Source organism: Methylobacterium sp. OAE515, from assembly GCF_041806315.1.
GTDB lineage: Bacteria > Pseudomonadota > Alphaproteobacteria > Rhizobiales > Beijerinckiaceae > Methylobacterium > Methylobacterium tardum.
Genome location: NZ_JBGMUV010000001.1, coordinates 667,501 through 723,148, shown reverse-complemented (window position 1 = coordinate 723,148; position 55,648 = coordinate 667,501). Strand labels below are relative to the sequence as shown.

Here is a 55,648-nt window from a genome sequence, read left to right as displayed (position 1 = left end):
TGCTCGCCGTGAACCTCGTCGGCGACGGCCTGCGCGACGCCCTCGATCCCCGCATGGCCAAAGATGTCTGAGACCGCACGTGTGATGAGGACCGGCAGCATGAGCGGCACCCCCCTCCTGTCGATCGAGAACCTGCAGGTCCATTTCAGCACCCCCGACGGGGTGAACCGGGCGGTGGACGGGGTCTCGTTCGCGATCCAGTCGGGCGAGACCCTGGCGATCGTGGGCGAGTCCGGCTGCGGCAAGTCGGTGACCTCGATGTCGATCCTGCGGCTCCTTCCCGAGCCGCCGGCCCGCATCGCCGGCGCGATCAAGTTCGAAGGAAAAAACCTCCTCGACCTGCCGAACAGCGCCATGCGCAAGATCCGCGGCAACGACATCAGCGTGATCTTCCAGGAGCCGATGACCTCGCTGAACCCGGTGCTGACGGTCGGCCGCCAGATCGGCGAGACCCTGCGCCTGCACCAGGGGCTCGGCCGCCGCGAGGCCGAGGAGCGGGCCGTGGAGATGCTGACGCTGGTGGGCATCCCCGAGCCGCGGCGGCGGGTGCGGGAATACCCGCACCAGCTCTCCGGCGGCATGCGCCAGCGGGTGATGATCGCCATCGCGCTCGCCTGCTCGCCGAAGCTCCTCATCGCCGACGAGCCGACCACGGCGCTCGACGTGACCATCCAGGCCCAGATCCTCGACCTGATGCGCGACCTGAAGGCCCGGGTGGGGGCCGCGATCATGCTGATCACCCACGACCTCGGCGTGGTCGCCGAGGTCGCCGACCGGGTGGTGGTGATGTATGCCGGCCGCAAGGTCGAGGAGGCGCCGGTCCGCGACCTGTTCCGGTCACCGCGCCACCCCTACACCCGCGGCCTGATGGGGGCGGTGCCGAAGCTCGGCGCCGTCGAGCACGGCGCCGACGCGCGGCTCGCCGAGATCCCCGGCATGGTGCCGAGCCTGAAGGGTCGGATCGAGGGCTGCGTCTTCGCCGGGCGCTGCCCGGACGTGACCGACCTGTGCCGCGCCTACGCGCCGGCCCTGGAGCCGAAGGCGCCGGGCCATCTCGCCGCCTGCCACTACGCGCCGAAGGACGCCCTCGCGGCATGAGCGCCACGCCCGCACCCGCCGGTCGCACCCTGCTGGAGGTCAACGACCTCAAGAAGCACTTCGCCCTCGGCGGCGGCCTGTTCGGCCAGTCCAAGCGCGTGCTGAAGGCGGTCGACGGCCTGTCCTTCACGGTGGCCCGCGGCGAGACGCTGTCGCTCGTCGGCGAATCCGGCTGCGGCAAGTCCACCGTCGCCAAGGCGCTGATGCGCCTCTACGCGCCCACCGCCGGACAGGTGGTGCTCGACGGGCGGCGCATCGACGACCTCTCGGCCGGAACGCTCCGGCCCCTGCGGCGCCACATCCAGATGGTGTTCCAGGATCCGTTCTCGTCGCTGAACCCGCGAATGCGGGTCCGGGCGATCCTGGCCGAGCCGATCCGCAATTTCGGGCTGGCCCACAACGCCGCCGACCTGGAGAGCCGGCTCGCCAGCCTGATGGAGCGGGTCGGCCTGCCGCGGGAGGCGCTCGGCCGGTACCCGCACGAGTTCTCGGGCGGCCAGCGCCAGCGGATCGGCATCGCCCGGGCGCTCGCCGCCGAGCCGGACCTGATCATCTGCGACGAGGCCGTCTCGGCCCTCGACGTCTCGGTGAAGGCGCAGATCGTCAACCTGCTGCGCGACCTGCAGCGCGAGCTCGACCTCGCGATGCTGTTCATCTCGCACGACCTCGCCATCGTCGAGCACATGACCCACCGCGTGGCCGTGATGTATCTCGGCAAGATCGTCGAGATCGGCCCGCGCCGCGACCTGTTCCTGGCGCCCAAGCACCCCTACACCCAGGCCCTGCTCTCGGCGGTGCCGATCCCCGAGCCCGGGGCCGGACGCACCCGGATCGTGCTCAAGGGCGACGTGCCGAGCCCGATCAACCCGCCGTCGGGCTGCCGCTTCCACACCCGCTGCCCGCACGCCTTCGATCGCTGCCGGACCGAGGTGCCGGGCCTCGACCCGGTCGGCGCCGGCCACTTCGCCGCCTGCCACCTCAACGACGTGGCCGCCCCCGCCCGGGCGGCCTGACGGAGCCTGTGCCGTCATCGCGAGCGCAGCGAAGCGACCCAGGGCAGCGCAACGTCCGCGGGTGTGGCGCCGCTGGATTGCTTCGCTGCGCTCGCAAAGACGGAGGCGAGGCGGGCCCATCCATCCCCACCGCGCGACCAACATCCGGAGTCTCTCGTGCAGCACGACCTCATCCTGAAGGGCGCGCGGGTCATCGACCCGTCGCAGAACCACGACGGGATCTGCGATGTCGCCTTCGCGGACGGCCGGGTCTCGGGCTTCGGCCGCGACCTTCCGGCCGGCCCGGGCACGCAGGTGCGCGACATGGAAGGCGCCATCGTCACGCCGGGCCTGATCGACCTGCACACCCATGTCTACTGGGGCGGCACCTCCCTCGGCATCGACGCCGACGCATTCTGCCGGACCTCGGGGGTGACCACCTCGGTCGATACCGGCAGCGCCGGGCCCGGCAACTTCGCGGGCTTCCGCAGCCACGTGATCGAGCAGTCGCAGGCGCGGATTCTCGCCTACCTGCACGTCTCCTTTGCGGGCATCTTCGGTTTCTCGAAGACCATCATGGTCGGCGAGAGTGAGGATCCGCGGCTGATGGCGCCCCGGGAGGCGGTCGAGGTCGCCGAGGCCAACCGGGACGTGATCGTCGGCATCAAGGTCCGGGTCGGGCGCCACGCCTCGGGCGACCAGGGCACCGCGCCCCTCGACATCGCCCTGCAGGTCGCAGAAGAAACCGGCCTGCCGCTGATGGCCCATATCGACGAGCCGCCGCCGAGCTACGAGCAGGTCCTGGCGATGCTGCGCCCCGGCGACGTGCTGACCCACGCGTTCCGGCCGTTCCCGAACTCTCCCATCACGGCCCAGGGTGCCGTGAAGCCGGCGCTCCGCGAGGCGCGGGCGCGGGGCGTGCTGTTCGACATCGGCCACGGCAAGGGCTCGTTCGCCTTCAAGACGGCGCGGGCCATGCTGGCCGGCGGCTTCCTGCCGGACACGATCTCGTCCGACGTGCACCAGCTCTGCATCGAGGGACCGGCCTTCGATCAGGTCACCACCATGTCCAAGATGCTCTGCCTTGGCATGAGCCTCACCGACGTGATCGCCGCCTCGACGGTGAACGCCGCCGTGGCGCTGAAGCGGATGGAGTACGGGACCCTGAAGGTCGGGGCGCTCGGTGACGCCACCGTGCTGGCGGTGCGGGACGGCGCCTTCGACTACGTCGACACCCGCGGCGAGCACATGGAGGGCGCCCAGCGGATCACCGCCGAGGGCGTGGTGCTGAAGGGCCGGTGGTGGCACCCGGCCTGAGCCGGGTGCCGGACGGCCGGAGCCTCACGCGGCCCGGACCGTCGCCAGGAAGCGGCCGACCTCGGCGGACAGGTGCTCGGACTGGCGCGACAGCTCGGAGGCCGCGCCCAGAACCTGGCTCGCCGCAGCCCCGGTCTCCTCGGCCGCGCCCGCCACCCCGGTGATGGTGCTGGTCACCGCGCCGGTGCCCTGCGCCGCCTGGGTGACGTTGCGGACGATCTCCTGGGTCGCCGCGCCCTGCTCCTCCACGGCTGCGGCGATCGTGGTCGCCACACCGCTGATCTCCTGGATCCGCCCGGTGATCGCACCGATCGCCGTGACTGCCTGACCGGTCGAATCCTGAACCCGCGCGATCTGCCCGGAGATCTCCTCGGTCGCCTTGGCGGTCTGCTCGGCCAGGGCCTTCACCTCGGACGCCACCACCGCAAAGCCCCGCCCCGCAGCACCCGCGCGGGCCGCCTCGATCGTGGCGTTGAGCGCCAGAAGGTTCGTCTGCCCGGCGATGGACGAGATCAGGCCGACCACGTCGCCGATGCGGGTGACGGCCGTGCTCAGCTCCTGCACCAGCGCGCCGGTCCGGTCGACCTCGCCCACGGCCCGCCGGGCGAGCTCCGCCGAGCCGTCCACCTGCCGGCCGATCTCCTGCACGGAACTCCCCAGCTCCTCGGCGGCGGCCGCGACCGTGTTGACGTTCGAGGCCGCCTCCTCGGCCGCGGCCGCCACGGTCGTGGACTGGGCCGAGGTCTGGGCCGCCATGGCCGACATCGACCCGGCGGTGGCCTGCAGCTCGGTGGCCGAGGACGAGACCAGGCCGATGATGCTGCCGACCGCCCGCTCGAAGCTGTCGGCCATCTGGTGCATGCCGCTCCTGCGCTGCTCCTCCGCGGCGAGGCGTGCCTCGGCGGTCTCGGCCTCGAGCTGCCGGGTGCGGATCAGGTTGTCCTTGAACACCTGAACGGCGGCGGCCATCGCGCCGATCTCGTCCCGGCGGTCCCGGTACGGCACTGCGGCGGCCGCGTCGCCGCGAGCCAGGACCGCCATGGCCTGGGTGATGACCGTGATCGGGCGGGACACCCGCGACATCCCGAACAGGGAGGCCGCGAGCGCCGCCGCCACCGCGAACGCCACCGCCACGTAGGCGGCGATCATGGCGGCATCGGCCTGCGCCAGGGCGGAGCTGGATTCCTGGTGCGCGCTGCGGTTGTTCAGTTCCGCGTCCGCCGCCAGGGCCTCGCGCATGCGGTTGTACATGTCGAGCTGATCGCGGCCGCCGATGAGCGCCAGCGCCTCCGCCGGCTGGCCCTGCTCAAGGAGCTGGGTCATCGTGCGGTTGGAGGCCTCGTACTGCGTCCACAGCGCGCCGAACGTCGCCCACAGGGCCCGCTCCTCGGGCGAGGCGATCATCGGCTCGTACAGGGCCCGGTCCGCCGCGAGCTTGGCCATGGCCGTCGCCTGAAGCTTCTGGTTGTCGGCCCGCTGCTCCGGCGTGGCGTTGTATGTGAGCATGCGAAATTGTTTGACGCGAATATCGGCAACGTCGTTCTGTATCGTCCCCAATATCAATACTGATGGAAGCCAATTCTTTGTGACCTCGTTCACAGAGAAACGGATACCCGAAAGCTTGATCAGGGAGAGTGTGCCCTGTCCTGCCGCGATGAGGGCAAGGCACCCGAAAGCTCCGATCAGGGCCGCCTTGATGGACAACTGAAATCGCATTGAGAGACCCCGAAAATTGCTCTCGGTCTAGACCGGTCAGGCCGCGTTTAGACCTGGCGGAGCCAGAAGTGCGAGATATTAATTAAGGAACCCCTGCGTGTCGACGTTGCTGGACAGGCCACGCTGCGGCCGAACATTGCGCGGATCCGTTCCATTGGGCCTCCGGATCTTGCGCGCGGGCTGGCTCAGCCAAGTCGTCTCAGACAAGTCGTCTCGCCCAAGTCGTCTCAGCCAAGACTTCATGGTACGCGCCTCGGCCGACCGGCCCGACGTTCCCGGCCGTACAGGGCCATCGGATTCCCGCCGTGCGGCCCTGACACACGGGCCGTCCGCTCCGGATTCCGGAGCGGGTCCGCCTTTACAGGCTCGGATGACGACCGATACACGTTTTTGTGAGGGCCGGACCATCTCCGGCCGTCAGCGAAACGCGGCCCAAGCCGCGGCGCCAGGGAGGATGGATGGACACGGGTCAGCCCCTGCTAGAAGTCGACGGCGTCACGCTCCGCTACAAGACGCCCGATCACCTCGTCACGGCCACCTACCGGGTGAGCTTCCGGGTCTGGCCCGGAGACCGGTTCGTGCTGCTCGGGCCTTCGGGCTGCGGGAAGTCGACCCTGCTCAAGGCGGTGGGCGGCTACATGGCCCCTACCGAGGGCGAGATCCGGCTCAAGGGCCGGCCCGTGACCGAGCCCGGCCCCGACCGGATGATGGTGTTCCAGGAATTCGACCAGCTCCTGCCCTGGAAGACGGTTCGGCAGAACGTGGTCTTCGCCCTCGAAGCCTCCGGCCGGCTGAAAGGCCGCGCGGCCCTGGAGCGGGCCAACCTCTACATCGACAAGGTCAATCTCACGAAGTTCGCCGACAGCTACCCGCACACCCTCTCGGGCGGCATGAAGCAGCGCGTCGCCATCGCCCGCGGCATGGCGATGGAGCCCGACATCCTGCTGATGGACGAGCCCTTCGCGGCGCTCGACGCCCTGACCCGGCGGCGCATGCAGGACGAGCTGCTGATGCTGTGGGAGGGCACGCGCTTCACCGTGCTGTTCGTCACCCACTCGATCCCGGAGGCGATCAAGGTCGGCTCGCGCATCCTGCTGCTCTCGCCCCATCCCGGCGAGGTGAAGGCGGAGCTCAACAGCGCGGACTCGCCGGAGGCCGCGATGGGGCTGGAGAACCGGATCCAGCAGATGCTGTTCTCGGAAGAGATCGAGGAGGCGGAGAATGTCTAGCGCGCCCGTCCTGACCGACCTGCCGCGCGCCGCACCCGCGCGCCCGTCCGCCGCGGAGTCGAGCCGTCCCGAGATCGTGCGCGAGACCGGCCACGCCCACGGCGCCACGGTGGTGGAGAAGCCCCTGTCGGTTGCCGAGCGGCTCTACAACCAGGCGTGGCTGCGCAAGATCGTGATCCTGCTCGTCCTGGCCGGGATCTGGGAGGCCTACGGGCGCTACCTCGACAACGATCTCCTGTTCCCGACCTTCTCGGCCACCGTGGAGGCGTTTGTCCGCGGCGTCGCGGACGGCACGCTGCCGGCCCGCGCCTGGACCTCGCTCAAGGTCCTGCTGATGGGCTACGCCGCCGGCGTCGCGCTCGCGACCGCGCTCACCGGCATCGCCATCGCGTCGCGGATCGGGACCGACTTCCTCGAGACGCTGACCTCGATGTTCAATCCGCTGCCGGCGATCGCGCTGCTGCCGCTGGCGCTGATCTGGTTCGGCCTGGGCAACGGCAGCCTGATCTTCGTCCTCGTCCACTCGGTGACCTGGGCGATCGCGCTGAACACCCATTCGGGCTTCCTGTCGGTGAGCCGGACGCTGAAGATGGTCGGCCGCAATTACGGGCTGTCCGGTCCGCGGCTGATCGGCAAGATCCTGATCCCGGCGGCCTTCCCGTCGATCCTCACCGGCCTGAAGGTCGGCTGGGCGTTCGCGTGGCGCACCTTGATCGCGGCCGAGCTGGTCTTCGGTGTCTCTTCGGGAGCGGGCGGGCTCGGCTGGTTCATCTTCGAGAACAAGAACATGCTCGACATCCCGAACGTGTTCGCCGGGCTGCTCACCGTCATCCTGATCGGCCTCGTCGTCGAGAACCTGATCTTCCAGACGATCGAGCGGCGCACGGTTCAGCGCTGGGGCATGCAGGCCTGAGGGAAGGCGGTCCGGGGTGCGACACGCGCGCAACGCAGAGCCGTAAGGCCGAACAGTTTGGAGCTTTCCTCTGCGTGTTGACGATCGACGCCGTCATTCCGGGGCGCCGCAGGCGAGCCCGGAATCCAGAACCGCTGAGAGTGCCAGATCCTGACACGTCGGCGGGTCTGGATTCCGGGCTCCGCTGCGCGGCCCCGGAATGACAGGTGAGGCGGCTACGTTGTGTCTTCACAGAGGAGGATTGAGCGATCCGCCCTGACGGTGAAAAGCGCAAGGTGTGTCACCTTCGCCCACAGAGGACGGCGAGATCGGCGCTCCTGTCGCCCACGGAGACCCATGGGCATCAGGTCTCCTGGACATTCAGGAGGGTTTAGGGTGACATAGTCTACAAAAGCGGCACATTAGAGATAAAACATCTCCTATTGTCTCGTGCGGCAGCCGTTTTCTTCCTATACCCTCTGGGACGCCCCGGAGCCCTGTCCTGTGAGTCCTGACGCCCCCTCCCGCAACGCCCCGCCTGTCGCCCTCTCCGGCGGGGGCAGCCAGTCGAGTCCTGCCGCCTCGGTCCTGCCCGGAATAGGCCTGTGCGCGGCGATCACCGCCGTGGCGATGGCCGCGCAGGCGCTGGAGGAGCGCGTCGCGGGCCATCCCTATGTCGAGGCCCTGGTCCTGGCGATCCTGATCGGCATCGCGGTGCGGACCGCCTGGACGCCCCATGCCCGGTTCCGGACCGGCATCGCCTTCTCGGCCAAGCAGCTCCTCGAGGTCGCCGTCGTGCTGCTCGGCGCCTCCCTCAGCCTCGGGGCGATCCTCGCCTCCGGCCCGGCCCTGCTCGCCGGCATCGTCGCCACCGTGGTGCTCGGCATCGCCGCCAGCGTGGCGATCTGCCGGGCGCTCGGCCTGCCGGCCCGGATGGCGATCCTGGTGGCCTGCGGCAACGCCATCTGCGGCAACTCGGCCATCGCCGCGGTGGCGCCCGTCATCGGCGCGGAGCCGAGAGACATCGCCGCCGCCATCGCGTTCACGGCGGTGCTCGGCGTCCTGATGGTGCTCGGGCTGCCGCTGTTCGTCCCGCTCGCCGGCATGAACGACAGCCAGTACGGGGTGCTGGCAGGGCTGACCGTCTACGCCGTGCCGCAGGTGCTGGCCGCCACCGTACCGGTGAGCCTGCTGTCGACCCAGATCGGCACCCTGGTGAAGCTCGTGCGCGTCCTGATGCTCGGCCCGGTGGTGGTAGCATTCTCGCTGATCGCGCCCCGCCTGCCGCGGGTGGCAGGCGCCCCGCCGGCCCCGAGCCGGCCCGGGCTCACCAAGCTGGTCCCGTGGTTCATCCTCGGCTTCCTGGCCCTGGCGACCCTGCGCTCGTCGGGCCTCATCCCGGATGCGGCGGTGAAGCCCCTGACGCAGCTCGCCGGGGTGCTCACGGTCCTGTCGATGGCCGCGCTCGGCCTCGGGGTCGACGTGCGCATCCTCGCCCGGGTCGGCGGCCGGGTCACCCTGGCGGTGACCGCCTCGCTGGCGGTCCTGATCGTCCTCAGCCTTGCGCTGATCCGCGGCCTCGGCATCGGGTGACCCCGCCGGGTCTCCGGACCGACCGGGGCCCGGCGCTCATGCCGCGATGCCGTATTTCCGTCCGGCCGCGCAGATCCCGGCTGTAAACACCCGGGGATCGGCGCTCCCATGCAGGTGACCGGCTCCGTCCGGGGGCCGGGTTCGGTCGTCCCGCACCAAAATGCGCTTTCCGCAACCGACAAACTGCCAGGACCATCTTGACACTTCAGGGGTTTCTGCTTTTGGAGCCCGCAGCGTCATCGTCGAAATCTTCAAGTGGACTCGCGCAGTGCCCGAAAAAAATCCCGAGCGCTCCATCAAGCTCGTCACGCTGGTCGGTGAGATCGTTGCGGCTTACGTCTCGAACAATTCCGTTCCGCCGGCCGCGCTGCCCGAGCTGATGGCGAGCGTGCACGGGACCCTGGCGGCCCTCACCGGAACGCCGCACGCTGAAGCGATTCCCGCAATCGAGCAGCCGACGCCCGCGCAGATCCGCAAGTCGGTCCAGGAGGACGGGATCGTCAGCTTCATCGACGGCCGATCCTACAAGACGCTGAAGCGTCACCTCAACGCCCACGGCCTGACCCCGGAGCGCTACCGCGAGCGCTACGGTCTGCCGGAGGATTACCCGATGACCGCGCCGGGCTACGCCGCCCAGCGTTCAGCGCTCGCGAAGGCCATCGGTCTCGGCGTGCCCGGCGGGCGGGCCCGTCAGCGCGGGACCGGCACGAACGGCTGATCGGCGGCACCGCGCCGCGTCCGGTCGCTCCCGTCCGCGGGGCTCTGGAACAGCAGCACCTGTGCGGAGACCGGATCGGGCTGGCCCCACCTGGCGGGATCGGGACGCGCCGGCCGGCCGAACGTGTCGGCCCAGCGCAATTTGATGACGCGGCCGCTCAGGGCTTCAGCGGCGCTGTCGTCGGCCCTGTTCGCGGCGGGCGACTTGCGCTGGCCGGAACCGATCCAGCGCTCGGCCCGCTTCCCGCGCCGGAGCAGCGGCTCCAGGCGCTGGCGGGCCGGCTGGACGTCATCGGGCTTGTCTGAGGTCGACACGCTGAAAAACCCCCGTCCGCGTTCGAGGCGCGAGCGGGGGACGGGCAGCGGGTTTGGCCGTGGATCCGCCGGGGTGCTCAACCCTCGACACTACCCCCTCATCCTACCCGGTTGTGCGCAACCGGGTAGGGCGACTCCGTCCAAAAAACTTGTCTCTGCGTCCCAGATCGGCCCTGATCCGGGCCGCGGCGGCTCAGGATGCGCGCGCGCCCGGCACGGCGGCCAGCAGGCTGCGCGTGTAGGCGTGCTCCGGCGCCGCGAACAGGTCGGCGGTCCCGCGCATCTCCACGACGGCGCCCCGGTGCATCACGGCGATCCGGTCGCAGATCGTGGCGGCCACCCGCAGGTCATGGGTGATGAACAGCATCGCCAGCGACAGGCGCTGCTTCAGGTCCTCCAGCAGGTCCAACACCTGCCGCTGAACCGAGACGTCCAGCGCCGAGACCGCTTCGTCCGCCACCAGCACGTCCGGCTCCATGGCGAGCGCCCGCGCGATACCGATGCGCTGGCGCTGCCCGCCGGAGAAGGCGTTCGGGTAACGGGCGGCGGCCTTCGGATCGAGGCCGACGAGGTCGAGGAGGCTCCGGGCCCGCGCCCGCGCCTCGGCGGCCGGGACCCCGTGGGCGATCGGCCCCGCCGTGATGATCTGCTCCACGGTACGCCGCGGGTTGAGAGACGCGAACGGGTCCTGGAAGATCATCTGGATGCGGCTGCGCTTGTCGCGCAAGGCCGCCTTCCCGAGAGCCGTGTAGTCGAGATCCCCCAGTCGGACCGTTCCGCCGTCGGGCTCGATCAGGCGGATCGCCAGCCGCGCGGTGGTCGATTTACCGGAGCCGGATTCGCCCACGATCCCCAATGTCTCGCCGCGGCGGACGTCGAAGGAGACTTGCCTGACCGCCGCCACGACCCGCGGCTTGCCGAACAGGCCGGAGCGCCCGGAATAGGTCTTGGACAGCCCGGTCACCGAGAGGGCGACCGGGGCCGCTTCCACGGGCGCGCGCGGCGGCGGCGTCAGGCTCGGGACGGCGGCGAGCAAGGCTTTGGTGTAGGGCGCCTGCGGATTGCGCAGGACGGCTTCGGCGGTGCCGGATTCCACGAGCCGGCCGCGCTGGAGCACCGCCACGTGGTCGGCGATCTCCGCCACCACGCCGAAATCGTGGGTGATGAACAGGACGCTCATCCCGCGCTTCTGCTGCAGGTCGCGGATCAGCCGGAGGATCTGGGCCTGGGTGGTGACGTCGAGCGCCGTGGTCGGCTCGTCGGCGACCAGCACCGAGGGCTCCAGCGCCAGCGCCATGGCGATCATCGCCCGCTGCCGCTGGCCGCCGGAGAGCTGGTGCGGGTAGGCCCGCACCGCCTCCTCGGGGTTGGGCAGGCCGACCTCGGTGGCCAGCGCCACCGCCCGGGCCCAGCGCTCGCTGCGGGTGAGCAGGTTGTGCGCCTCGAACATCTCGGCGATCTGGTCGCCGATCCGCATCACCGGGTTCAGGGCCGTCATCGGCTCCTGGAACACCATGGCGATGCGCCGGCCGCGCAAGCGGCGCCATGCGGGCTCGTCGAGGGTCAGGAGGTCCCGGCCCTCGAATAGGATCGTGCCGGCCGTCGGCTTCAGCGCCCGGGGCAGGAGGCCGGTGAGCGCGTAGGCGCTCATCGACTTGCCCGAGCCCGATTCCCCGACCACGCACAGGATCTTCCCGGCCTCGAGGTCGAGGTTCAGGCCCTCGACCGCGTGCGGGCGGTCGGCGCCCTTGGGGAGCGCGATCGTCAGATCGCGGATGCGGACGACCGGCTCGCTCATCGTGTCAGGCCCTCGCTTTGCGGCGGCGGAGGATGTCGGGCCCGTCTCGGCCCAGATCCCAGAACAGGCCGGCCATGATCGCCAGGCCCTCGCGGGTGCCGGAGGCGAGCATGTGCTCGTCGGGCCCGTGCTGGCGGCAGGCCGGGTAGGAATGCGGCACCCAGAGGGTCGGCAATCCCAGGATTTCCGAGAAGGCGTCGTTCGGCAGCGAGCCGCCGAGATTGGGCAGCAGCGCCGGCTTCTTGCCGGAGCTCGCCTCGATCGACTCTAGGGCCCACTCGACCCAGGGATCCTCGACCGGCAGCCGCGTCGCCTGGAACACCTCCGCGGCGCGGGCCGGCCTCACCTCGATCATCGGGAAGCCGTGCGCGTCGAGATGGGCGCGCACGTTCTGGATGAGGTTCTGCCAGTCAGTGCCGACCACGAAGCGCAGCTGCAGGGTCGCCTTGGCGTGGGGCGGCACGGCGTTGAGCGGCCCGTCCGGGTCGCCGGTCTTGAAGGCCAGGACCTCGAGGGTGTTCCAGGCGAAGACCCGCTCGGCCGGGGTGAGGCCCGGCTCGCCCCAGTCGGAATCGATCTTGGGCGCGGTCGGGTCCTCGCCGACGCGGATGTCGGCGAGCGCCGCGCGCACCCCTTCCGGGATCGGCGGCGGCCGCAGGGCGTCTACCAGGATGGCGCCGCGGGCATCGACCATCGAGGCGATCGCCGAGGCGAGCACCGTGCCGGGGTTGCGCAGCAGCCCGCCCCAGTTGCCGGAATGGTGCGGGCCCTCGCGCAGGTTGAGGCTGAGTTCGAAATTGTAGGCGCCGCGGGAGCCCAGGAAGAGGGTCGGGCGCTCGCCGTTGAGGCGGGGGCCGTCCGAGGCGATCAGCACGTCGGAGCGCAGGGCCTCGGCCTGCTCCCGGCAGAACGGCCGCAGGCCCGGGGAGCCCGATTCCTCGCCCATCTCGATCAGCAGCTTGACGTTGAAGCCGAGACGGCCCTCGCGGGCCGCGATCACCTGCTCCAGGGCGGCGAGATTGAGGACGTGCTGGCCCTTGTTGTCGGCGGTGCCCCGGCCGTACCAGCGGTCGCCTTCGACCACGATCTCCCAGGGGCCGAGGCCCTCGCGCCACTGCTCGGGATAACCCCGCACCGTATCGCCGTGGCCGTAGATCAGCACGGTCGGCAGGTCCGCGCCCTCGTGACGCTCGGCGATCAGGAAGGGGCCGTGCACCTCATCGGGGTTCGGGAAGATTTTCGGGGTCTCGAAGCCGAGGCGGGCGACGAGCGGCGCGATGAAGGCGTCGAGATAGGCGCGGAGCGCCGCCCCCTGGCCGGGGGCCTGGCTCTCGGTGGGCATCGCCACGGCCTCCCGCAGGAGCGCGAGGAACGCGCCCGAATCGAAGCTGTCAGTGGCGCGCGCGATGGCGGCGTCTCGCGTCATAGTGTGATCTCGGTGGACGGGTGTTTTGTGAGGACGGGCATCAGGGGCGTCAGCTCCAATCCTGTTATCCCGGGGCCGCGCAGCGGAGCCCGGGATCCAGAGCCGCGGAGGCAACAGGATGACGCGGAGCCGGATCGCCTGTGCGATCGGCCGGGGCGGCTCTGGATTCCGGGCTCTCGCCCCCGGCGAGCCCCGGAATGACGGAGTGGAGCGACATCAGTGGCGCGCCTCGGGCGCCGTGATGTCGCGCAAGCCATCCCCCAGAAGATTGATCGCCAGCACGAGCAGGAGGAGCGCCACGCCCGGGATGGTGATCACCCAGGGCTGGAAGAACATGTACTGCTTGCCCTCGGCGATCATCAGGCCCCAGGAGGGCAGGGGCGGCTGCACGCCGAGCCCGAGGAAAGACAGGGCGGCCTCCAGCAGGATCGCGTGGGCCATCTCCAGGGTCGCCACGACGATCAGCGCGTTCATGATGTTGGGCAGGATCTCCTGGCGGATGATCCGCAGGTCGGTCAGCCCGGCGGCGCGGGCGGCCGAGACGAAATCCTGGTTGCGGATCTGCTGGGTCGCGGCCCGGGTCACCACGGCGAAGCGGTCCCAGAGCAGGAAGCCCAGCACCAGCACCACCACCTTGAGCGAGCCGCCGACCAGCGCCGCCATGGCGAGCGCCACCAGCACCACCGGCATGGCAAGCCGCGTGGTCACGATGTAGCTCACCACCGAGTCGACCCAGCCGCCGAAATAGCCGGCGCAGAGGCCGAGCGTCGTGCCGATCAGCCCGGAGATCAGCGCGGCCGAGATCCCGATCAGGAGCGAGATCTGGCCGCCGTAGAGCAGGCGGCTCAGGTAATCGCGGCCGAGCTTGTCGGTGCCGAGCACGTGCTCCCAGGAGCCCTTGGCCTGCCAGACCGGCGGGATCAGGCGGCGGGACACGTCCTGCGCGTAGGGGTCGTGCGGCGCGATGAGCGGAGCGGCCAGAGCCGCCAGCACGATCAGCCCGAGGATCCCGGCGCCGATCAGGAAACCGGTGTGGCGCAGGCCACGCCGCAGGATCAGGCGGGTGGGGGAGGGGACCGACGCCAGGGCGATCGGCGCGTCCGGGGGCAGGACGGGGGCGGCGAGCGCCGCCGTGTCGGGGGGGAGGCTCATGGCAGGCTCCATCCTCACGATTGGCGCAGGCGCGGATCGAGGAAGGCGTTCAGCAGGTCGGCCGCCAGCGTCAGGCCGATGTAGATCATGGCGAGCACCAGCACGATCGCCTGGACGACCGGGAAGTCGTTGCGGGCGATGGATTCCCAGGCGAGCTGCCCGAGCCCCTGGAGCGAGAACACCGCCTCGATCACGATCGAGCCGCCGAGCATGAAGCCGAACTGCACCGCCGCGAGGGCGATCACCGGGATCACGGCGTTGCGCAGCGCGTGCCGCACCAGGATCTTCCGGGGCGGCAGCCCCTTGGCGCGGGCGGTGCGGACGTAGTCGGAGGCCAGCACCTCCAGCATGCCGTTGCGGGTGAGGCGCATCACCGCGGGCATCGCGTAGTAGCCGAGCGCCACCGCGGGCAGGACGAAGTTCTTCCACGTGGCATTGCCCGAGACCGGCAGCCAGCGGAGATTCACGGAGAAGATCAGGATCAGCGTCAGGCCGAACCAGAAGCTCGGCATCGCCTGGCCGAGCACCGAGACGGCGAGCGCCGTCCGGTCGATCCACGTGTCCCGCTTCACGGCGGCGACGACGCCGAGCGGGATCGCCACGAACAGGGCGACGGCGAGCGCGATGATGCCGAGATAGAGGGTGATCGGCAGGCGGGCGGCCAGCAGGTCGATCACGCTCTCGCGGAAATAGAAGGAGTTGCCGAAATCGAGGTGCAGAGCCCGCCAGCCCCAGGTGAGGAACTGGGTCAGCAGCGGCTGGTCCAGGCCGTACTCCTGGCGGATCTGCGCGATCTGCGGCCCGGTGGCCTCCGGGCCGGCGATGGCCGTGGCGAGGTCGCCCGAGAGGTGGAGGAGCAGGAAGCTCGCCACCGAGACCGTGAAGGCTACCGCCAGGGCGACCAGCACGCGCCGGACCGTGAAGGCCAGCATGGCTCAGGCTCCTTTCTGGCGATCACGATCGCGCCCGATCAGGACGAAGCGTCCTCTCCTCCCCCCTGTGGGGAAGAGCCGGAGGTGGGGGTGGCGCAGAATCGAGCGGTGCGGTGCCGTCTGCGCCACCCCCACCCCTGACCCCTCCCCGCAAGGTGGAGGGGAAAGGCGTCGCGCCTTCGCGGCCGTCCTCACTTCCACGACGCCGCGTAGAAGCGCGCCACCTCGTCGGGCTGGGCGGTGAAGTTGAGGTCCGACGTGAAGGCGTAGTTGGTCGAGTAGGAGAACATCGGCAGGGCGTAGGCCTCCGCGGCGATCCGCTGGAGCGCTTTGGCGTAGGCGGCCTTGCGCGTCTCCGGATCGGTCGAGCCGTCGCCCTTCTGGAGGTCGGCGATCACCTGCGGATCCTTGGTCAGATCCTCCTCGCCGCCGCGGAAATACACCCCGTCGAAGGCCGAGACGTCGAGAACCGAGAACGACCCCCAGGTCTGGTAGCCGATCGAGGTCTTTCCGGCCCGCAGCGCGTCGCGGAACGCCGCGTAGCGCAGGTAGTTCAGCCGCGCCTTGATGCCGACGGCACCGAGATAGCCGATCACCGCCTCGGCGTAGTCCCGCTCGCGATAGGCGCCGAGATCGATCTCGAAGCCGTTCGGGTAACCGGCTTCCTTGAGCAGGGCCTTGGCCTTGGCGGGGTCGTAGGCATAACGCGGCACGCCCTGGTCGGTGCAGCCGAACTGGTCGACGAAGCACAGCGCGTTCATCACTCGCGAGGCGCCGCGCACGAGGTTGTCGACCATCGCCTTGCGGTCGATGGCGTAGGAGATCGCCTGCCGGACGCGCACGTCCTTGAGCGGCGAGTTCTCCTTGGCGCGGCCCAGCGTGTCGAATTGCAGGAAGCCGACCCGCATCGTCTCGGAGTTCAGCACCGTAATGTTCGGGGCGGCGCGCAGCTGCTCGGCCTGGTCGCTCGGCACCCGCCAGATCCAGTCGACGCCGCCGGTCATCAGCTCGGCCATCCGGCTCTCGCCGTCCGGGATGACGCGGAACTGCAGCTTGCCGATCTTCGGTTTCCCAAGCGGGCTCTCCGCCCAGTACTTGTCGAAGCGTTCCATGCTGACGCCGCGGCCGCTGTCGACCTTGGTGATCCGGTACGGGCCGCTGCCGACCGGCGCCTTGGCGAAGCCGTCGAGGCCGACCTTCTTGAAGTAGTTCGCCGGGAAGATCGGGGTCGGGCCGGCGAGGTATTCGAGCGCGGCCGGGAACGGCGCCTTGAGGTGGATGCGGACCGTGTGCGGGCCGGTGACCTCCACCGACTTCATCCAGTCGACGTTCTGGCGGGTGACCGTGCGGGCCTCCGGCGTCAGCACGTAGTTGAACGTGAAGGCCACGTCCTCGGGACCCAGCGGGTCGCCGTTGTGGAAGACCACGCCCTCGCGGATCGTGAGATCGAGCGTCGTGTCGTCCTTCCAGGTCCAGGCGGTCGCCAGCATCGGCTTGTAGGTGCCGTCCTTGGGGTCCCGGTACAGCAGCGTATCCCAGCAGTTCCGGGCCAGGATCACGCCCTCGCGGGCGCTGTTGTGATACGGGCTGACGTTCTCGGGTTCGCTGTCGGAGGCGTAGACCAGCGTGTCGTCCGCCTTGCCGGCGAGCGCCGGGTGCGCGGCGATCAGAGCGGCGAATGAGGCGGCGAAGGTCGCGGCCCGGGTGAGAGTCCGTAGCGGCATGCAGGCTCCGACGGCGCGGCGGACAGGTCCGGCGGATGGTTCCGCGGCTGCCGCGTTTTTCACCCTGCCATGGTGTTGTGCATCTGGGATCGCAACAAGTAGAATTTGGCGAGTGCTGCGTTGCCGTTTCGGCAACGAGCCTAGCGAAATAGCCGCTTTGGGGCAGGATAATGCAGACGACCGGGCTGCGCTACTTCCTGGCGGTGGCCAGGACGGGCTCGATCGCCGCCGCCTCGGACCAGCTCAACGTGGCGGCCTCGGCGATCAGCCGGCAGATCGCCAACCTAGAGGCCGAGCTCGACTGCGTGCTGTTCGAGCGGCGCCCGCGCGGCATGGTGCCGAGCCCGGCCGGCGAGCTGCTGGCGCAGCACGCCCATCAGGTGCTGATCCGCTCCGAGCAGGTGGTCACCGAGATCCGCGAGCTTGAAGGGCTCGCCCGCGGCCTGATCCGGGTGGCGAGTTCCGAGGGCTTCGCCCTCGACATCGTGCCGAACGCCATTGCGGCCTTCCACACGGCCCATCCCGGCATCCGTTTCGAGGTGACGGTACTGCCGCCCGCGCAGGTGACCCAGACAGTGGCGGTGGGAGATGCCGATCTCGGCATCACCTTCGCGCTCACGCCCAGCCCGCAGGTGGAGGTGCTCTATGACGGGCAGGTGGACATGCTGGCGCTCGCCGCCCCCGATCATCCCCTGGCGCGGGCGCCGGCCCTGCGCCTCGCCGACCTGTCGAACTATCCGCTGGCCCTGCCGACCCGGGATACGACCCTGCGGCAGGTCTTCGATGCCGCCTGCGCCCTCGAAGGCCTCGCGGTCGAGCCGGTTCTGACCGCCAACAAGCTCTCGGCGTTGCTGCCCTTCGTCCGGCGCTCCCGCGGGCTTGCGCTGATGTCGGCGCTCTCGGTGACGACGCCGCTGCGCCTGAACGAGCTGATCAGCCTGCCGATCCACGCCCGGGCAAGCCTCGCCCGCGGGATCCAGGTGCAGGCCATGCGCGACCGGCGCCTGCCCCGGGCAGTGCGGGCCTTCCTGCGCCAGTTGCTGGAGGCGCTGCCGCCACCCGTCGCGTCCTGATCGAGGCCTGTCGAGATGCAGTGGCGCCGCGCAAAGCTCTGCTGAAGAACAGATTGGCCCGGCGTCCCGGATGTGCTCGACCGGATCGATCGGAATCGTACCATCGACTCACGACATCGAGCCATCGACATGAGACTCGACGCGCTCGGCCCGCGCATCTGCATCATCGGGCCGTCGAACAGCGGAAAATCCACCCTGGCGACGGCGATCGCCCGGTCGCGCGACCTGCCGCCGGTCCATCTCGATCAGCTCTACCATCGGCCGAACACCGACTGGGAGCCCCGCCCGGCCGGGGAGTTCCAGGCGCTGCACGACGCCGCCATCCTGGGCCCGCACTGGGTCATGGACGGCAACTACTCCCGGTGCCTGCCGCAGCGTCTGGAGCGGGCGACGGGCGTCATCGTGCTCGATGTCCCGACCGCCCTCAGCCTCGTCCGCTACCTGCGCCGGACGTGGTTCGAGCGCGACCGCCACGGCACCCTCGAAGGCGGCCAAGACAGCGTGAAATGGTCCATGATCCGCCACATCGTCGTCACCACGCCGGCGAACCGGAAACGCCACGCGCAGATGTTCGAGGAGACCGGCCTCCCGACGCTGCAGCTCGACACGCCGCAGGCTCTGGCCCGGTTCTACCGGCGGGAAGGTCTGAGGCGGAGCCCGGGCGGTCGATGATGGGTCAGGCGCCCCGATTTGCAACCGTGCAGCTGTGATCCATCACGTCCTCGGCGCTGGCGCTGGGCACCCGGTAGGCCAGCAGGAGGAAGCCCGGCTCGGGGTCGCCCGGCAGGGTCGCCACGGCCGCGAAGCTCGTCCGGTGCAGGTTCGGCCGCCCGCCCGGCAGGGTGTACAGGACCGCGAACGGGTTGAAGCGCGCCACCTCCGCCTCCGGCACGCGCAGCGCGAAATAGCGGTCGCCGGCCAGCGGCGCCGGGAAGCGGGACCAGGTCGTGCGGATCTGGCGGCCATGCGCCTTGAGGGCGGTCAGCACGCTGGGCTTCAGGCAGTCGAGATGGATGTGAAGCTGGTCCTGGCTGCGGCCCCGGGCCGAGTTGACCGCGAGTCCCACCGCCTCGGGCGTCAGCCGCCCCTTCAGCACGTCGGACACGAACGGCCGCGCGGCGAGCGCCGCCCGCCAGTAGGCGATTCCGGACGGGCCGCGCAGGACCGGGGCCTCGAGGCCCGCGACGGTGTCGGTGGGCATGACGACGATATGGGTCGGCTCGCCCGGCGCGCGCAGCACCGCCGAGCCGGGCCGATCCGTGTCGCCCAGGTCGACCGAGAGGCACGGAAAGGTCCGGTTGGCGATCCGCTTGGCGAGCACGCAGGTCTTCAGGGCGGCCCACAGGACGTCGCGGCTCGGATCCGGCGCGGCCGAGGCCGGCATCGAGACCGCGACGACGAGGGCGACGAGCAGCGCGCGGCGCATGGGAACTCCCGGAGACGCCGGTCGGGACTGCCCCGCTCGGCCAGGATCCGCGATAGCCGATCCCGGCCCGTGCCGGCAAAGCGTCCGGATGCCCTGACGCCGGGCCGGAAACCCGCTATCCCGGCCCTCCCGAACCCGGAGCCCCCGATGGCGCGCGCGCTCACCCCGGAGATCGGCGCCCGCTTCGCCGCGGTCGCGCTCGGTCATGTCAGCCGCGAATACCCGTACAAGCCAGGCCATGTCCTGGCGGGGCCGGCGGATGCGCGCACGCCCGCCGACCTGCACCCGGTCTTCCACGGCAGCTACGATTGGCATTCCTGCGTCCACGGGTACTGGCTGCTCGCGCGGGTGCTGCGGCGGTTCCCGGACGGCGTGCAGGCCGGCGCGATCCGCGCGCAGTTCGACGCGCGGCTGACGCCCGACCGGGTGGCGGGCGAATGCGCCACCTTCGCCGCCCCGCATGCGCGCGGCTTCGAGCGGCCTTACGGCTGGGCGTGGCTCCTGAAGCTCGCCGACGAACTCGCGCGCCTGCCCGAAACCCGCTGGTCCGAGGCCCTCGCACCGCTCGCCGCGATCATCGTCCGGCGGTTCGAGGGTTTCCTGCCGATCGCGCCCTATCCGGTCCGGGTGGGCACCCATTACAACACCGCCTTCGCGTTGCGCCTCGCGGCCGATTACGCCGAGGGGGCGGGGGCGGCAGCGCTCGGTGCCCTGCTGCTGCGGACCGCCGAGCGCTGGTACGGCGCAGACGCGGGCTGCCCCGCCTGGGGCGAGCCGGGCGGGGACGATTTCCTGTCCTCCGCGCTGATCGAGGCCGAGTGCATGCGCCGGCTCCTGCCGCCGGCGCGGTTCCAGCCCTGGTTCGACCGCTTCCTCCCCGATCTGGCGGCGGGCCGGCCGGCCACGCTGTTCCAGCCGGCCGACGTGACCGACCGCAGCGACGGGAAGATCGCCCATCTCGACGGCCTCAATCTCAGCCGCGCCTGGTGCTTCCGGGCGCTCGCCGCCGCGCTGGATCCCGCCGATCCCCAGTGTCCGCCGCTCGCCGCGGCGGCCGAGGCCCACCTCGCGGCGGCGCTCCCGCACGTGACCGGCGACTACATGGGTGAGCACTGGCTCGCGAGCTTCGCGCTGCTGGCGCTCGAGGCCTGACGCGATCCTGCTTCGGTGCGCTGTCCCTGTCCGTCATGACGCGCGCAGCGAAGTGAGTCAGGGCAGCGCGACCGCCCGGATCCTGGCGCCGCTTGGCTTGCTTCGCACCGCGCGCAACCACGGTGAGCCCAACATCACCATCCGAACCGATATGAGAGATTTCTGAGAACTTTTTGTCGCAGGCCGCGTTGACCCTCGCCGACCCGAAAAAAAGGACCGTCCCTGAAAGAGGCGGTCCGAAGTCTAGGGAGGAAACGCCCACGAGGGGCCGCAGCACAGCGACGCTATCGCTGTGCTGCACTGCGTCAACCCGAGATCCATGGCCTTGTTCCGAAGGTCGACCCGCGGCCGTTCCATACGGTTTCCGTTCGAACGCTTCGGTTGCGGTGCCCCGCTCCGTGATCACGCGCGCAGCGACGTCACCCAGGGCAGCGCCACATCGGCCGGTCTCGCGCCCCTGAATGGCTTCGCTCCGCTCGAAGACGGCGGGGCCGACCGCATCATCCGGAACCGGTATCACATGGAGCCGGCGCCGGGCGGCGTGACGGCGGAGGGGAGACCGTGTGGACGGCGCGCCTCTCCGGGGCCGAACGCGGGCCGGTAGGTCCGCTCCAGGGTCATCAGGCCGCGCAGGGGTGCCTCCGCGAGATCGAGCAGCTTGGCGTCGCGCCAGCGCAGCCTGCTGCCGCGGCGTCGGCGAAACCAGCGCCCGCGCTCCTCCTCGACCAGCAGGATCAGCTTGCCGGTCCAGGTCCGGCGGAACCAGAAACGTCCGGTCAGGGCCATGGCTGTATCGAGCCTCGATCTTCGAGGCCCCTAGACTACATCTGTCTCGGGAAACCGAAAACAGTCCAGGTTAAGACGCTCCCAAGATTAGTAAAAACCGTTAATCTTGCGTGATGTCTTCCGCCTCGGCGTAGCGGGCGACGGCGGACGGCGGCCCGCGCCGCTTCGCCGACTCGTAGAGAACCTGGGCGAGCTGCTCGGCCGAATAGGGTTTGCGCACGAGGGCGAAGCCGTGCGCGTCGTCCTTGGCCAGGACGTGGCTGTAGCCCGAGGTCAGCACCACCGGCAGGTCGGGACGGCTGGCCTGCAACTGCCGGGCGAGGGCGAAGCCGCCCATGCCGGGCATGACCACGTCCGAGAAGACCACGTCGAAGCGGTCCGGTGTCCGGTCGAGCTCGGTGAGCGCCTCCTCGGCGGATTTCGCCCAGATCGGTGCGTGGCCGAGATCCTCCAGGATCTGGGTGCAGAACCGCCCGACCCCGACATTGTCCTCCACGACGAGGATGCACAGGCCCCGTTGCGGCTCCGCCTCCCGCCGGTCGTCGCCGCCGGCCTCGGCGGCGCCCGAGGGCGCCTCGACCTGCGGCAGGTAGAGGCTGAAGGTGGTGCCGCGACCGACCGCGCTCTCCACGTCGATGTCGCCGCCGGACTGCTTGGCGAAGCCGATCACCTGGCTGAGGCCGAGCCCGGTCCCCTTGCCGATCTCCTTGGTGGTGAAGAACGGCTCGAAGATCCGCCCGAGATCCGGGGCGGGGATGCCCGCCCCGGTATCGGTGACCCGCACGGCCACGAACGGCCCCGGGGCACCGGCATGCCCGCGGATCGGCGGCATCGGGTGATCGCCATCGAGGTGCAGGGTCAGGATCCCTTCCCCGTCCATCGCGTCCCGGGCGTTGACCGCCATGTTGATCAGCGCCGTCTCGAACTGGCTCTCGTCCGCACGCACGAAGCGGGGCGCCTCCGGCAGGTCGATGGCGACGCGGATCCGCGCCCCGGTCACCGAGTCGAGCATGTCGGCGATGCTGCGCAGGCGCGCGCAGATGTCGAAGACCTGCGGCTTGAGGGCCTGCCGTCGGGCGAAGGCGAGGAGCTGGCCCGTGAGCTTGGCGGCGCGATCGACGGTGTCGGAGACCGCGTCGAGGTAGCGGCGCCGCCGCTCCTCCGCGAGGTCGGGCCGGCGCAGGAACTCCACGGAGGAGCGGATGATGGTCAGCAGGTTGTTGAAGTCGTGCGCCACGCCGCCGGTCAGCTGGCCGATCGCCTCGAGCTTCTGCGACTGCCGCAGCGCCTCCTCGGCCTGGCGCTGCTCGGTGATGTCGCGGCCGAAGCCGTAGAACAGCCCGTCCTCCGGGACCACGGTCCAGAGCACCCGCCGCGGCTCGCCGGCGCGGGTCAGGCAGGCCAGTTCGACATCCTCGACCCGGCGATCCTCGCAGAGCGGCCGCAGGGCCGCCTGGGCGGCCTCGCGCTCCGGAGGCGCGATGAAATCCAGGGCGGTGCGGCCCAGGGTCTCCTCCTCGGACCAGCCGAGCGCCCGGCTCCAGGACGGGTTCACCGACTGGACCTGCCCCGCCCGGTCCGAGACGAGCTTCAGCACCGGCGAGAGGGTCCAGACCCGGTCGCGGTCGCGGGTCTGCGCGGCCACCTGGGCCTCCAGGCGCTCCGCCCGGGACTGGAGCAGGATCTCGCTCCGCTTCCGCTCGGAGACGTCGTGGGCGAAGACGTAGAAGCCGTCGACCGCACCGTCCGGCCCCCGCCGCGGGAGGTAGCGGGTATCGGCGATCCGGGCCTCGCCGTTGGGGAAGGTCCAGGCCCACTCGTGCCGGATCTCGCGGCCGGCCAGCACCTGCTCGATGGCGGGGCGCCGCGCCTCGAAGGCGTCCGCGCCGAGGAGGCTGCGCACCGTCTTCCCGACGACTGTCAAGGCGGCGTGGCCCGTCCAGGTCTCGTAGGCGGCGTTGGCGAACTGGTAGACGAGGTTGCGGTCGATGAAAGCGATCAGCACCGGCATCGCGTCCGCGACCAACCGGAGCTCGGCCTCCCGCGCCTGGAGCGCCAGCTCGCTCCGGCGGCGCTCCGTGATGTCGTTGAACAGGACGGCGACGTGGTTCCGCACCGGCCCGTCGACCCGGTAGGCATGCACCTCGTACCAGCGGCCGAGGGCCGCGGCCGCCTGCTCGAAGCGGACCGGCTCTCCGGTGCGCGCGACCCGGCCGTAGAGGTCGAACCAGTGCTGCTCGTGATCCGGGGCGAGATCACGCATCCAGCGGCCGACCACGTCCGTCAGGCCGGTCTGCTGCGCGAAGGCGGGGTTGACCTCCAGGAAGCGGTAATCGACCGGGCGGCCGCCGTCCGCGAACTTCATCTCGATCAGGCAGAAGCCGGCATCGATGGACTCGAACAGCGAGCGGTAGCGCTCCTCGCTCCGGCGCAGGGCGGCCTCGGCGCAGCGGGTCTCCAACTGCGTCATCACCGTCCGGGCGAGCGCCTTGAGGATGAAGATCTGCTGGTCGGACAGCGTGCGCGGCTCGTGGTCGAGGACGCAGAGCGTCCCGAGCGCCCACCCGTCCGGTGTCACGAGGGGCACGCCGGCGTAGAAGCGCAGGTGCGGCTCGCCGGTCACGAGGGGATTGGCGGCGCTCTCCGGCTCCGCTGCCAGATCCGGCAGCACCAGGATGCCATCCTCGCGCATCGCCTCGGTGCAGAAGCCGAAATCGAGGGGCATCGACCGCGCCGCGTGGCCGAACGCGGCCTTGATCCACTGCCGGTCGGCGTCGATGAAATTGATGTGCGCCATCGGCGTGCCGCAGGCCTGCGCGGCCATCTCGGCGATCTCGTCGAAGGCCCGCTCGGGGGGCGTGTCCAGGATGGCGTAGGCGCGCAGAGCGGCGAGCCGCTGGGGATGCTGGGGCTCGAAACCCGACGAGCGGGGCATTGGCTTGTTCCGCGACACGGGAGCGTCATAGCTCACGTCCCTGACCCTCCCAAGTGAGTCCCTGCAACGCAGCGCCGGGGCGTGGCGCCCTGGCCGGTTCCACGACGGTAAGCTTCTGATGAGCCGCGCTGGATCCCGTCGCGGCCCTGGCTTTTCGGATCGTCCGATAGTCGAGCGCGGCGGCGATGGATACCAGTATCTGCAATTCCTGATTGCATATCGGCGCCATGGGTCGAACCGGCCGAGGCAGTCCGCAGCGGCCCGCGCCGCCCCGGTCACGTTTGCGTGTTCCCAGTGTCGCAGCCGCGGTTTCGGCAGCGCGGGGCGGACGGCGCCGCCTGTGGATCGGATCGCCGCGGCCGGGAGCCTCGGCGGCGGGTGCGGCGTTGGCGGCTCAAAGGGGAAGGTTCGGATCGGGCATGGCCAAGCGCAGGACGAAGGCGGGCGCGCAGCAGGCGCTGGAGGAGGCACCGCTGATGCCCACCGGGGCGCTCGCGGTGGCGCTCCTCGGCTTTGCCGAGACGGCCCGCCCGGTCGTGCACGTCGCCCGGGACGCGCGGCGCCTGGAGGATCTCGCCGCGACCCTTCGGGCGCTCGATCCCGACGCACAGGTCGCGGTCTATCCCGAATGGGACTGCCTGCCCTTCGACCATGCCTCGCCGTCGCGGGCCACGATGGGCGCCCGGGCGGCCGTGATGCGCTGGCTGACCGACCGGGACGCGCTGCCGGATTTCGTGCTGACCACGGCCCCGGCCCTCGTCCAGCGCGTGCCGCCCCCGGAGACCTGGGCCAAGGCCCGCGTGACCCTGCGGGTCGGCGATCCCCTCGACGTCGCCGCGGCGACGGCCGACCTGAAGCGCCTCGGCTACATCCTTGACGAGCGGGTCGACGAGCCCGGCGAGATCGCCGTGCGCGGGCGGACCGTGGAGGTTTTCCCGGCGGCCGCGCCGCGCCCCTGCCGGATCGAGCACGCGGAGGGCCGCGTCACCGCGATCCGCTCCTATGATCCGATCTCGCAGCGCTCGGTGGCGGAGGCGGACACCCTGGTGATCGACCCGGCCACCGAGATCATCCTGGAGCCCGGCTCCAACCAGAGCTTCAAGCCCTTCACCGGCCAGGAGCATCGCCTGGACCGCTACTACCCGCGCCTCGTCACCCTGCTGGATTACGTGCCCGAGGCCAGCCTCGTGGTCGAGGACGGCATGCAGGCCCGGATCGACGCCTTCTTCGAGCAGATGGACGAGGCCCGAGCGCGGCTGAAGGCCCGCGACGACCGCGGGCAGGCCGGCGCGGGCCTCTACCTCGCGCCCGACGCGTGGCGGGACCTCGTGGCGGCGCATGCCCGGCTCGCCGCCACCGAGTCGGCCGGCGAGTCCCGCGCGATGCCGGTCTTCACCGGGGAGCGTCGGCCGGGAACCGCCTTCGCCAAGATCCTGCGCGAGCGGCTGAAGGCCGGCGACGTCGTCGTGCTCGCCGGCACGGTCCGCCCACTCCGCCGCCTCGTGCGCCAGGTCGGCCGGATCGCCGAGCGCCCGATCCGCCTGATCGACGGCTGGGCCGATGTCGCCGGGGCGGCGCCGGGCGACGTCCTCGCCCTGGAGGCGCCGCTGGGCGCGGGCTTCCGGGTTCCCGAGCAGGGCGCCACCGTGATCGCCGCCGCCGACCTGTTCGGTCCGGATGCCGCCGTCACGGGCGGCGCGCGGGTGATGCTGCCGATGGGCGAGGTCGATCTGCGCCCCGGCGACGTCGCCGTCGACCGCGACCGCGGTCTGTGCGTGTTCGACGGGCTGGAGCCGGTGGCGACGCAGGGTGAGGCGCCGTCCGAGGCCCTGCGCCTGCGCTTTGCCGGCGACGCGATCCTGATGGTGCCGGTGTCCCAGGCGGACCGGATCTGGCGCTACGGCCCGGAGCCCGACGCCGTCACCCTCGACAAGCTCGACGGCGGCACCTGGCCCCGCCGCCGCCTGGAGGCGGAGGCCACCATGGCGCGGACCGCCCGGCTGATGCTGGAGGCCGCCCGCGCCCGCCGGGAGACCGCGGCGCCGGTCCTGGCGCCGCCGGCCCGCGACCTGGAGCGCTTCGCCGCCGGCTTCGGCTTCGCCCCGACCCCCGACCAGGCCGCCGCGGTCGACGCGCTGATGGCCGATCTCGCCTCCGGCCGGCCGATGGACCGGCTGGTCTGCGGCGATGTCGGCTTCGGCAAGACCGAGGTGGCCCTGCGGGCGCTCGCGGCCGCGGTCTTCTCGGGCAAGCAGGCGGCCTTGATCGCCCCGACCACCGTGCTGGCGCGCCAGCATGCCGAGACCCTGCGCCGCCGCTTCGGCCGGTTCGGCGTCGAGGTCGCGCAGCTCTCGCGCCTCGTGGCGCCGGCCGAGGCCAAGCGCGTCAAGGCGGGGCTCGCCGACGGCACGATCCGGCTGGTGGTCGGCACCCACGCGCTCGCCGGCAGCGGCGTCCGCTTCGCCGATCTCGGCCTGACGGTGATCGACGAGGAGCAGCGCTTCGGCGCCAAGATGAAGGCCGACCTGCGCCGCCTCGCGGAAGGCAGCCACGTGCTGACGCTCACCGCGACTCCGATCCCGCGCACGCTCCAGGCGGCGCTGGTCGGCCTCCAGAGCCTCAGCGTGCTCGCCACGCCCCCCGCTTTGCGCCAGCCGGTCCGCACCGTGGTGGCCCCCTTCGACGCGGACGCGGTCCGCGAGGCGCTGATCCGCGAGCACCGCCGGAGCGGCCAGAGCTTCGTGGTCTGCCCGCGGATCGAGGACATCGCTCCGATGGCCGAGCGCCTGCGCGCCCTCGTACCGGGCCTCGACATCCTGGTGGCGCACGGCGACCTGAAGCCGTCGGCCATGGACGAGGTCATGGTCCGCTTCGCCGAGGGCGACGGCGACGTGCTGCTCGCCACCGCCATCGTCGAGAGCGGGCTCGACGTGCCCCGGGCCAACACCATGCTGGTCTGGGACGCCGCCCGGTTCGGGCTGGCGCAGCTCCACCAGCTGCGGGGCCGCGTCGGCCGCGGCCAGCGCCGCGGCACGGTCCATCTGCTGAGCGACCCGGCCGCGCCCCCGCCGGCGGCGGCCCTGCAGCGCCTGCGCGCCCTGGAGGCCCTCGACCGTCTCGGCGCCGGCTTCGCGGTCAGCGCCCGCGACCTCGACCTGCGCGGCGCCGGCGATCTCGTCGGCGAGGACCAGGCGGGCCACGCCAAGCTCGTCGGCCTCGGCCTCTACCAGCACCTGCTGCAGCTGGCGATCACCGCCGCCAAGGGCGAGCGCGCCGAGGATTGGAGCCCGGAGATCGACCTCGGCCTGCCGAGCCGGATCCCCGAGGATTACGTCCCCGAGCCCGAGATCCGCCTGAGCCTGTACACGCGGCTGCTGCGCCTGCGCGAGGCCGAGGCGATCGAGGCGCTGGCCGGCGAGGTCGAGGACCGGTTCGGCGCGGCCCCGGCCCCGGTGCTCGCCCTGTTCGACCTCGCGCGGCTGCGCGCCGCCTGCTGCGAGCTGGGCGTGGCCCGGCTCCGGGGCGGTCCGCAGGGCGTCGCGGCCGATCTCAGGCCCGACCGGCCGCTCCCCGCCCTGGCGGTGGAGGACGGGATCGTCCTGCGCGAGGGCCGCGTGGTCTGGAAGCGGCCCTGTCCCGACGCCGCCGCCTGCGCGACGCTGGCGGCCGATCTCCTCGACCGCATCCGCGCCGCCCGGGACAGCGCCGGCTGAGCTTGCGCGAGGCTGGACAAACCGTCACAGGCTGTCCCAGGAGAAACGCGAACGGGAGTGTCCCATGCACGTCACCATTGAGCAGGCCGAGAAGGCCATCGCCGCCGCCCGGGCGAAGGCGACCGAGCTCGGCACCCAGATGTGCATCGCGGTGGTTGATTCCGGCGGCAACCTGAAGGCGTTCCACCGCATGGACGACGCCTGGGTCGGGTCGATCGACATTGCCCACAAGAAGGCCAAGACGTCGGTGTTCTTCGGTATGATGACCGGCCAGATCGGCCAGCTGTCCCAGCCCGGCGGCCCGCTCTACGGGATCGAGCACTCGAATGACGGCCTGATCACCTTCCCGGGCGGGATCCCGATCGTCGACGCCGACGGCGTGATGTCGGGGGCGATCGGCGTCAGCGGCTCGACGGTGGAGAACGACCATGCCGTCGCGGAGGCCGGCGCCAAGGCGATCGGACGCACGGAGCTGCCGGCCCATCCCTGGCGGACCTGAGCCGAACGGCGCTCAGGGGGCGCGCCGCGCGATCGCGCGGCCGATCCCCAGGAGCAGCATGCCGGAGATCATCCGCAGATACGTGTCGCCATGGCGCTCCAGGGCGGTGTGAACCTGGAGGCAATGATCGGCCGCCGCGTCCAGATGTTCCGCATCCACGGGCTCGGGCTTGGGTGCGCCGCTGCCATCCGGCAGCGGCGCCGACCGGCTGTGGAGGTCCGTGATGTCGATATAGGCGCCGCGCCCGCGCAGGGTGCCGGCCGCGTCGGGGGTCAGGCAGCCCCGGTTGAGGATCCACCGGGTCTCGCCGGTCCCGGTCACGATGCGGAACTCGAGGGAGACCGGCCCGCCTTCCTGCCGGACGCGCCGGATCTTCCCGAAGACCCAGTCGCGGTCCTCCGGATGGACGCGCCTGAGGGCGACGTCGAGGGGCAGGGGCCGGCCGGCGAGGCTCAGGTCGCCCGCCAGCATCGTGGCGGCGCCGGCGTCGAGCACGGACCGGCCGGCGGGAACATCCGTATCCCAGGTGCCGACGAACCCAGCGGCCTGCAGGGCAGGGGCTGCCGTGGAAGCCAGAAGCATCAAACCTCCCTGACCGGCATGACCGGCGATCGTATGGTTGGAGACGGACCCGCGGCGAGACGCGCACCCAGCCGCCGGGATGTCCAGCGGGCATAGGCGCGTTGGTCAGGGCGCGGCCCCGGACATGTCGTCGCGGCCGCCCGGACAGTCCCATACGAGGCTTCAAGGACGTCGGCAACTTGAAGAAGCCATATCGAGCAGTCGTCGGCGGCACGACGGCAGGCGAATGCCGCGGTTTGCGTTGACGGATACTTGTCGGGCGGGCGGGAGAGGACGGTACGGTAGCGCTGCAACGCCTCCGCGCCGCGCCGTGATCTCCCGGATCGGCCGCGCCGCGGGATCGTGACGGCGCCCGAAATCCCGGAAGATCCGCCCTGGCGGTCCCTGGTGCCGGCCCGGATGGCGTCCTAACCTTGCAACTTCCGGTACGTGTCGGGCAGAGGCACCATGAATCACGGTTCGCAGCGCACCAACCTCCCGCTCTCGCAGGACCGGCTCTGGGACAGCCTGATGGAACTCGCGCGGATCGGCGCGCTGCCCAATGGCGGCAACGACCGCCAGACCCTGACCGATCGCGACGCCGAGGGGCGGGCCCTGTTCCAGCGCTGGGGCGAGGCGGTGGGGCTGACGCTCACCGTGGACCGGATCGGCAACATGATCTTCCGCCGCCCCGGGCGGGATCCGAGCCGGAAGCCCGTGGCCATCGGCAGCCACCTCGACACCCAGCCCACCGGGGGCAAGTTCGACGGGCCGCTCGGCGTGCTCGCGGGGCTGGAGATCATGCGCGCCCTGCACGAGGCCGGGATCGAGACCGAGGCGCCGCTCCTGCTGATCAACTGGTGCAACGAGGAGGGCGCACGCTTCGCCCCGCCGATGAGCGGCAGCGGCGTCGCCATGGGGATCGTTCCCGAGGCCGACATCCTGGCGACCCGGGACCTGGCCGGCCACGTCTTCGGCGACGAGCTGCGGCGCATCGGCTGGCAGGGCGCGGCCGATCCGGCCGGCCTGCGGGAGATCGGCGCCTATTTCGAGCTGCATATCGAGCAGGGCAAGCGCCTGGAGGATGCCGGCCTGACCATCGGGGTGGTCGACCGGGCGCTGGCCCAGATCTGGTACGAGATCACCGTGCTGGGCGAGGAGGCGCATGCCGGCAGTCCCATGGCCGGCCGGCGGGATGCGATGATGGCCGCGGCGGCGCTGATCGCGTCCCTGGAGGAGATCGCCCGCGAGGCGGTCGGCGCCGGCGACGAGCGCGGCCGCGCCACCGTGGGCGTCCTGACCGCCGAGCCGTCGAGCCGCAACATCACGCCGGGCCGGGTGTGGTTCAGCCTCGACACCCGTCACGGGGACACCGCCCAGCTGGAGGCGATGCGGGCGCGGATCCTGGCCCGGGCCGACGCGCTGGCGGCGGAGCGCGACGTCACCATCCGCGTCGCGGAGTTCTGGCGCGCGCCGCCGACGCCGTTCGACCCGGTGCTGGTGGACCGGATCCAGGACGCAGCCGAAGTGCGGGGCCATGCCTGGACGCGGATGCCGACCGCGATCTACCACGACGCGGTGTACTGCGCCCGCGCGGTGCCGGCGGCCCTGGTGTTCTGCCCCTGCCACGGGGGCATCAGCCACAACGAGGCCGAGAGCATCACGCCCGAATGGGCGCGGGCCGGCATGGAGGTCCTGGCCGACGCGGTTCTCGCGACGGCCGGGATCGCGCGGCGCTGACAGGCGGGAGGGGGCCGGCATGCCCGACGACAACGTGATCCGTCCGGCCTTCGGGGTCCCGCGCACGGCCGCGCCGGCCTCGCGACCCGAACCCGAACCCGCGCAGCCGCCGCTCCGCGTCCTCGGCACGGGAGCGGGCCACCGGGTCGGCCTGATCCGCGACCCGTCGGCGGCGGAGGGCGACGTGGTCCGCGTCGTCGTGGGGCCGGAGGATGCGCCCGCCGTCGAGACCGTGGCTCTGCTGCCCGCGACCGCCGACGCGGAGGCCGAGGCGGAGCGGATCGGCTTCGCGATCCTGCGGGCGCTGGAGGTGGTCGAGGGCGCGCCCTGAACCGCACCGGCCCTCGCGGAGCGTGTTCTCCGGAAGGCGCCGCGCGCGGGAGGCCGCGAGCCCGAACGGGCGGCGGTTCGTTGGGAGGGAGGCGGGAGGGATGACGGTCGGACGGGTCAGCAGCACCGAGCTTCCGATCCCGGCCCGGGCCGGGATGGTCTGGTCCGTGCTGACGGACCTTGAATCCTACCCGGCGTGGAACCCGTTCATCCGCAAGGCGGAGGGGCCCCGGCGCGCGGGGGCGCGCTGGCGCCTGGAGCTGACCCTGAACGGCCGCGCCTACCTGACCCTGCGCGTGCAGGTGACCTGCTGGGAGCCCGGCCGGCGGCTGACCTGGCGCGGCGGCATTCCGGCGATGCCCCACCTGCTCGCGGGCACGCACGACGTCCGGATCACCGAGACCCGCCAGGGAGTCACCCTCGTCCAGGCAGTGGCCGTCACGGGCCTGCTCGCGCCTGGCCTGTTCCCTTGGCTGCGGACCCGCACGCAGGCCCGGTTCGCCGCGATGAACGAGGCGGTGCGCGACGAGGTCGCCCGCCGGATGGCCGAGACCGCCTAGGCGGTCTCGGCCATGCTCGGTTCAGACAACCGGCTTCGGCTTGACGATGGGGGAGCGCGACAGGCTCTCGATCTCGCGACCGGGCCGCCCCGACTTGCGGGCGATCTCCTCCTCCTGCTCGGCGATGAGCTGCCGGGCGGGCTCGTCGCCGTCCAGGCCGCCGAGGATCTCGACCGGGACGCGCCGGTTCGAGGCTCGGGAGCCGTCCGTGTAGACGATATCGAACAGGACGAAGCCCCGCTCCTGCGGTCTCGACTTGATGCGCTTGGCCATAGGTGCTGATACGCCGCCGGAATCGCTCGCGGCAAGGCGCGGCGACGGTCGCAGGGTTGCACGGCGCGCACGTGCCGCACACAAGCCGCACTCGGCGCCGCTCCGCGGGCCGCGACCGACCCTGCTGCCCGTCCCGGACGAGCGGCCCTGTCACCAACCGAGGACGGCTCCCGTGATACCCTGGGTTCATCTCGATACCGGGTCGGTGCCCGGCGGCGGCACGGATCTGCGCCTGATGCGGCGCGGCGACGAGTTCGCGATCCTCGCCGACACGATCGAGTTGATGAACAACCGCCGCAGCGGCTCCGAGGTCGCGCTCGCGGCGCTGACCTGCGCGCGGCTCAAGGACCGGCCCCGGGCCCGGATCCTGATCGGCGGCCTCGGCATGGGCTTCACCCTGCGGGCGGCGCTCGAGCATCTCGGTCCCGACGCGCGGGTCGTGGTGGCCGAGCTGGTGCCGGCCGTGATCGCTTGGGCCCGCGGCCCGCTGGCGCACGTCTTCGCCGGCTGCCTGGACGATCCGCGCGTCGACCTGCAGGAGGCCGACGTGAACCGCCTGATCCAGGCGGGGCCGGAGCGTTACGACGCGATCCTTCTCGATGTCGACAACGGCCCGGAGGGGCTGATGCGCCGGTCGAACGACCGGCTCTACGACAATTGGGGACTCAAGCGCGCCCGGTGGGCGCTCCGGCCGGGCGGCATCCTGGGCGTCTGGTCGGGCGCGCCGGACCGGAAGTTCAAGAGCCGGATGCAGCGTTCCGGCTTCGCGGTCGACGAGCAGCGGGTCCATGCCAGCGGCCGCGGCAGCGGGCCCAAGCACGTGGTCTGGATCGGGACCCGGACCGACGGGCCCGCCGAGAATGTTCGTCCGCGCTCCGGCCAGCCGCGGGTGGCCCGGTCCGTCTAGGATCGCTGCCGCTCACGGTCGCACCCCCTAGGCCGGCACCGCGACGTTCCGCACATTCTACGGATGGGTGCGAATGGCGGGCATCTCTACACGGTCGAGGTCAGGCCGAGCCGGCATGATCCGGGCCGTTTCACCTGGGCGATCCGCGACCGGGGCAAGCTGGTGCGGGGTTCGTACCGTCCGCACGCGTCCGAGCATGCCGCCCGCGCCGTGGCGCTGGCCGAGGTCGAGCGCATGATCGGCCATGACGGACAGTCGGGCGGGACCTAGACGCGTCGATCCATGCTTTTCGCGCATACAGATGCGGTGCGATCGCGTCGCTTATGCATACCTTCCGAACCGCCGGGCCATTGCCTACCGCAATGCACTATCCTATCTGTGCAGTGCGGGATGGCGATGGCGTCGCCCTCCCGCTGCCCTTCTTGGGCGTTTCCTCCCTAGACTTCGGGCCGCTCCTTCGGGAGTGGCCTTTTTTGTTTCCGCAGATTCGGCCTGGATCAAGCGGAACCAGGAGCTTGGCGGTTCGTTTTTCCCGCCATGGAACACTATCGCTCCACCCTGGCGACCACCGCCATTGCCGTATTCGGGCTGGTTGTGGCGGCGCATACTCTGCATCCGGGCAATTACGAGGTGCAGACGCGCCCGGCACGTCCGGTCGCGGCTCCGGTTGCCTGGACCGATCCGCCGGCCCGGATCGCCGGGCCCGAGACGACCGGCGCGATCCGGCGTGCCGCCGAGGCCCCGAGCGCGCTCCCGTCCGCCGTCCCGGCTCCGCAGCTGGCTGCAGTGACCCCGCCGGTTGCCGCGCCGGCCCTGCCGCTCCCGCGCGAGATGGCGGATTCGGCCGAGCCGCTTCCCAAGGCGGCTGCCGTCCATCGTGTCCGCGGATCCGAGCGCAATGTGCGCCGCGTGGCCCGCCTGCGTCACGCCCGGACCGCTCAGGCCGACCGGGCTGCCGTCGCCCCGCCGGCCGCCCGTCCGGCGCAGGCCGCGCCGGATTCGGCCGGGCGGATCGATCCGATCGGCGACATCATCCGCGGCCTCGGCTTCGGCCGCGACAGCTGACCACATCCGGCCTTGGCCGCCAAAACCGGGGCGCCTAATCGACGTGGATGGTCAGCTTCATCTTCGGGTGGATGCCGCACTGGATCACGAAATCGCCGGGCTCCTTGAGTGTCAGGCGCGTCTCGGTGCCGGGCTCCTGGTCGCCGGCATCGAACGAGAACCGGTCCGCCTCGATGAAGGCGTGATGGGTCAGGCTCTCGTCGCCGTTGCGCAGGGTGATCGTGTCGCCGCGGCGCAGGTAGAGGTCGGTCGGCGTGTAATGGCGCCCCTTCTGCAGGACGATCCGGACCGTGTCCGAAAGCATCGCCCAGGCTGACCCGCCGGCATAGCCCGAAGCGGCCAGCGCGAGTGTCCCGATGATGAGCGTGGGGCGCAGGCACCTGCTGCAAAGGGGCATGACGGGTGTCCGCGCGATATCCGAGGCGTCCCGGGACGGAGGGGTCGATCATCGAGCGGTCCGGGATCCGCTGCCCTGCATCGTGACCGGCACCCCTCAACATCCCGATACACGACACGATAAGATTTTAGCGATCTCGCGGGCCGCTCGCGACGTATATTGAAATACTAATCTGTTTAACTGTATTCGTTTACAGAATCAGAGTGTTCGCGGCGGCAATCGCGGGCCGCGAGCGCCTCGCGCACGTGCTCCCGGAATACGTTGACCCGGGCCGGCAGCTCGCGTCCCGCCAGGGTCACGGCCCGCAGCGCCGCCCCGCGGGTCGCCCAAGGCGCCAGGACCCGCACGAGCGCGCCCGATTCCACCGCCCGGGCGGCGACCAGGGTCGGCAGATGGCCGATCCCGGCGCCCGCCAGGGTCAGGCGGTGCGCGCTGGCGAAGTCGCTGACCCGGATCGCCGGGCTCACGGAGAGCGGCTCCGTGCGGCCCTGCCCGTCGGAGAGGGGCAGCCCCGCCGCGCCGAACCGCTCGCGCGCGAGGATCAGGTCGTGGTCGCGCAGGCCGGCGAGATCGGCCGGGGCCGGGCGGCGCGCGAGGTAGGCGGGGGCGGCGTAGAGGCCGACCGCCAGGGTCGCCAGGACCAGCGCGCGGTAGCCGGTCTCCTCGGCGCCGCCGAGCCGCAGGGCGAGGTCGATCCGGTTGGCCGCAAGGTCGAGGCGCGCGTCGGTGTTCAGCATCTCCACGGTGATCTGCGGGTAGGCGTCCCGGAAGCTCGCGACGATCTCGGGCATCACCTCGATCCCGAAATCGATCGAGGTGGTGAATCGCAGGTGTCCGGCCGGCACCGTGCGGGCGTCGCGCGCGGTCTCGGCCGCCTCGTCGAGGAGCGTCAGGCTCTCCTGGGCCTTGGCGTAGAAGGCCAGCCCCTCGGCGGTCGGCGAGACCGCCCGTGAGGTCCGCGCCATCAGCCGGGCACCAAGCGCCCGCTCCAGCCGGGAGATCCGCCGGCTGACGCTGCCTTTGGTCTCGCGCAGGCTGGCCGCCGCGGCCGTGACCGTGCCGAGATCGACCACCGTGCAGAAGGCCCGCACATCGTCCAGCCCGCCCCGGAAGGTTTCCGTTTTCGCAACCATGGGGTTCCGGATAGCAGGCTCAACCGGGGCCGTGAACGGGGCTACACGGCTGCTGCGGCGCAACGAATCGCGCTCGACCGTCTGCTCTGCAGGAGACACCCTTGAAGTCGATTCTCGCCTCCGGCCTTCTGGCCCTGCTGGTCGCCACCCCGGTGCTGGCCCAGACCCCGCCGACCCGCGACCCCGCGCAGATCCAGGCCGGAACCTACGCGGTCGATCCCGGCCACACCCAGGTCGGCTGGCGGGTCTCCCACATGGGCTTCTCGAACTACGCGGGCGGCTTCTCGGACGTGTCCGGCACGCTGGAGCTGCAGCCGAAGAACCCGGCTTCCGCCAAGCTGTCGGTGAAGATCCCGGTCGCCTCGGTGGCGACGACCAGCGCCAAGCTCACCGACGAGCTCAAGGGCGACCAGTGGCTCGACGCCGCCAAGTTCCCCGACATGACCTTCGTGTCCACCAAGGTGGTGCCCGCCGGCAAGGACCACGCGAAGGTGAAGGGTGACCTGACGCTGCACGGCGTGACCAAGCCGGTGACCCTCGACGTCACCCTGGTCGGCGCCGGCGTGAACCCGCTGAGCAAGAAGGTCACGGTCGGCTTCGAGGCCACCGGCACGCTCAAGCGCTCCGAGTTCGGCGTGAAGACCTACGTGCCGCTGATCGGCGACGAGCTGCACCTCACCATCGCGGGCGCCTTCGAGAAGCAGGACTGACCTGGGAGGATCCGCCATGGCGAGAGGGGTTTCCGCGCGGCGGTACTCCGCCGTGGCGATCCTGCTGCACTGGGCGAGCGCGCTGGGCGTGCTCGTCCTGATCGGTCTAGGCCTGACCATGACCCATGCGGATTTGGCGCCACTGCGCCAGTTCCAGCTCTACCAGTGGCACAAGTCCGTCGGGATCACCGTGCTGGCGCTGACGGCCCTGCGCGTCCTCTGGCGCCTGACCCACCGGCCGCCGACCCACCCGGCCGGGATGCCGGCGCGGGAGCGCCGGGCGGCCGGGGCGGCGCACGCCCTGCTGTACCTGCTCCTCGTCGGGCTGCCCCTGACCGGCTGGGCCGTGGTGTCGCTGTCGCCGTTCAACATCCCGACGGTGCTATACGGGCTGGTGCCCTGGCCGCACCTGCCGCTGGCGGCGTTCGTGCCTGACCAAGTCGCGGCCGAGGGCCTCCTCAAGCGGGTCCACGCCCTGGGGGCGTGGTTCCTGGCGGCTTTGCTCGCCGTCCACGTGGCGGCGGCCCTGCGCCACCACCTCCTCCTGCGCGACGACGTGCTGCGCCGCATGCTGCCGGGGCGCCGGACCTTGACCGCTTGCCCGACCGTGGAGCCGACCCGATGAACGCGCGTCACCTCTGCCTGCTCGCGGCTCTCCAGACTGCGGCCCTGCCGGCGGCCGCCGCCGAGTGGGCGGTGGATCCGGCCAAGAGTGCGATCCGGTTCTCCGGCGTGCAGGTCGGCGTGCCGTTCACCGGGCGGTTCGAGCGGTTCAAGGCCGCGGTCGATTTCGACCCCGCCAAGCCCGAGGCGGGGCACGCGCTCGTGCTGGTCGACCTCGCCAGCGCGCGGACCGGGGATGTCCAGCGCGACCAGGCCCTGCCGCAGAAGGATTGGTTCGACGTCAAGGCGGCGAGCGAGGCGCGCTTTGAGGCGACCCGCTTCGTTGACAAGGGGCAGGGCGACTACGCGGCAATCGGGACGCTGACCATCCGCGGCACGAGCCGGCCCGTGACGCTGCCGTTCCATCTGACCCTCGAGGGCGGCGGGGCGCACGCCACCGGGCGCGTCGGCCTGGTCCGCACCGAGTTCGGCGTCGGGCAGGGGGCCTGGGCCTCGGGCCAGTGGGTGGCGCTCGATGTCGGGGTCGAAATCGACATCGTCGCGACGGCGCAGCCGGCGGGTGGCCACTGACGCGGGCCGCACAGACGCCCGGACCCGTCCTGATGCGCCGCTACCCCGGCCGGTCCTCCGACCCGGTCCCCAGCGCCCGCTGGACCATGACGCTGTCCGACCAGTGGCCGTACTTGAAGCCCACCGCCCGCAGGTAGCCGACCCGCTCGAATCCGCAGGCCTCGTGGAGCCGCAGGGAGGCCGCGTTCTCGGCGTCGATGTAGCCGATCATCTGGCGGTAACCGCCCGCCGCGCAGGCCTCGATCAGGGCCGGCAGCAGCCGCCGGCCGATCCCGGCATGGAGGTGGTCGGGATGCACGTAGATCGAGTGCTTGAGCGTGTAGCGGTAGGCCGGCCGCTTCCGGAACGGCACCGCGTAGGCGTAGCCCGCCACCGCGCCGTCCCGCTCGGCCACGAGGTGCGGCAGGCGCTTCTTGCGCATGGTCTTGCGCCGCCGCTTCAGGTCGTCGGGGAGCAGCCGGTTCTCCTCGGCGACGCCGACATCGCTGACGCCCCGGCTGATGTGGTGCTCGTAGATCGCCACCATCGCCTCGACATCGGCGTCCGAGGAGGCGCGGATGACGATGTCGGGGCAGGCGCGGGCCGGGATTAGGCCGGGCGTCTCGACCTCGATCTCCATCAGGCGCCCTCCCGCGCCACGTAGGTGTGGAAGCGGATTCGCCCGTCCGGGTCGACCTCGCGGTAGACGCCCTGGATCTCGGCCTCGAAGCCCGGGAACAGGTTGGCGGAGGCCTCGAACATCTTGAAATAGTCGAGCATGGGCTTGGCCCGCTCGTCGAGCCGCTCGCCCGGCAGAACCGTGCCGATGCCCGGGGGGTAGACCAGCATCAGCGTGGTGGCGATCCGCCCCTCGGCCTCGGCGATCGGCACGTAGTCGACCTTGTTGCGGGTCAGCAGCTGGGCGGCTTTCTTCGGCGGCATCACCATCTCGGGCAGGTGCTCGGGGGCGAATTGCCGCCGCTGCAGCGTCGAGGTGCCAGCCTCCCGGTGGAAGGCGTGGAGCTCGTTGCAGAGGTCGCGCAGGCGCACGCCGCGGTAGCGGTTCGGCCGGCGGTTGACGAATTCCGGCATGGCCTCCTCCAGCGCGACGTTGTCGTCGTGGAGCCGCTTGAAGGCGACGAGGCCCGAGATCAGCGTGCCGGCCTTGGAGGATTCGACCCCCGGGGTCAGCAGGAAGAGCAGCGAGTTCAGGTCGTTCTTCTCGGCGACGATCCGGTTCTCACGCAGGTACTGGGCCACGATCGGCGCCGGCACGCCGTGCTGGGCGTAGGCGCCCGTGTGCCGGTCGAAGCCGGGGGTCAGCACGGTGAGCTTGTTCGGGTCGGTGATGGCGTAGCCCGGCGCCACGTGGCTGAAGCCGTGCCAGCGGGCGCCCGGCTTCAGCTCCCAGTGGCGGGGCGTGGCGGCGAGCTCGTCGGTCGGCACGCTCTCCCACGGCACCTCGGCGCCGTCGGTGTTCACCGTCACGTCCGGCACGAAGGGGTCGAAGAACCAGCGCCGCGCGGGATCGCGCTCGTTCTCCTCGAACTCGCGGCGGATCGCCCGGACCTTCTTGCGCCACTCGATCCCGAGCCGGATCGTGTCGTCCCACAGGATCATGCCCGAGCGCCCCTTCATCATCTGGGCGCCGACGTCGAGGGAGGCGAACAGGGGGTAGAAGGGTGACGTGGAGGCGTGGACCAGGAAGCTCTCGTTGAGCCGCTTGTGCTCGACCCGCCGGGTCTGGCCGCGGATGTGCCCGTCCCGCGTGTGGATCTGCGAGGCCTGGCTGAAGCTCGCGAGCTGCTTGTGGGTCGACTGCGTGGCGACGATGCCGGGCGAGGTCTCGTCGAGCCCGGTCAGCCCCATGGCGAAGCGGCGGGCGTAGAGCGGGTGGAACTTCATGAAGCCCGCCCAGGCTTCGTCGAACAGGATGTAGTCGCAGAGGTCGCCGATCTTCTCCAGGATCTCCTGGGCGTCGTAGATCGTGCCGTCGTAGGTGCATTGCTCGATCACCGCGACGCGGAACGGCCGCTCCCGGCGCCACGCCTCCGGATCGGTCACCAGCGGGTTGCGGCGGATTTTTTCGCGGATCCGGGTCTCATCCAGCGCCTCGTGGAAGATCGGCCCGATCAGCCCGTAGGCGTTGCGGTCGGTCTCCAGAAAAATCGGGATGCCGCCGCCCAGGAACAGGGCGCCGTGGTGGGCCGCCTTGTGGTTGTTGCGGTCGAACAGGACGAGGTCGTCCTCGGCCACCAGGGAGGACAGGACGATCTTGTTGGAGGCGGAGGTGCCGTTCAGGACGAAGTAGGTCTTCTCCGCCCCGAAGATCTTGGCGGCCTCCTTCTGGGCCTTCAGCGCCGGGCCCTCGTGGGTCAGCAGGTCGCCGAGGTCGAGGACCGAGTTGTCGAGGTCGTCCCGGAAGATCGCCTCGCCCAGATGCTCCACGAAGATCCGGCCGATGGGGGACCGGTTATAGAAGATGCCGCCGTTGTGGCCCGGGCAGGTCCAGAGCTGGTTGCCCTTCTCGGCGTAGTCGACGAGCGCGCCGAAGAACGGCGTCTTGAGGGTCTCGGCGTATTGCGTAACCCGGCTGACGAGGCCGCGGGCGATGAATTCCGGCGTCTCCTCGGCGAGGAAGATGTAGCCGTCGATGAAGTCGAGGAGCTCGACCGGGATGTCCTCCAGCCGCTTGCGGCGAACCATGATGACGATCGGCATCTCCAGGCCGCGCCGGCGCATCATGTCGATGAGGGCGGCGGCCTTGCCGTCGAGGCCGCGCTTGCCCCAGTCGACCACGAGGCAGCCGACCGCCGCGTCGGTCTGGACCGCGATGGCCGCGTCCTCGACGCGCCGGGCGCGCACCACCTCGAAGCCGCGCTGCTCCACGGCCGCCACGATCTGGTTGAGGCGCGCGCCCTCGAGATCGTCCGGATCGAAGGCCGGGGCGCACATCAGGACCGTGAAGCGGCGGTGGAAGTCCATGGAGCCCTCTCTGGCCTCGGATGCAGCGCGTGGCTTTCCGGCCCGTCTGCGACGATTGCATGACACGCGACCGTGGTGGTGGCCGACCCGGAACGAAAGGTCGTGATCGGGGTGCGCCTCGGCCGGCTTCGGCGCGGCAACGCAGCTACGCGCGTGATGTCCCGGGGTGATAGTCCTCGCCGTCGTTCCGGGGCGCCGCAGGCGAGCCCGGACCCGGAGGTGCACGCCGGAGGCGGGCAATCCAGAACCACCATCGGTGCAGATGCTTGATGCGTCGGCGGATCTGGATCCCGGGCTCCGCTGCGCGGCCCCGGGATGACGGTGGTGATGCGGCTTCGGTCGCGGGGCTCCGGAGGACGCGACCGCTTCCCCTCAGGCGCCGATCACCGCGGCCATGGGCCTGAGCGCGATGCCTTGCGTGGCGAGCGCGTCGCGCAGCCGCGCGGCCATTGCCACGGCGCCCGGTGTGTCGCCGTGGACGCAGACGCTGTCGATCCGGGTCGGGATCCGCGCGCCGGACGCGCAGGTGATCGCCCCGTCGCCGAGCATCCGCACGACCCGCTCGGCCACCGCGTCGGGCGCGTGCAGCACCGCCCCGGGCAACTTGCGCGAGACGAGGTTGCCGTTATCCGCGTAGGCCCGGTCGGCGTAGACCTCGCGGACCAGAGGCAGGCCGAGCCGCTCGCCGGCGCGCTCGGTCTCCAGGCCGGGCATCACTACGAAGATCAGGTCGCGGTCCAGCGTCCGGATCGCCCGGGCCACCGCCAGCGCGAGATCCGCGTCCTCGTTGGCAATGTTGCCGAGCGCCCCGTGGGTCTTCACGTGCCGCACCGGGCAGCCCGCATCCTGCGCCAGCGCCAGCAGGGCACCGACTTGGTAGAGCACGGCCTTCTCGATATCTGCCGGCCGCTCGCCGTGAATCGGGCGCCGGCCGAAGCCCCAGAGATCGAGGAAGCCCGGATGCGCGCCGGCCTGGACGCCGTTCGCGGCGGCGAGCCGCAGGGTCTCGTGCATGACGAGCGGGTCGCCGGCGTGGAAGCCGCAGGCGATGTTGGCCGAGGTGGCGATGGTCAGCATCTCGGCATCGTCGCCCAGGCGGTAGACGCCGAAGCCCTCGCCCATGTCGCAGTTCAGGTCGACGATCATCGCGGGGCTCCCGGGAGTGTCACAGGGCGCGTCGGTGCGGCCAGACATCCGGGTTGACCAGCCCGCCGGGCCGCCGACCGGCGAGGACGTCGACCACCCGGCCCGCCGCGGTCTCGGCGGTGCGGATCAGCGCCGCCTCGGTGGAGCCGCCGACATGGGGCGTCAGGATCGCCCGCGCCTGGCGGCCGAGGGGATGGTCGGCGGGCAGGGGCTCCTGCGCGAACACGTCGAGCCCGGCGCCCGCGATCGTGCCGGCCTCCAGCGCCTCGATCAGGGCCGCCTCGTCGATCAGGCCGCCGCGGCTGGTGTTGATCAGGAACGCGTCCCGCTTCATCCGGGCGAGCTGCGCCCGGCCGATCAGGCCGCGTGTCTCCGGGGTCAGCGGCACGTGCAGCGAGACGATGTCGGCCTCAGCGAGGAGCGCGTCGACCGAGGCGGCCCGCAGCGCGCCGGCATTGGCGAAATCGGCGTCGGGGCGGCTCGGCCCGTAGGCCAGCACCCGCAGGCCGAGGGCGGCGCCGAGCCGCGCGGTCGCCTGCCCGATCGCCCCGAAGCCGACGAGACCAAGCGTCAGGCCGGCGAGCTCGACGAGGCGGGTGGTGAACTTGAAGCTGTCGTCGCCGGCCCGGACCGAGCGGTCGGCGCCGGGCAGGGCCTTGGCCAGGGTGAAGATCAGCGCCAGCGTCTGCTCGGCCACCGAGACGGCGTTGGCGCCCGGCGTGTTGACCACCACGATCCCGGCCTCAGTCGCCGCCGCCTTGGCGACGTGGTCGGTGCCGGTCCCGTGGACGCCGATCACCCGCAGGTCCGGCGCCGCCCCGATGGCGCCGGCCGGGAAGCCGGTGTTGCGGGTGATGACGGCGACGCAGCCGGCGACCTCGCGCGCCAGGGTCTCGGTGTCGGTGCCGCTGGCCGGGCGCGGCTCCAGCCCGGCCGCGCGCAGCCGGTCGAGGCCCGCCGCGTGGATCGGCTGGACGATGAGGCACGGACCGGTGATCACGGAAGGGCAGCCCCTGATGGGAAAGCGGTGGCGGAACGCAAGTCCGGCGCGGGGATCGTCTAGGCGCAGCGAGCCGTCCTGACAACGGGCGGACCCATTGGTCCCCGCCCGCGCGGGCGTCGACGGGAGAAAGCCTTACGCGTCCGCCGCGTCCGGGACGGTCTCGCTGAACGGCACCGTCAGAACCGGCTCGCCGGCCGCGTCGACGATCTCGAACGCGCAGGCGAACCAGTCCCGCTCGGCGTCCGAGCGGCCGCGGCGGACCAGGTCCTGGGCCGCCTGCAGCGCGTAGGCCCGCGGCGCCGCGGCGTCCGGCAGGACGCTGCTCTCCGGATCGATCGCGATCCGGCCGGTGCCGGCCCCGTCGCGGAAATTGAAGAAGGATCGGCCCATCAGGCGCCCACGATCAGCCGCGCGTATTCCGCCTCCGCCGCCCCGTAGCTGGCATCCGCCACCTGCCTGAGCGGCTCCCGGTCCAGGATCTGGACGCGGCCCCGCCGGCCGCGGATGCCGCCGCCCTCCAGGTTCTGCAGCGCCAGCGTGACGCCCGAGCGCTGCACGCCGAGCATCACCGACAGGAACTCGTGCTTGAGCGGCAGGTCGTCCCCGTCCACGCGGTCGTGGCACATCAGCAGCCAGCGCGCGAGGCGGGGCCCGAGCGTGAAGGTCGCGTTGACGTAGGCCGTGTGCCGCGCCTGCACGAGCTCGGTCTGCACGTAGTGCAGGAGCAGGCGGCGCAGGCCCGGGCTGGCTTCGGTCGCCGCCGACAGGGCGGCGGCCGGGATGCGCCAAGCCGCGCCCGGAATCTGGATGAAGCAGTCGCTCGCCACGCGGTCGGAGACTGGCGTGCCGATCTGTTGGATCAGCCGCAGGATTCCAGCCCCACTGACAATGAATTGGCAAGGTCTGGCCGCCATCGTTGCGGGGCGGCAGGGGCATGCCTGGCCGGGAATCCCGGACAGCCGCGCAACACACCAGCGATGTGGATCGGTCTCAAGACGGCAGCCATCATGAGCCGTGCGACGCCTGCGGAGACGACCGGGGCGGATCGCCTTCCGGGACCTCGCCCCCCGGGGCCTCCCCTCCTGCTGGCCTTTTCCCGCAGCCGGGACGGCGCCTCGGCGGTCGAGTTCGCGCTCGTGGCGTTGCCGTTCCTGGCGCTGGTCGGAGCCACCTTGGAGGCCGGCATCACCTATTTCGCGCAGGAGATCCTGCAGCAGGCGGTGACCGATGCCGGCCGCCAGATCTACACGGGCCAGTTCCAGGCGAACAATGCCGGCGTCACCAATTCCACGACGCTGCTGAACAACTTCCGCACCGCCATGTGCTCCCCCGGCGGCAAGCCGCGGGTCACGCTCTTCCCCTGCGCCAACGTGCGCATCAGCATCACGAAGGCCGCGAGCTTCAGCGCGGCCGCGCCCGTCCAGGCGACGGCGATCAATCCGAACACCGGGGTCTCGGACTGGAATGCGGGCTTCGCGTCGTACACCTGCGCGCGGGCGAGCGACGTCGTCGTCGTCCAGGCGGCGGTCGACATGCCGGTCTTCTTCCCGCTGCTCGGTGCGGCCAAGGCCACGCTGCCCAATGGGCGCCGCGTCCTCCAGGCCGCCGCCGTCTTCCAGGTCGAGCCGTTCACCTCGACCAACGCCTGCCCATCCAGCTCGTGACCGGGCCTGTCTTGCCTGGCCCTGTCCTGCCAACCCCTGTCCCGCCAAGCCTCGCCGGGCGGCCGATGCGGTTTCGGGATGACGCACGCGGGGTGGCGGCCATCGAGTTCGCGCTCGTCCTGCCGGTGCTCGTCGCGCTCTACTTCGGCATGACCGAGCTCGTGCGCGCCGTCGACACCAGCCGCAAGGCCACGCTCTACGCGCGCACCATCGCCGACCTGTCCGGGCGCGCCACCAACGGCAGCCCGACGGTGAGCGACATGGCCGCGATCCTGAACGCGTCCGGCGCGATCATGCGGCCCTACCCGACGACGGACCTGCAGGTCGCCATCCACGCCATGGGCGTCGAGAACGTCTCCGGGAACCTGCTCGGCGGCGTCTGCTCCAGCTATCCGCAGAACGCCCGCCCCGTCCTCACCCTCAACGGCAGCAACGGATTGCCGGCGACACCCGCGACCTTCCAGTACGACGGCGCCCGGTACATCCTGGCCGAGGTCTCCCTCGCCTACACGCCGGTCATCGGCTCGACCCTGTTCCGCTCGATCTTCGGCGGGCGGGGACTGGTGTTCAGCCGGCAAATCTCATGGGCCCAGCGCCTCGACAAGGGCGAGGTGATCATGCCGGGAGGCGCGAAGTGCCCGAACTTCTGATCCGACTCTCGGCCTGGCTTGCCGCCCGGGCGCGCCGGCCCGAGTCCGAAGCCGGCTTCGGGCGGGCGCGGAGCGGCCAGGTGGCGATCCTCTTCGCCGTCATGGCCATCCCGATGCTGTTCGCCTCCGGGGCGGCCATCGACCTCGGCCGGCGCAACGCTGCCAAGACCCAGCTCGATGTCGCGGTCGACGCCGCCGTCCTGGGGGTGATCACCCAGAAAACCAACACGCTCACCGACGTCATGCTCACCAACGCCCGCACGCAGTTCCTGGCGGATGCCGCGAAGGTCCCGGGCGTGACGATCACCTCGTTCGTCCTGACCCCGGCGCCGGGCGCCACGCAGGTCGGCCTGACCGCCGCCTACACCGCCACCGTGCGGACGACCCTCGGCAGCATGATGAACGTCGTGACGATGAAAATCGCCGGCCAGTCGGCCAGCGTGCGCAACGTCGCGCAATACATCGACTTCTACCTGCTCCTGGACAACTCGCCGTCGATGGGGCTCGCCGCCACCGCCGCCGACATCACCAACATGAAGCGCGTCGCCGGCAACTGCGCCTTCGCCTGCCACCTTCTCAACAGCAACGGCACCGAGAACACCAACGACAACTACAACATCGCCAAGAGGAACAACATCAAGCTCCGGATCCAGGTGCTGCGCGACGCCGTCGCAAACCTGGTGACCTCCGCCAAGTCGAGCATGAGCCTGACGCAGCAATTCCGGATGGAGATGTGGACCTTCAGCGACTTCCAGACCCGGCTGATCCAGCTGACTCCGTCGCTGGATCAGGTCAGCAGCGCGTCCACCGGGATCGATCTGGCGTATTCCTACCCGGATCAGCGTGACAGCCAGACCGCCTACGAGCGGGCGATGGCGAAGATGACCAGCGTGATCCCGGCGAGCGGCGACGGCGTGACCACCGCCACCCCGATCCGGTTTCTGTTCTTCGTCACCGACGGTGTCCAGGACACGCCCATCGACGGCGCGATGAGCAATGCGAGTTCCGGCTTCAAGATCAACAACAACCGGTTCATCAGCCCGATCAGCCCCTCGACGTGCCAGGCGATGAAGAACAACAACATCCGGATCGGTATCATCTACACGCAATACCTGCCGCTGTATGACAACGGCTTTTACAACGACAACGTGAAGCCTTTCGAGAACAAGATCGGTCCCCTACTGCAGAGCTGCGCGACCGACGGCCTGTATTTCCAGGTCTCGACCGACGGCGACATCAATAAGGCGATGCAGCAGCTGTTCAGCGCGGCCCTGGCTTCGGTGCGCATCACCAATTGAGTCCGGGCGGCCGCGGTGACCCGGGGCGCGTCGCACGGTCCGGAAGCGGACGTATCCTCGCCAAGGTGGACGTGTCATCACCCAGGCGGCCGCGCATTGCGGCGAACCCCAGCCTTGCCGCAGCGGTTCAGCCGTGACCAATGCGGGCACGGCTTGCCGCGAGCACTGCCCGCGATCATTCAGCCGTTGATCCGCTCCGGGCCTTCGCTCTCCCGCTCGCTTCTGCCGCCCTGAGAGGCCGCGACGGGTCACGCACACATTTCGGTGATTATGGCATCGGCGGGCGGATTAAGGAAACGCGCCGTGCGTGCGGCCGGAAATGCCACTATATTGCGCATTTGTTTCCAGTGAGGGGGATGAATTCGCAATTCATTAATTGATGCACATCAAGTTTCAGTCGTCACTTAACGAGGCTGCGGGTTGTTGCTGCAACCCCCGGCGGGGGCTGGAATCATGTCTTTATTCCGCAACCTCAGGATCATCGTAAAGCTCGCAATACCGGCGTTGATATTGGCAATTGTTGCCGGAAGCGTCGTGCTCATTGCGCGCGCAAATCTCAACGCTCTGGAGGATAATACGCGCGAGATCGTCGACATTCAGGCGATGCGCGCGATCATTGCGCTGCGCCTTGAGACCGCCGTGGACGAGGCGATCATTCGCGAGAAGAACGTCATCATCGAGACGGATGCCGTCGTGATGGCGGACCATCTCGAGCACTTCAAGGCCGCCAAGGAACGGGCCGTGACGGCGATCGATCGGCTCATCGCGATGGCCGACACCGAGACGCGCCGGACGACCAACGCGGGCATCAAGGCGGGCCTGCTCGACTTTTTCGCCGTGGCCGAGCGCTCCGTCGCCCTCGGGCTCAAGAACCAGAACGACGCCGCCGCGACCGTGTCGAACACCGAGGTCCGTCCGGCGCGGATGAAGATCGTCGAGGCGGTGACCAAGCGGGTCGAGGCCAATATCCGGGATCTGGAGGCTGCGAAGGTCAAGGCGGGGGAGACCGCCGACGCCGCGCGCCGGACCCTGACGCTGGGCGCGGCAATCGGCCTGCTGATCGCGTTCGGCCTGCTCGGCGCGATCGTCATCCAGGGCATCACCCGTCCCCTCGCCAATCTGGTCGCCGTGCTGCAGCGCATGGCGCAGGGCGAGATCGACTCGGAGATCAAGGAGGCCGTGCGCGGCGACGAGATCGGCGCGGTCGGCCGGGCGGTCGAGGGCATCAAGGCGATGGTCGCCCGCAAGGCCGCCGAGGAGGCGGAGATCAAGCGCCGCGCCGACGCTGCGGCCGCGGCCGAGCGGCGGCGCACGATGGTCGAGCTGGCCGACGGCTTCGAGCGCGCGGTGGGCGGCATCGTCGGCACCGTGTCGTCGTCGGCCACCGAGCTGCAGGCGACGGCCAGCACCATGACCGCCACCGCGACCGAGACGGCGACCCAGTCGACCACCGTGGCGGCGGCGGCGGAAGAGGCGGCCTCGAACGTCAACACCGTGGCGGCCGCCGCCGAGGAATTGGGGAGCTCCGTTCAGGAGATCGGCCGGCAGGTCAGCGGCTCGGCGCGCCTGGCGCAGCAGGCGGTTCTGGCGGCGGATCAGACGGCCGCCCTGGTCCAGGCGCTCAGCCAGACCTCCGCCCGGATCGGCGACATGGTCGGGATGATCTCGGGCATTGCGGGGCAGACCAATCTGCTGGCGCTGAACGCCACGATCGAGGCGGCGCGGGCCGGCGCGGCCGGTCGCGGCTTCGCCGTCGTCGCCTCCGAGGTGAAGGCGCTCGCCGAGCAGACCGGCAAGGCCACCGAGGAGATCGCCCGGCAGATCGGCGAGGTTCAGGGTGTCACGCACCAGGCCGTTTCGGCCATCGGCGGCATCACCGGTCAGATCCGCGAGATCGACGCGGTCGCCACCAGCATCGCGGCGGCGGTGGAGCAGCAGGGGGCGGCGACGCAGGAGATCGTCCGGAACGTCAGCCAGGCGGCGATGGGCGCCGGAGAGGTGACGAGCAACATCGTCGGCGTGGCCCAGGCCTCGGAGGAGACGGGGGCAGCCGCCAGTCAGGTGCTGTCGGCGGCGTCCGAACTCTCGCGCCAGTCCGAGCACCTCGGGGCGGAGGTCACGCGCTTCCTCGCCACGGTGCGGGCCGCCTGAGGGATCACACCGCGCCCACCCGGTAATGGCGGCCCGCGTCTCTGCGAGCGGAGCGACGCAATCCAGGGCAGCGCCAGGCTCACCGGCCTCGCGCTTCCCTGGGTCGTTTCGCTTCGTACGCAGCAGGGCGTTCAAAACGCCGGTTGGAAATCCAAGCGGAACGACGGCATCGGAACCTTGTCGCGGGTCCGCGTCCTGCTCAAGACGCGCAGGGCACCGGGACCGCGCCGCGAAGGCCGGAACGGTGGCCCGACCGCACACCAAAATGTTTCACATGAAACATTAACCAAAAACCGCCGCGCTCACCCCGCGGGTCTCAGAGCGGCGGGCGCCTGCGCGGCCGGCGTGCCCAGGGTCAGCCGCGCCTCCGCGGCGGCCTCGTCCGGGCCGGTCAGGAGCGTCATGGCCGCGCGATAGCCGTCCAGCGTCCCGACATCGACATAGGCCGAGCCCGCGCGCACGCCCAGCGCCCGGCCGCCCGCCGCCAGATAGGCGTTGACCAGGGTACCGATATACTCGTCGGCGCAGAGCCGGGCGCGCCAGAGCGCGTGCAGCTCGATCAGCACGCGGCCCGGCATCTTGAACGCGCCCCAGATCCAGTTGGTGGCGGCGTCCGGCTGCTTGACCTGGATCTCGCGCACCGCGCCGCTCCGGTCCGTCACCACCGCATCGAAATTCTCCGGCCGCTCGACCGGGAAGAGCAGGAACGACAGGGTGTCGTCGGGCAGCTGGATCAGCGCGTCCTGAGGCAGCCAGATCGTGTCCGGCAGGCCGACGATCACCGGCTCGTCCGGGGCGATCAGCGGCAGGGCGGAGAAGATCGCGTCGCACAGGCCGCTCGGCCGCGGCTGCACCACGTAGGCGATCGGGGTCTCGCCGTAGCCGGCGCCGAAATACTCGACGATGTCCGACTTGCCCGGGGAGATCACGAAGCAGATCTTGCGCGCGCCACCGCGGATCATCCGCTCGACCAAGTGCTCGCTGACCGCGCAGGGCCGCTCGACCCCGTCGCGCAGGCGGCTGCCCACCGGGAGCAGCTCCTTCGAGAAGGCGAGGGGCTGGATCCGGCTCCCCCGCCCGGCCGCCGGTACAATCCCCCACATGTCAGGCGCACTCCGCGGTTTCGGGACGATCGCGTTCCGCCAGCGCGCGCTCGAAATCGTCGAGGCGCCGCTCCGCGGTGTGGTCCGCCAGGGTGCGGGCCCGGCCCGCCTCGGCGATGCGGCGGATCTCGGCCTCGCTTCGGTCGAGCGCCGCCAGCACGTCGGTCTGGTCGCGGGCGATCAGGATCTCCTCTCCGGGCTGGAAGAAGGCGTCGAGACCCGCCCAGGCATCGCTGATCAGCGCGGTGCCGCAGGCGCTCGCCTCGAACAGGCGCCCGGAGGGGCACCAGCCCATGGCGGCCATTGCGGCGCGGGTGACGTTGAGGGTGAGGCGCGAAGCGGAGAAGAAGGCCGGGTGCTCCCCCGGCGGCAGATGGCGGACGAAGTGGATGTTCTCCGTCCAGGGGAAATCCGCCGGGTATTGCGCGCCGCCGATCAGGAAGCGCTGCTCCGGGCGCTGCCGCGCCGGTTCCACGAAGAGTTCGGTCAGAGCCGCCTGCCGGTCGGCCGCGTAGGTGCCGAGATAGGAGAGGTCGGCGCGGTACTGCGGCTGCGCCGCCGCCGGGCGATGGACCTCCGGGTCGACATGCCCGTAGAGCGGCCGCGCGCACCGGGCGCCGAGATCGTCGCGCAGGGCGTCGAGCGCCGCCCCACCCGTGTAGCTGAGGACGAGGTCGAACCCCGCCAGACCGCCGGGCCCGACATAGTCTACCGTCTCGCCGGCCCGCAGGCGTGCCAGGGTCACGGGGGTGTCGAGATCGTAGAAGACGCGTCGGGCTCGGGGCGCCGCCAGCACGATCTCAGTGGCGGCGCTTGCATCCGGGCAATAGGACGTGACCAGGGCCGCATCGGCCTCGGCGACCTCCCGCACGGCGCGGTCGCGGATCTCGGAGAACGCCTCGTACAGCACGAGGTCGCCACCCGGCAGCGCCGTCAGATCGCGGTGTTCGCGGTAGTACGGAACGTCGCGCTCGAAGAACACGACCCGGTGGCCGCGCCGGGCCATGGCCCGGCACAGTCCTCGCCAGAGGGTGGCGTGACCGTTGCCCCAGGACGAGCTCACGGTCAGACCGAAGACGACGATCTTCACCCGCGCTCCTGTTCCATCCGGCCCCAGCCCGCATGTGAAGGCCGAAGGGAGAACCTCACGGAACGGCTCTGGTTCGGTCGCCGGCACGAGAGCCCGGCCCTGTGGCTCCGGCGTCCTCGCCGGTCCGGGCGCGGCGGGCTAGCAACGTCACAGCATGACGACATCGAGCTGGCGCGATCTTCGGAACGAGAAGGCCCGGGCGCGGCTGGAGCGGGCCCTGCCGGCGGTCTTTCCCGCGCCGGTCCTGCAGCACGCCCTGGCGCGGCCCCTGATTCCGCCGACGCCGCGACTCGCCGTCGAGAGCTACTGGCGCGCCCACATCCTCCGGGCCGACCGGCTGGCGCGCGCCCTGGCGGCCCGGTCGGGGACGCCCGATGGCTGGACGTGGCAGCTCGGCGCGGAGGGTCGCGCCGGCAGCTTCCGAATGCCGCCCGCGCCCTACCGCGATCCGGCCTTCGCCCGGGGGCGGGGCGCCTGCTGCATCTGCGGCCAGCCGGTCTACAAGTTCGGCTGGCACCAAGACCTGTGGAATCGCGGCCAGCCGAACGCCAACGCGGCCTGGCACGCGGCCTGTGTCGCCGCCTGGAAGTTCTGGATCGCCCCGCACGCGCAGGTGCGGGTGCTGAAGCTCCGCCAGCGTCACCGCTGCGCGACTTCCGGCAAGCGGCTGCTGCGCAGTGCCGAGGTCGACCACGCCCTGCCGCTCTACCGGGTCTGGCGCGAGCACCGCACCCGGCCCTGGCCAGAGCTGCTCGCCTATTGGGGCACGCCGAACCTGCAGATCGTGAACCGGGCGGTCCACGTCGACAAGTGCCGCGACGAGGCGGCCGAGCGCTCCCAGACGCTGCGACTGTCCCGGTTCCGCGTGGTCGAAGACGAGTCCGGCTTCGAGGTGATCGAGGAGGCGTGAGCCGACAGGCTCAGCCGCCTACGGCCTCCAGGGCCCGCGACAGGTCGGCCAGGAGGTCGGCCTCGGCCTCCAGCCCCACCGACAGGCGCAGCAGACCGTCGGTGATGCCGGCGATCGTCCGCGCATCCGGATCCATCGCGGCATGCGTCATGGTCGGCGGATGGGCGACCAGGCTCTCGACGCCGCCCAGCGACTCGGCCAGCGTGAACACCCGGAGCGCCTCGACAAAGCTTTTCACCGCGTCGCGCCCGCCCGCCAGCTCGAAGCTCAGCATGGCGCCGAAGCCCGCCTGCTGGGCCTTGGCCAGGGCGTGTCCCGGATGCGTGGGCAGACCCGGATAATGCACGCGGGACACTGCGGGATGCGCGTCGAGGAAGGCGGCCAGGGCGGCGGCGTTCTTCTGCTGCTGCTCCACACGGACGAACAGGGTGCGCAGGCCCCGCAGGGTCAGATAGGCGTCCAGCGGCGAGCCAGTGACGCCGATCGTGTTCGCCCAGGCGGCCAGCTCCTCGCCCACAGCCTTGTCGGCGGCGATCACCGCCCCGCCGATGACGTCGGAATGGCCGTTCAGGAACTTGGTGGTGGAGTGGACGACGAGATCCGCCCCGAGGGCGATCGGCTGCTGCAGGGCCGGCGACAGGAAGGTGTTGTCGACCACCGCCAGCGCGCCCACGGCCTTCGCGTCCGCGGTGATGCGGCGGATATCCACGACCCGCATCAGCGGGTTGCTCGGCGTCTCGACGAGCACGACCTTCGGCCGCTCGGCCAGCGCCGCCGCGAGCGCGTCCGGATCGGTCTGGTCGACGAAGGCCACCCGGTAATGGCCCCGGGCGCTGCGGAAGCTGAGCAGGCGATGCGTCCCGCCGTAGCAATCATGCGGGGCGACGAGCAGGTCGCCCGGCCGCAGGCTCGACAGGGCGAGGTCGAGGGCCGCCATGCCGCTGGCGACCATGACAGCCCGGGCGCCGCCCTCGAGCTTGGCGATCGTATCGGCCAGCGCGTCCCGCGTCGGGTTGCCGAGGCGCGAGTAATCGTAGGGGCCGGCTTGCTCGAAAGCCGGGAACTTGAAGGTCGTCGACAGGTGGATCGGCGCGATCACGGCCCCGAAGGCTGCATCCTGGGCCACGCCGTTCGCCGCCGCAACGGTGCGGGCCGCTAATCCCTCGGACATCGATTCTCTCCTCGCCGGATCCGTGGCGCGTTCTTTATGGAGAACGGATCCGGCTTTCAAGAGAACGATCCTGCCGATCAGGTCTTCTCGGCAGGCAGGTGTGTCCGATGCGGTCGCCAGGGTGCCATGCTGGCGAAGACGCCGTCCCGGCGGATCAGCCCGTGCAGCAGCGCCGCCCCGAGATGAGCGAGGATCACGCCGAACAGGCCGTAGGCCAGCACGGTGTGGAGCTGCCGCAGGGCCGCGTAGAGCATCGGGTTCCCCGGCAGGATCGGCGGCAGCACGACCGGGCCGGCGAGCACGATCGGATAGCGGCCCGCCGACAGCATCGCCCAGCCGACCAGCGGCATCGCCAGCATGAGGCCGTAGAGCAGGAGATGCGAGCCGTGCGCGGCCCGCCGCTGCCAGGCCGGCAGGTCCTGCGGCAGGGGCGGGGGTGGGCGTCGCCAGCGGTTCGCCAGCCGCAGCACGGCCAGCAGCAGGATCAGGATGCCGAGCGGCCGATGCAGCGCCACCAGCGCGTGGTAGTCGGCCAGCGAGGCGACCATGGCGACGCCGATCAGCAGCATGGCCAGGATCAGCGCCGCCATGACCCAGTGGAGCAGGCGCGCCGGCCGGCTGAAGCGGGCGGAGGCGGTCATAGGCCGGCTCCCCGGTGCGGTACGTCCGTGACGGCGCTGGGCGTCTTCGCCTCGCCGGCGCGGCGGGTGAAGGATTGCGCGTAGGCGGCCGAGCGGGCGCTCAGGAGCGGGTCGTCGCTCGACGCGATGCCGTTCGGCAGCACCAGGGGATCGAAGTTGATGTCGCGGCAATTGCCGGCCGCCTCGGGCGTCGCTTCCGTGAGGGTCAGCGTGCCGACATCCACGGCCTCGCGCTCCGCGGGCCAGGGCCGGGTCGCGTCGGCGGTCGGATCCTCCGCCTGCGCGAGCGTCACGACGAGGTGCCAGCGTTGCGGGCCCTGCCGCAGCTGCGCGGCGAGAGCGTCGAACAGGTAGTTCTTGTCGCCCCGCGCGGCCTGGGCGGCGGTCTCGGGCGCCGCCGTGCCGTCCGGGACGAAGGCCCAGCGCACCGCCCGCGTGTTGCCGTCGGCGGCCACGAACCGGAAGGCGTTGAGGCTCCAGTAGGTGCTGTCGGCAAAGCCCGAGGTCACCATCCGGGTCTTGATCAGCGCGGCGGCCTTGGCGCTCTCGGGATGCGCGGCGAAGAAGGCCTTCAGGCGCTCCGGGTCCGGCTTGCCGGTGGCGGGATCGGGCTGGGCGGCGCGGAGCTGTTCGTAGAAGTCCTCCGGGGTGCGCACGGGGAAGACCGGGATATTGTTCACGCCGGTGCGCCATTCCTCGCCGTCCGGAAGACGGAAGCGCAGGGCGAGGCTGCGCACGGTGGTCCCGGCATCCGCCGCGTAGGGCTGGCCGCCCGCCAGCGCGACCCGCCCCTCGACGGGCGTCACGCGTCCCGCCGAGAACACGCCCGCCCGGGATAGCCGCACCCCGGCGCCGTTGCCGGTGAAGGTGCCCGCCACGCACAGGCCCTTGGCGTGGTTGCGCCGAAAACCGGGATGCGGCCCGTTCACCTGCTCGAAGCGGTCGACGACCCGTGCCGGGGTGAGGCGGCCGGGCGAGAGCCAGCCGCCCGCAGCCGACGAAGGTGCCGCCCGTCGTGCCGACCACAGCGCCGATGGCGGCAAGGCGCAGCAGCAGGGTGCGCGGGCGCATCCCGGGCGGAGCCCCGGTGAGGTCGTGCAGAAGCGTCATCAAGTCCCTCGTGAATAGGCCGCGATGGGGCCTATTCGACCGGGGGACGAGGCGGTTTCACGCGCGGCCCAACGGAAGCTATGCGCTGGCGACGGCCCCGGGTTGCACCGTGGGACGTGCCCGCGGACCCAGTCAGGCGGCGCGGATCTCGGCCGGTGCGGCGGGCGCGGCGTCCGGCGTCTCGGCCCCGTCCTCGAGGCCGGCGGCCTCCTGGGCCATGGCCTGGGCGAGAAGCCGGGCCCGCCCGGCCCAGAGGTCGCGGGCGCCGCGCATGGCGCCGAGCCGGTCCTCGGCCGCGGCCAGGGCGACCTGCAGGGCGTCGATCTCGGCCCGCAGGTCGGTGGTGCGCTGCCGCTCGCTCGCCAGGGCCGCCTTGAGCACCGACAGGGCCGCCTCGGTCGCCCCGCGGGCCCCGGCGGGCCGGGCCGCCTCGCTCCGGGGCCGCGCCTCCACGACGGCCGGCGCCGGCGGAACATCGGCGGCCGCCATCCCCGAATCCGGACGGAGCTGGGCGATCTCGGCCCGCACCTGCGCGACGTCGAGCCCGGCCGCACCGCGCGTCTCGGGTGCCGGCGCGGCGGGCGGCGCGGCCAGCTCGGCGGCCGGAATCCCTTCCTCCTCCATGACCAGGCCGTGCAGCATGGCGAAGACTTGGTCACCGTCGAGACGCGCGAGATCGAACCCGCTCTCGGAGGCGAGGCTGTTGAACCGGGCCTGCCCGTGCGACGACTGGCCCACGAAGGCCATCGACCAGTTGGTGAAGCCGCGGCTCTCGGCCGGTCCGCATTGCAGGACCGTCACGTCGCTGTGGCGGAGATCGCGCTGGATCCGCTCGAACGTCGCCTCGACCCCCCGGCGCGGGCCCTCCAGCACCTGCGCGAAAGCGCCCGCGTTGAACATCAGTGCGCCGGTCACGCCCACCTCCTGGTTGTTCCGCTGCGAGGCGTCCAGGATCTGGCGGACGGCCGCCATCACCTCTTCTTCCGGTCCCTGGAGCAGGTTCTTGCTGGCGTAGACGAGGCGGTAGAGGTCGCTCATGGCATTGCGTCCGGAAGAAAGAGGGTCAGGCCTGCGGGTAGCTGGCGAAGACCCGGGCGAGGTCTTCGGTGGGGACGGGCTTGCTGATCAGGTAGCCCTGGACGTCGGTGCAGCCCTCCAGGCGAATGCGCTGCATCTGCTCGGAGGTCTCGACGCCCTCGGCGACCGTGGTCATCCCGAGGCTCTTGCCGAGGCCCGCGATCGCCCGGATGATCGCCTCGCCGTCGGGCTTGCTCGTCAGGTCCTTCACGAAGGAGCGGTCGATCTTGATCTTGTCGAACGGGAACGAGCGCAGGTAGCTCAGCGACGAGTAGCCGGTGCCGAAATCGTCCATGGAGACGCGCACCCCGAGCT

General features: G+C 71.1%; 53 protein-coding genes and 1 pseudogene (2 of these 54 running past the window's edge). 27 read left to right on the top strand and 27 right to left on the bottom strand.

Features of this window, described 5'->3' with window-relative positions:
* The 4 genes from ABIE45_RS03465 to ABIE45_RS03450 form a co-directional block, all read left to right on the top strand.
* Positions 1-71: the 3' end of an ABC transporter permease gene (locus ABIE45_RS03465; protein ID WP_192710639.1), read on the top strand. 904 nt of this gene lie to the left of the window's left edge; 71 of the gene's 975 nt are visible here — the last part of the coding sequence; the start codon falls outside the window, past its left edge; its stop codon occupies positions 69-71.
* 13 nt (positions 72-84) lie between these two features.
* The gene (locus tag ABIE45_RS03460; RefSeq protein WP_192710640.1) at positions 85-1,098 is read left to right on the top strand and encodes an ABC transporter ATP-binding protein; all 1,014 of its coding nucleotides are present in this window, start codon (positions 85-87) and stop codon (positions 1,096-1,098) included.
* Positions 1,095-2,111, top strand: coding sequence for an oligopeptide/dipeptide ABC transporter ATP-binding protein (locus ABIE45_RS03455; protein ID WP_192710641.1), 1,017 nt, complete (start codon positions 1,095-1,097; stop codon positions 2,109-2,111). Before ABIE45_RS03460 ends, ABIE45_RS03455 begins: the two co-directional genes overlap by 4 nt.
* A gap of 156 nt (positions 2,112-2,267) precedes the next feature.
* On the top strand, positions 2,268-3,407 hold the full coding sequence (locus ABIE45_RS03450; protein ID WP_192710642.1) for an amidohydrolase/deacetylase family metallohydrolase: 1,140 nt from the start codon (positions 2,268-2,270) through the stop codon (positions 3,405-3,407).
* 24 nt (positions 3,408-3,431) lie between these two features.
* Here the strand turns inward: ABIE45_RS03450 and ABIE45_RS03445 are convergent, their stop codons facing one another.
* On the bottom strand, positions 3,432-5,123 hold the full coding sequence (locus ABIE45_RS03445) for a methyl-accepting chemotaxis protein (protein WP_192710643.1): 1,692 nt from the start codon (positions 5,121-5,123) through the stop codon (positions 3,432-3,434).
* Between the two features lie 458 nt (positions 5,124-5,581).
* Here ABIE45_RS03445 and ABIE45_RS03440 point away from each other — a divergent pair, with 458 nt between their 5' ends.
* From ABIE45_RS03440 to ABIE45_RS03425, 4 genes are all read left to right on the top strand, one after another.
* The gene (locus ABIE45_RS03440; protein ID WP_091782280.1) at positions 5,582-6,352 is read left to right on the top strand and encodes an ABC transporter ATP-binding protein; all 771 of its coding nucleotides are present in this window, start codon (positions 5,582-5,584) and stop codon (positions 6,350-6,352) included.
* On the top strand, positions 6,345-7,265 hold the full coding sequence (locus ABIE45_RS03435) for an ABC transporter permease (RefSeq protein WP_192710644.1): 921 nt from the start codon (positions 6,345-6,347) through the stop codon (positions 7,263-7,265). Before ABIE45_RS03440 ends, ABIE45_RS03435 begins: the two co-directional genes overlap by 8 nt.
* 483 nt (positions 7,266-7,748) lie before the next feature.
* Positions 7,749-8,837, top strand: a complete 1,089-nt coding sequence (locus ABIE45_RS03430) for a putative sulfate exporter family transporter (protein ID WP_192710645.1) — start codon at positions 7,749-7,751, stop codon at positions 8,835-8,837.
* A 268-nt stretch (positions 8,838-9,105) separates the two neighbouring features.
* Positions 9,106-9,555: a MucR family transcriptional regulator gene (locus ABIE45_RS03425; protein ID WP_373622144.1), complete on the top strand. Its 450-nt coding sequence runs from the start codon at positions 9,106-9,108 to the stop codon at positions 9,553-9,555.
* On the opposite strand, the gene ABIE45_RS03420 is transcribed toward ABIE45_RS03425, so the two are convergent.
* The 6 genes from ABIE45_RS03420 to ABIE45_RS03395 form a co-directional block, all read right to left on the bottom strand.
* Positions 9,528-9,869 carry a hypothetical protein gene (locus ABIE45_RS03420; RefSeq protein ID WP_192710647.1) on the bottom strand — a complete coding sequence of 114 codons (342 nt, stop codon included), beginning with the start codon at positions 9,867-9,869 and terminating at the stop codon, positions 9,528-9,530. The two genes, ABIE45_RS03425 and ABIE45_RS03420, sit on opposite strands and share 28 nt — an antisense overlap.
* A 193-nt stretch (positions 9,870-10,062) precedes the next feature.
* A complete protein-coding gene (locus ABIE45_RS03415; protein WP_192710648.1) occupies positions 10,063-11,667 on the bottom strand; it encodes an ABC transporter ATP-binding protein in 1,605 nt (534 codons plus the stop codon).
* Positions 11,668-11,671: 4 nt separating this feature from the next.
* Complete coding sequence (locus ABIE45_RS03410) at positions 11,672-13,093, bottom strand: M20 family metallopeptidase (protein ID WP_192710649.1); 1,422 nt, start codon at positions 13,091-13,093, stop codon at positions 11,672-11,674.
* A 216-nt stretch (positions 13,094-13,309) separates the two neighbouring features.
* Entirely contained in the window at positions 13,310-14,245 is a 936-nt protein-coding gene (locus ABIE45_RS03405) for an ABC transporter permease (RefSeq protein ID WP_192710650.1), read from the bottom strand.
* Positions 14,246-14,259: 14 nt separating this feature from the next.
* Positions 14,260-15,177, bottom strand: coding sequence for an ABC transporter permease (locus ABIE45_RS03400; RefSeq protein ID WP_192710651.1), 918 nt, complete (start codon positions 15,175-15,177; stop codon positions 14,260-14,262).
* Between the two features lie 191 nt (positions 15,178-15,368).
* On the bottom strand, positions 15,369-16,901 hold the full coding sequence (locus ABIE45_RS03395) for an ABC transporter substrate-binding protein (protein WP_192710652.1): 1,533 nt from the start codon (positions 16,899-16,901) through the stop codon (positions 15,369-15,371).
* A gap of 170 nt (positions 16,902-17,071) precedes the next feature.
* Here ABIE45_RS03395 and ABIE45_RS03390 point away from each other — a divergent pair, with 170 nt between their 5' ends.
* Together ABIE45_RS03390 and ABIE45_RS03385 are read left to right on the top strand one after the other, a co-directional pair.
* A complete protein-coding gene (locus tag ABIE45_RS03390) occupies positions 17,072-17,974 on the top strand; it encodes a LysR family transcriptional regulator (protein ID WP_192710653.1) in 903 nt (300 codons plus the stop codon).
* Positions 17,975-18,103: 129 nt separating this feature from the next.
* Positions 18,104-18,646, top strand: coding sequence for an AAA family ATPase (locus ABIE45_RS03385; RefSeq protein ID WP_192710654.1), 543 nt, complete (start codon positions 18,104-18,106; stop codon positions 18,644-18,646).
* 4 nt (positions 18,647-18,650) lie between these two features.
* Here ABIE45_RS03385 and ABIE45_RS03380 read toward each other — a convergent pair whose 3' ends face one another.
* Positions 18,651-19,400, bottom strand: a complete 750-nt coding sequence (locus ABIE45_RS03380; protein WP_192710655.1) for a CDP-diacylglycerol diphosphatase — start codon at positions 19,398-19,400, stop codon at positions 18,651-18,653.
* 147 nt (positions 19,401-19,547) lie between these two features.
* On the opposite strand from ABIE45_RS03380, the gene ABIE45_RS03375 reads away from it, so the two are divergent.
* Positions 19,548-20,552: a DUF2891 domain-containing protein gene (locus ABIE45_RS03375; protein WP_192710656.1), complete on the top strand. Its 1,005-nt coding sequence runs from the start codon at positions 19,548-19,550 to the stop codon at positions 20,550-20,552.
* Between the two features lie 516 nt (positions 20,553-21,068).
* On the opposite strand, the gene ABIE45_RS03370 is transcribed toward ABIE45_RS03375, so the two are convergent.
* Entirely contained in the window at positions 21,069-21,338 is a 270-nt protein-coding gene (locus ABIE45_RS03370) for a hypothetical protein (protein WP_192710657.1), read from the bottom strand.
* Between the two features lie 100 nt (positions 21,339-21,438).
* On the bottom strand, positions 21,439-24,273 hold the full coding sequence (locus ABIE45_RS03365) for a PAS domain-containing protein (protein ID WP_192710658.1): 2,835 nt from the start codon (positions 24,271-24,273) through the stop codon (positions 21,439-21,441).
* A 419-nt stretch (positions 24,274-24,692) separates the two neighbouring features.
* Between ABIE45_RS03365 and ABIE45_RS03360 the strand changes: the two genes are divergently transcribed.
* Positions 24,693-27,986 carry a DEAD/DEAH box helicase gene (locus tag ABIE45_RS03360; protein ID WP_192710659.1) on the top strand — a complete coding sequence of 1,098 codons (3,294 nt, stop codon included), beginning with the start codon at positions 24,693-24,695 and terminating at the stop codon, positions 27,984-27,986.
* Between the two features lie 64 nt (positions 27,987-28,050).
* Positions 28,051-28,485, top strand: coding sequence for a heme-binding protein (locus tag ABIE45_RS03355; protein WP_192710660.1), 435 nt, complete (start codon positions 28,051-28,053; stop codon positions 28,483-28,485).
* Between the two features lie 12 nt (positions 28,486-28,497).
* On the opposite strand, the gene ABIE45_RS03350 is transcribed toward ABIE45_RS03355, so the two are convergent.
* Complete coding sequence (locus tag ABIE45_RS03350) at positions 28,498-29,067, bottom strand: PAS domain-containing protein (RefSeq protein WP_192710661.1); 570 nt, start codon at positions 29,065-29,067, stop codon at positions 28,498-28,500.
* Between the two features lie 447 nt (positions 29,068-29,514).
* Here ABIE45_RS03350 and ABIE45_RS03345 point away from each other — a divergent pair, with 447 nt between their 5' ends.
* The 3 genes from ABIE45_RS03345 (at position 29,515) to ABIE45_RS03335 (ending at position 31,676) form a co-directional block, all read left to right on the top strand.
* On the top strand, positions 29,515-30,786 hold the full coding sequence (locus ABIE45_RS03345) for a Zn-dependent hydrolase (protein ID WP_192710662.1): 1,272 nt from the start codon (positions 29,515-29,517) through the stop codon (positions 30,784-30,786).
* A gap of 19 nt (positions 30,787-30,805) precedes the next feature.
* On the top strand, positions 30,806-31,117 hold the full coding sequence (locus tag ABIE45_RS03340; RefSeq protein WP_192710663.1) for a hypothetical protein: 312 nt from the start codon (positions 30,806-30,808) through the stop codon (positions 31,115-31,117).
* Positions 31,118-31,217: 100 nt separating this feature from the next.
* A complete protein-coding gene (locus tag ABIE45_RS03335; protein ID WP_192710664.1) occupies positions 31,218-31,676 on the top strand; it encodes an SRPBCC domain-containing protein in 459 nt (152 codons plus the stop codon).
* A gap of 21 nt (positions 31,677-31,697) precedes the next feature.
* Here ABIE45_RS03335 and ABIE45_RS03330 read toward each other — a convergent pair whose 3' ends face one another.
* Complete coding sequence (locus tag ABIE45_RS03330) at positions 31,698-31,949, bottom strand: hypothetical protein (protein ID WP_192710665.1); 252 nt, start codon at positions 31,947-31,949, stop codon at positions 31,698-31,700.
* Between the two features lie 172 nt (positions 31,950-32,121).
* Between ABIE45_RS03330 and ABIE45_RS03325 the strand changes: the two genes are divergently transcribed.
* From ABIE45_RS03325 to ABIE45_RS03315, 3 genes are all read left to right on the top strand, one after another.
* Complete coding sequence (locus ABIE45_RS03325; protein ID WP_192710666.1) at positions 32,122-32,856, top strand: hypothetical protein; 735 nt, start codon at positions 32,122-32,124, stop codon at positions 32,854-32,856.
* A 63-nt stretch (positions 32,857-32,919) separates the two neighbouring features.
* On the top strand, positions 32,920-33,126 hold the full coding sequence (locus tag ABIE45_RS03320; RefSeq protein ID WP_192710667.1) for a hypothetical protein: 207 nt from the start codon (positions 32,920-32,922) through the stop codon (positions 33,124-33,126).
* Positions 33,127-33,393: 267 nt separating this feature from the next.
* Positions 33,394-33,921, top strand: a complete 528-nt coding sequence (locus ABIE45_RS03315) for a hypothetical protein (RefSeq protein ID WP_192710668.1) — start codon at positions 33,394-33,396, stop codon at positions 33,919-33,921.
* Between the two features lie 34 nt (positions 33,922-33,955).
* On the opposite strand, the gene ABIE45_RS03310 is transcribed toward ABIE45_RS03315, so the two are convergent.
* A complete protein-coding gene (locus ABIE45_RS03310) occupies positions 33,956-34,318 on the bottom strand; it encodes a hypothetical protein (RefSeq protein ID WP_192710669.1) in 363 nt (120 codons plus the stop codon).
* Positions 34,319-34,494: 176 nt separating this feature from the next.
* Positions 34,495-35,451, bottom strand: a complete 957-nt coding sequence (locus ABIE45_RS03305) for a LysR family transcriptional regulator (RefSeq protein WP_192710670.1) — start codon at positions 35,449-35,451, stop codon at positions 34,495-34,497.
* A 101-nt stretch (positions 35,452-35,552) separates the two neighbouring features.
* Here ABIE45_RS03305 and ABIE45_RS03300 point away from each other — a divergent pair, with 101 nt between their 5' ends.
* From ABIE45_RS03300 to ABIE45_RS03290, 3 genes are read left to right on the top strand one after another with little or no spacing between them, the layout of a single operon-like run.
* On the top strand, positions 35,553-36,161 hold the full coding sequence (locus ABIE45_RS03300; RefSeq protein WP_192710671.1) for a YceI family protein: 609 nt from the start codon (positions 35,553-35,555) through the stop codon (positions 36,159-36,161).
* Between the two features lie 16 nt (positions 36,162-36,177).
* Positions 36,178-36,786, top strand: a complete 609-nt coding sequence (locus ABIE45_RS03295; RefSeq protein WP_192710672.1) for a cytochrome b/b6 domain-containing protein — start codon at positions 36,178-36,180, stop codon at positions 36,784-36,786.
* A complete protein-coding gene (locus ABIE45_RS03290) occupies positions 36,783-37,355 on the top strand; it encodes a YceI family protein (RefSeq protein ID WP_192710673.1) in 573 nt (190 codons plus the stop codon). The genes ABIE45_RS03295 and ABIE45_RS03290 overlap by 4 nt, the downstream gene beginning before the upstream one ends.
* A gap of 40 nt (positions 37,356-37,395) precedes the next feature.
* Here the strand turns inward: ABIE45_RS03290 and ABIE45_RS03285 are convergent, their stop codons facing one another.
* The 6 genes from ABIE45_RS03285 to ABIE45_RS03260 all read right to left on the bottom strand — a co-directional run bounded on the left by ABIE45_RS03285 (position 37,396) and on the right by ABIE45_RS03260 (position 43,295).
* Entirely contained in the window at positions 37,396-37,974 is a 579-nt protein-coding gene (locus ABIE45_RS03285; RefSeq protein ID WP_192710674.1) for a GNAT family N-acetyltransferase, read from the bottom strand.
* Complete coding sequence (locus ABIE45_RS03280) at positions 37,974-40,319, bottom strand: Orn/Lys/Arg decarboxylase N-terminal domain-containing protein (protein ID WP_192710675.1); 2,346 nt, start codon at positions 40,317-40,319, stop codon at positions 37,974-37,976. Before ABIE45_RS03280 ends, ABIE45_RS03285 begins: the two co-directional genes overlap by 1 nt.
* 372 nt (positions 40,320-40,691) lie before the next feature.
* Positions 40,692-41,465, bottom strand: a complete 774-nt coding sequence (locus ABIE45_RS03275; RefSeq protein WP_192710676.1) for a 5-oxoprolinase subunit PxpA — start codon at positions 41,463-41,465, stop codon at positions 40,692-40,694.
* 19 nt (positions 41,466-41,484) lie between these two features.
* Positions 41,485-42,465, bottom strand: a complete 981-nt coding sequence (locus ABIE45_RS03270; RefSeq protein WP_192710677.1) for a hydroxyacid dehydrogenase — start codon at positions 42,463-42,465, stop codon at positions 41,485-41,487.
* A gap of 135 nt (positions 42,466-42,600) precedes the next feature.
* Positions 42,601-42,858, bottom strand: coding sequence for a hypothetical protein (locus tag ABIE45_RS03265; RefSeq protein ID WP_192710678.1), 258 nt, complete (start codon positions 42,856-42,858; stop codon positions 42,601-42,603).
* Positions 42,858-43,295 (bottom strand): Crp/Fnr family transcriptional regulator, encoded by a 438-nt coding sequence (locus ABIE45_RS03260; RefSeq protein ID WP_373622137.1) that lies wholly within the window; start codon positions 43,293-43,295, stop codon positions 42,858-42,860. Before ABIE45_RS03260 ends, ABIE45_RS03265 begins: the two co-directional genes overlap by 1 nt.
* A 180-nt stretch (positions 43,296-43,475) precedes the next feature.
* Between ABIE45_RS03260 and ABIE45_RS03255 the strand changes: the two genes are divergently transcribed.
* The 4 genes from ABIE45_RS03255 to ABIE45_RS03240 all read left to right on the top strand — a co-directional run bounded on the left by ABIE45_RS03255 (position 43,476) and on the right by ABIE45_RS03240 (position 48,231).
* Entirely contained in the window at positions 43,476-44,132 is a 657-nt protein-coding gene (locus ABIE45_RS03255; protein WP_192710680.1) for a TadE/TadG family type IV pilus assembly protein, read from the top strand.
* Between the two features lie 92 nt (positions 44,133-44,224).
* A complete protein-coding gene (locus tag ABIE45_RS03250; RefSeq protein WP_373622135.1) occupies positions 44,225-44,782 on the top strand; it encodes a TadE/TadG family type IV pilus assembly protein in 558 nt (185 codons plus the stop codon).
* Positions 44,767-46,080 carry a TadE/TadG family type IV pilus assembly protein gene (locus tag ABIE45_RS03245; protein ID WP_373622134.1) on the top strand — a complete coding sequence of 438 codons (1,314 nt, stop codon included), beginning with the start codon at positions 44,767-44,769 and terminating at the stop codon, positions 46,078-46,080. The genes ABIE45_RS03250 and ABIE45_RS03245 overlap by 16 nt, the downstream gene beginning before the upstream one ends.
* 453 nt (positions 46,081-46,533) lie before the next feature.
* Positions 46,534-48,231 carry a methyl-accepting chemotaxis protein gene (locus tag ABIE45_RS03240; RefSeq protein ID WP_192710683.1) on the top strand — a complete coding sequence of 566 codons (1,698 nt, stop codon included), beginning with the start codon at positions 46,534-46,536 and terminating at the stop codon, positions 48,229-48,231.
* Positions 48,232-48,533: 302 nt separating this feature from the next.
* On the opposite strand, the gene ABIE45_RS03235 is transcribed toward ABIE45_RS03240, so the two are convergent.
* Positions 48,534-49,334 carry a nucleotidyltransferase family protein gene (locus ABIE45_RS03235; protein WP_192710684.1) on the bottom strand — a complete coding sequence of 267 codons (801 nt, stop codon included), beginning with the start codon at positions 49,332-49,334 and terminating at the stop codon, positions 48,534-48,536.
* 1 nt (position 49,335) lies between these two features.
* Positions 49,336-50,424, bottom strand: coding sequence for a glycosyltransferase (locus tag ABIE45_RS03230; protein WP_192710685.1), 1,089 nt, complete (start codon positions 50,422-50,424; stop codon positions 49,336-49,338).
* A 154-nt stretch (positions 50,425-50,578) separates the two neighbouring features.
* Between ABIE45_RS03230 and ABIE45_RS03225 the strand changes: the two genes are divergently transcribed.
* Positions 50,579-51,334 (top strand): hypothetical protein, encoded by a 756-nt coding sequence (locus tag ABIE45_RS03225; RefSeq protein ID WP_192710686.1) that lies wholly within the window; start codon positions 50,579-50,581, stop codon positions 51,332-51,334.
* Positions 51,335-51,344: 10 nt separating this feature from the next.
* Here the strand turns inward: ABIE45_RS03225 and metB are convergent, their stop codons facing one another.
* From metB to ABIE45_RS03200, 5 genes and pseudogenes are all read right to left on the bottom strand, one after another.
* The gene (gene metB / locus ABIE45_RS03220) at positions 51,345-52,505 is read right to left on the bottom strand and encodes a cystathionine gamma-synthase (protein WP_192710687.1); all 1,161 of its coding nucleotides are present in this window, start codon (positions 52,503-52,505) and stop codon (positions 51,345-51,347) included.
* Positions 52,506-52,582: 77 nt separating this feature from the next.
* Positions 52,583-53,146: a cytochrome b/b6 domain-containing protein gene (locus ABIE45_RS03215; protein WP_192710688.1), complete on the bottom strand. Its 564-nt coding sequence runs from the start codon at positions 53,144-53,146 to the stop codon at positions 52,583-52,585.
* Positions 53,143-54,256 (bottom strand): annotated as a pseudogene (locus tag ABIE45_RS03210) (catalase family peroxidase). The gene ABIE45_RS03215 and the pseudogene ABIE45_RS03210 overlap by 4 nt, the downstream one beginning before the upstream one ends.
* Before the next feature lie 132 nt (positions 54,257-54,388).
* On the bottom strand, positions 54,389-55,294 hold the full coding sequence (locus tag ABIE45_RS03205; RefSeq protein ID WP_192710690.1) for a BLUF domain-containing protein: 906 nt from the start codon (positions 55,292-55,294) through the stop codon (positions 54,389-54,391).
* Positions 55,295-55,319: 25 nt separating this feature from the next.
* Positions 55,320-55,648, bottom strand: partial view of an EAL domain-containing protein gene (locus ABIE45_RS03200; RefSeq protein WP_192710691.1) — the end only. 1,399 nt of this gene lie beyond the right edge of the window; only the last 329 of its 1,728 coding nucleotides appear in the window; its start codon lies off the right edge, out of view; the stop codon is at positions 55,320-55,322.

Bases quoted from the DNA above. Each gene is read 5' to 3' on its own strand.
- ABIE45_RS03310 (WP_192710669.1), bottom strand. From the start codon at position 34,318: ATGCCCCTTTGCAGCAGGTGCCTGCGCCCCACGCTCATCATCGGGACA.
- ABIE45_RS03235 (WP_192710684.1), bottom strand. From the start codon at position 49,334: ATGTGGGGGATTGTACCGGCGGCCGGGCGGGGGAGCCGGATCCAGCCC.
- ABIE45_RS03285 (WP_192710674.1), bottom strand. From the start codon at position 37,974: ATGGAGATCGAGGTCGAGACGCCCGGCCTAATCCCGGCCCGCGCCTGC.
- ABIE45_RS03440 (WP_091782280.1), top strand. From the start codon at position 5,582: ATGGACACGGGTCAGCCCCTGCTAGAAGTCGACGGCGTCACGCTCCGC.
- ABIE45_RS03375 (WP_192710656.1), top strand. From the start codon at position 19,548: ATGGCGCGCGCGCTCACCCCGGAGATCGGCGCCCGCTTCGCCGCGGTC.
- ABIE45_RS03265 (WP_192710678.1), bottom strand. From the start codon at position 42,858: ATGGGCCGATCCTTCTTCAATTTCCGCGACGGGGCCGGCACCGGCCGG.
- ABIE45_RS03445 (WP_192710643.1), bottom strand. From the start codon at position 5,123: ATGCGATTTCAGTTGTCCATCAAGGCGGCCCTGATCGGAGCTTTCGGG.
- ABIE45_RS03460 (WP_192710640.1), top strand. From the start codon at position 85: ATGAGGACCGGCAGCATGAGCGGCACCCCCCTCCTGTCGATCGAGAAC.
- ABIE45_RS03320 (WP_192710667.1), top strand. From the start codon at position 32,920: ATGGGTGCGAATGGCGGGCATCTCTACACGGTCGAGGTCAGGCCGAGC.
- ABIE45_RS03385 (WP_192710654.1), top strand. From the start codon at position 18,104: ATGAGACTCGACGCGCTCGGCCCGCGCATCTGCATCATCGGGCCGTCG.
- ABIE45_RS03335 (WP_192710664.1), top strand. From the start codon at position 31,218: ATGACGGTCGGACGGGTCAGCAGCACCGAGCTTCCGATCCCGGCCCGG.
- ABIE45_RS03205 (WP_192710690.1), bottom strand. From the start codon at position 55,294: ATGAGCGACCTCTACCGCCTCGTCTACGCCAGCAAGAACCTGCTCCAG.
- ABIE45_RS03215 (WP_192710688.1), bottom strand. From the start codon at position 53,146: ATGACCGCCTCCGCCCGCTTCAGCCGGCCGGCGCGCCTGCTCCACTGG.
- metB (WP_192710687.1), bottom strand. From the start codon at position 52,505: ATGTCCGAGGGATTAGCGGCCCGCACCGTTGCGGCGGCGAACGGCGTG.
- ABIE45_RS03280 (WP_192710675.1), bottom strand. From the start codon at position 40,319: ATGGACTTCCACCGCCGCTTCACGGTCCTGATGTGCGCCCCGGCCTTC.
- ABIE45_RS03275 (WP_192710676.1), bottom strand. From the start codon at position 41,465: ATGATCGTCGACCTGAACTGCGACATGGGCGAGGGCTTCGGCGTCTAC.
- ABIE45_RS03370 (WP_192710657.1), bottom strand. From the start codon at position 21,338: ATGGCCCTGACCGGACGTTTCTGGTTCCGCCGGACCTGGACCGGCAAG.
- ABIE45_RS03255 (WP_192710680.1), top strand. From the start codon at position 43,476: ATGAGCCGTGCGACGCCTGCGGAGACGACCGGGGCGGATCGCCTTCCG.
- ABIE45_RS03350 (WP_192710661.1), bottom strand. From the start codon at position 29,067: ATGCTTCTGGCTTCCACGGCAGCCCCTGCCCTGCAGGCCGCTGGGTTC.
- ABIE45_RS03315 (WP_192710668.1), top strand. From the start codon at position 33,394: ATGGAACACTATCGCTCCACCCTGGCGACCACCGCCATTGCCGTATTC.
- ABIE45_RS03355 (WP_192710660.1), top strand. From the start codon at position 28,051: ATGCACGTCACCATTGAGCAGGCCGAGAAGGCCATCGCCGCCGCCCGG.
- ABIE45_RS03345 (WP_192710662.1), top strand. From the start codon at position 29,515: ATGAATCACGGTTCGCAGCGCACCAACCTCCCGCTCTCGCAGGACCGG.
- ABIE45_RS03365 (WP_192710658.1), bottom strand. From the start codon at position 24,273: ATGCCCCGCTCGTCGGGTTTCGAGCCCCAGCATCCCCAGCGGCTCGCC.
- ABIE45_RS03360 (WP_192710659.1), top strand. From the start codon at position 24,693: ATGGCCAAGCGCAGGACGAAGGCGGGCGCGCAGCAGGCGCTGGAGGAG.
- ABIE45_RS03340 (WP_192710663.1), top strand. From the start codon at position 30,806: ATGCCCGACGACAACGTGATCCGTCCGGCCTTCGGGGTCCCGCGCACG.
- ABIE45_RS03435 (WP_192710644.1), top strand. From the start codon at position 6,345: ATGTCTAGCGCGCCCGTCCTGACCGACCTGCCGCGCGCCGCACCCGCG.
- ABIE45_RS03390 (WP_192710653.1), top strand. From the start codon at position 17,072: ATGCAGACGACCGGGCTGCGCTACTTCCTGGCGGTGGCCAGGACGGGC.
- ABIE45_RS03305 (WP_192710670.1), bottom strand. From the start codon at position 35,451: ATGGTTGCGAAAACGGAAACCTTCCGGGGCGGGCTGGACGATGTGCGG.
- ABIE45_RS03400 (WP_192710651.1), bottom strand. From the start codon at position 15,177: ATGCTGGCCTTCACGGTCCGGCGCGTGCTGGTCGCCCTGGCGGTAGCC.
- ABIE45_RS03395 (WP_192710652.1), bottom strand. From the start codon at position 16,901: ATGCCGCTACGGACTCTCACCCGGGCCGCGACCTTCGCCGCCTCATTC.
- ABIE45_RS03455 (WP_192710641.1), top strand. From the start codon at position 1,095: ATGAGCGCCACGCCCGCACCCGCCGGTCGCACCCTGCTGGAGGTCAAC.
- ABIE45_RS03415 (WP_192710648.1), bottom strand. From the start codon at position 11,667: ATGAGCGAGCCGGTCGTCCGCATCCGCGATCTGACGATCGCGCTCCCC.
- ABIE45_RS03295 (WP_192710672.1), top strand. From the start codon at position 36,178: ATGGCGAGAGGGGTTTCCGCGCGGCGGTACTCCGCCGTGGCGATCCTG.
- ABIE45_RS03330 (WP_192710665.1), bottom strand. From the start codon at position 31,949: ATGGCCAAGCGCATCAAGTCGAGACCGCAGGAGCGGGGCTTCGTCCTG.
- ABIE45_RS03410 (WP_192710649.1), bottom strand. From the start codon at position 13,093: ATGACGCGAGACGCCGCCATCGCGCGCGCCACTGACAGCTTCGATTCG.
- ABIE45_RS03225 (WP_192710686.1), top strand. From the start codon at position 50,579: ATGACGACATCGAGCTGGCGCGATCTTCGGAACGAGAAGGCCCGGGCG.
- ABIE45_RS03290 (WP_192710673.1), top strand. From the start codon at position 36,783: ATGAACGCGCGTCACCTCTGCCTGCTCGCGGCTCTCCAGACTGCGGCC.
- ABIE45_RS03380 (WP_192710655.1), bottom strand. From the start codon at position 19,400: ATGCGCCGCGCGCTGCTCGTCGCCCTCGTCGTCGCGGTCTCGATGCCG.
- ABIE45_RS03240 (WP_192710683.1), top strand. From the start codon at position 46,534: ATGTCTTTATTCCGCAACCTCAGGATCATCGTAAAGCTCGCAATACCG.
- ABIE45_RS03405 (WP_192710650.1), bottom strand. From the start codon at position 14,245: ATGAGCCTCCCCCCCGACACGGCGGCGCTCGCCGCCCCCGTCCTGCCC.